We start from the raw sequence: 56679 nt of genomic DNA on the forward strand, positions 1-56679 counted from the left end.
GAACTGCTGGTGGCCGCCGGTGCCGCGCTGGCCGGCGCGCTGGCGGCGCACCGGCTGCGGCGCGCGGTGGGCATCGGGCGGCCGCACGGCCGCGGCGCCCTGCGCGCGCTGGCGGCGCTGCCCTGGTCGCTGCTGCGCGGGAGCGCGGCGCTGGCCGGGGCGGTCGTGCGGGGCGGGCGGCGGCCGGGCGGTGTCCGCCGGGTCGTGCTGCGCCCGGGCACCGGCGCGGGCGGCGCGGGGCTGCTGCTGGCCGCCTCCGCGGACACCTGCGTGCTCACGATCGACGAAGACGGCGCAGACGGCACGGACGGCACGTCGGCGGCCGGGGGCGCTCGGCAGGGCGCCGCGGTCCGCGTGCACGCCCTGCGCCGCGCGCCCGGCGCGGTGGAGCGTGCCCTCACCGGTCCGGACGGCCCGCGGTGAACGCGTGGACGGCCGCGGCCCTGGTGCTGCTCGCCGGCGCGGTGCCCGCGTGCCTGTGGGTGGCCGCCGCGGGCTCCGCGGTACGGCGGCTGGTGGCGCTGTCGCTGCTGTCCACCGTGGTGGGCGCGGTGTTCCTGCTGCTGCCGCAGGGGTACGGCCGGTCCTCGTACCAGGACCTGGCGCTGGTGCTGGCGGTGCTGTCGCCGGCCGGGACGCTGGTGTTCACCCGCTTCGTGGTGGCCGGCGGGAGCGACGGGGCCGTTGAGGAGCAGCAGCGTGCCGGCGACTGAGTGCGCGGCGCTCACGGGGCCTGCCCGGGGGCACGGGTGACGGCCGGTCATGTGGCGGCCCTGGTGCTGCTGTGGGCGGGCGTGGGCTGTGTGCTGCTGTCGGCGGCGGCCCTGGTGTGGCTGGACGGGACGCCCGCGCGCCTGCACGCGCTGGCGGTCGCGTCGTGCCTGGGGGTGCCGCTGATCGCGCTGGCGCTCGCGGTGGAGCAGGGCCCCGGGCGCGCGGCGGCCAAGACGCTCTTCATCGGCCTGGTCTTCGCCGCGGGCGGCACGGCCGCCACGATCGCGGTCGGCAAGGCCGCGTGGGAGTCCGGCGAGGTCGGGGCAGGCGAGGGGCACGGGAGCGGGGACGGCAGCGGGGAAGAGGAGGAGCAACGGTGGACACGGCCCTGATCGGTGTCGCGCTCGGCTTCGTGGTGGTGGCCGCCACGCTGGCGGTGCTGTGCCGCGAACCGGTGCGGCAGGCGGTGCTGCTCGGTGTCCTCGGGCTGGCGCTGGCGCTGCTCTTCACGGTGCTCCAGGCACCGGACGTGGCGCTGTCGCAGGTGGCGGTGGGCACCGTACTGACGCCGCTGCTCATCCTGCTGACGGTGCGCAAGGTGCGACGGCGCTCGCTGTCCGGGCCGGAGCATCCCGCCGGCGGCGGCGAGCCGGAGGGACCGGGCGGCGGGGGCGGGTCGTGAACGCCCGTGCGCGGCTCCTGCTGTTCGCGCTGTCCGCGGCGGTGCTGGGAGTCTGCTTCGCCGTCTCCTGCCGCGAACTGCCGCGGTTCGGCGGCGCCGCGCACCCCTACGGCACCCGCGCCGTGGCCGCGGCCCTGCGCCACCGCACCGCGAACGTCGTCTCGTCGGTCAACTTCGACCTGCGCGGCTTCGACACCCTCGGCGAGGAGTCGATCCTCTTCGGCACGGTGCTCGGCGCGACGCTGCTGCTGCGCCTGGCCCGCGACGAGCGCCAGCACCCCGCCGCCTCGGAGCACGTCCTGCCCACCACCCGGCTGCTGGGCGCGGTGCTGCTGCCGGTGACCGTGCTGGTCGGGGTGTACGTCGTGGCGCACGGCCAGCTCAGCCCCGGCGGCGGCTTCCAGGGCGGGGTCGTGCTGGCCACCGCGCTCCATCTGGGCTATGTCGCGGCCGACTACCGGGTGCTGCGGCGGCTGCGGCCGCTGGTCGTCCTGGACATGGCCGACTGTCTGGCGGCGGCGTCGTTCACCGCGATGGGCGTCGCGGGCCTCGCGGCGGGCGGCGCGTTCCTGGAGAACGTCCTCCCGCTGGGCACGTTCAACCAAATCACCTCGGGGGGCATGGTGCCGCTGTTCAACGCGGCCGTCGGCGTGGAGGTCGCGTCGGGGCTGATCGTGCTCGTCGCGCACTTCCTCGACCAGGCCGTCGAGGTCACCGGCAGCACCGAGCAGAAGGAGGGCGCCTGATGGGCGTGTGGGCGTACCTGGCCGCGGGATGGATTCTGCTGGTGGCCCTCTACGGGCTGGTGACCAGCAGGAACCTGATCCACGCGATCGGCTGCCTGGCGGTCGCGCAGTCCTCGACGTACGTCCTGCTGCTCACCGTCGGCTACCGCGACCACGGCACCGCGCCGGTCTTCTCCGACCTGCGGCCCGGCTCGCGGCCGGTGGTGGACCCGGTGGTGCAGGCGCTCGCGCTGACCGACATCGTCGTGGGCGCGACCGTCACCGCCCTGCTGCTCGCGCTGACGATCCAGTTGCGCAAGCGGCACGGCACCGTCGACCCGCAGGCGCTGACCGCCCTGAAGGGCTGACCCGGTGACGGACGCGGTCCTGCTGCCGGCGGCGGTGGCGATCCCGCTGCTCGGCGCGCCGCTGCTGGCGGTGGCCGGCCGGGTGCTGCCGCGGAAGGGCTGCGACGTGCTGGCCACCGCCGCGGCCGCGGCCGACGTGGTCTGCCTGGCGCTGCTGTGGTCGCACCTGCACGGCGTCGCGGTGGCGCGCCTGGCCGGGTGGCCGGTGCGCATCGGCGTGGTGCTCGCCGCGGACCGGGTCGGCGCGGGCCTGGCGCTGCTCGCCGCGTGCCTGGTGCTGGCGGTGCTCGCCTACTCCTGGCGGTACTTCGACGAGCCGAGCGGGGAGCGCGCGGGCCTGTTCCCGGCGATGGTGCTGACCTTCCAGGCCGGCATGGTCGGCTTCGCGCTGACCGGGGACCTGTTCAACGCCTTCGTGTGGTTCGAGCTGATGGGCGCGGCCGGGTACGCCCTGACCGGCTACCGCATCGAGGACCCGCGCCCGCTCCAGGGCGCCCTCACCTTCGGGATCGTCAACTCCCTGGCCGCGTACTGCTCGCTGCTGGGCATCGGGCTGCTCTACGCGCGCACCGGCGAGCTGGACCTCGCGGCGCTGGGGCCCGCGCTGGCCGGCCACCGCGCCGACCTGCTCACCGTGACGGGCTTCGTGCTGGTCGTCACCGCCATGCTGGTCAAGGGGGCGGTGGTGCCGTTCCACTTCTGGCTGCCCGACGCGCACGCCGTCGCGCCCACCCCGGTGTGCATGCTGCTGTCGGGCGTGATGGTCGAGCTGGGCGTGTACGGCGTCGGCCGGGTGTACTGGACGGTCTTCTCCGGCCCGGGCGGCGTCCCGCACGAGGTGTTCCGCCACACCTTCACCGCGCTGGGGGTGCTCACCGCGCTCGTCGGCGCGGTGATGTGCTGGCAGCAGCGGCACCTCAAGCGGATGCTCGCGTACTCGACGGTGGGTCATGTCGGGCTGTTCGTGGTGGGGATCGCGCTGCTCGGGCCCGACGGGGCGGCCGGCACCGCGGTGTACGTGGCCGCGCACGGCTGCGTGAAGGCGGCGCTGTTCGGCCTGACCGGTGTGCTGCTGGACCGCTACGGCTCCGTCGACGAGCACGGGCTGCACGGCCGGGGGCGCGCGCTGCGGCTGCCGGGCGTGCTGTTCGTGCTCGGCGCGCTGGCGCTGGCGGGGCTGCCGCCGTTCGGCACCGGGCTCGGCAAGGCCCTCGGCGAGGCCGCCGCGGGCTGTACGCAGGCGTGGCTGCCGGCGGTGTACGTGCTCACGTCCGCGCTCACCGGCGGGGCGGTGCTGCGGGCGGCGGTGCGGATCTTCTGGGGCGCGGGCGCGGTGCCGGCGCAGCGGCCCGGCGAGGAGGAGACCAGCGGCGAGGGCGAGGAGCCGGAGGTCCGGACGCCGGGGCGGTCGCTGCCGCCGATGATGACGGCCGTGCCCGCGGTGCTGCTCGCCCTGTGCGCGGCCGTGGGGTGCGTGCCCGCGGTGGGGCGCGCGATCGCCGGCGGCGCCGGGGTCTACACCGACCCGGCCGCCTACCGGGCCGCGGTGCTGGGCGGGGCCGCCCCGGCGGTCGCGCACGTCGCGTCGGCGTGGACGGGTGAGGGGCTGCTGCTGGGATTCGTGTCGGCCGCGGGGGCGGCCCTCCTGGCGTGGCTGGCGGTGCGGCGGCCGGTGCGGCTGCCCTTCCACCGGGCGGTGCGCCACGCGGTGACCGGGCTGCGGCGGCTGCACTCGGGGCATCTGGGCGACTACGTCGCCTGGTTGACCTTCGGGGTGGCCGCGCTGTGCGTGCTGATCGCCGCGCAGACCTGACGGCCGGGCCGGCCGGAGGTCACAGGGGACGGCGCAGGGCCGAGCGGCCCGACCGCCAGGCGTCCAGCAGGTGGGCGGCGAGCCGGTCCTCCAGCAGGACGGTGGCGTCGGCGCCGAACGCGACGTCGGCGCCGAGGTGGGGTTCCTCGGCCAGCAGCCCGCCGACGACCTCGTGCCGGACGACCTGCTCGTGGACCGCGTCGGCCGCCACGTGCTCGGTGTAGAAGCGCTCCGCGGCGGGCCCGGCGCCGGTGCGGCGCATGGCGGCGGCCAGCCGGCGGGAGCCGGGCGAGGAGGTGACCTCGACGCAGCCGAAGTGGCCGACGAGCGCGCCGCGCAGGTCCCGCCGCAGGCCGAACAGGGTCATCAGGTTCACGGTGGCGAGGGCGACCGCGGGCGCGGCCTGGGTGTAGCGCCCGTAGGCGGTGTCGAGGCCGAGGTCGGCCATCAGGTCGGCGAAGAGCTGGGCGTGCACGTCCTCGGCCCGGCCGGCGCCGAACTCGTCGTACTCGATGGCGACCATGCCGGCCTTCGCCCGCCCGTGCAGCCGAGGGATGACCCAGGCGTGCGGGTCGGCCTCCTTGAGGTGGTAGAGCGAGCGCAGCGCCGCGTACTCGCGCAGCTGGCCCAGGTCGCCCTCGTGTTCGAGGTGGTGGGTGACGCTGCCGGCGGGGTCGGCGGGCTCGACCAGCAGGTCCGCGAACGCCTCGTCCGGGGTGCGGGCGGGCACGTCGGTGTGCAGGGCCCGCAGGAAGGTCTGCTCCAGGGCGGCCCGCAGCGGGGCGAGCAGCGGGGACCACTCCATGTCGTCGGGGACTTCGTCGAAGCCGCGGTAGTGCAGCTCGTACAGGACGTACAGGGCCAGTTGGAGGTCGTCGCCGTACGGGTCCTCGGTGGTGTGGGCGCGCAGCACGTCCCGCTGCTGCGGCGGCCGGGCGGTCGTCAGCGCCGTGGCGACGGCGTCGGACAGCGGGCCGCGGGCCTGCGGCAGCCGGGGGGCGGTCAGGGTGCCGGCGGGTTCAGGTGTCCGCACGGGACGGGCCTCCTTCGGGCGGGTCGGCGGGGCGGCGGGCGTCCGGCTCGGGCCGCGGCGGCGCGGGCGGGCGCCTGCGGCGCCGGTGGCTGGTGTCGCACCAGGGCGGGGTGCGGGTGCGGCGGCAGGTGCAGATCGCGACCACGAAGCGGTCGCTGACGGCCACGGTCCCGTCGTCCCGCACCACTTCGACCGGGCCCTCCACGAGGATCGGCCCGTCCGGGTCCACCCGGACCCGGACCGGACGCCGGCCGCCGCCGCCCGCACCGGCCGGGCGGGGGGCGTCGTGCCCGGGCTCCCGCGGGTCAGGTTCGCTCGGCACGGACGACCACCAGCTCCTCGTACTCGTCGGCCGGTCCGACCAGGCCCTGGTCCCGCAGCCACGGCAGGCGGCGGCTGAGCACGGGGCCGAACCGGACATGGTCGCGGGCCACGACCTCCGCGGCGAGGCCGCCGGCCCGCAGCCGGTGCAGGCTGGCCTCCACGCCGCACAGCCCGGAGTGCACCATCAGCAGCACGCCCGCGGGGCGCAGCAGTTCGGGGGCGCGGGCGCAGACCCGGTCCACCACGTGCCGCCCGTCGCGCCCGGCGTCCCAGGCGCGCGCGGCCCCGCCGGGCGGCGGCAGGTCCTCGGGCGCGGGCACGTAGGGCGGGTTGGTGACGACCACGTCATAGGTGCGGCCCTGCTGCTTCCCGGCGAGGTCGCCGCGGCGCACCCGGACGCGCTGCCGCTGCCGCGCCGCGTTGGCCCGCGCGGCCAGCACCGCCCGCCACGAGATGTCGGTGGCCGAGACCCGGGCGCCCATCCGCGCGGCCAGCACCGCCAGCGCCCCGCTGCCGGTGCCGATGTCGAGCAGGTCCGCGCCGTCCAGCGGTCTTTCGGCCCGCAGCGCCCGGCCCAGCAGCCGGGTGTCCTCCTGGGGGGCGTACACGCCCGGCAGGGTCCACGGCCCGCGGGGGCGGCGGAAGGCGAGGGAAGCGGTCTGGGCAGCCACGGGGGACCTCCGGGGGTCGGGTGCGATGCGGGCGTGGGCGCTTGCGGTCAGGCGCTGCCCGGTGGTCGCCGGCCCGGCGGGGCCGCGAGCAGGCTGCCGTCGAGAGCGGACAGCAGGTCCCTGGGGCTGTCGTAGACCGCTTCCGCGCCCGCGTCGGTCAGTTCGGCGCGGGAGAAGCCGCCGCCGGTGAGCACCGCGAGGCACCGCACCCCGGCCGCGCGCGCGGCCTGCGCGTCCCACACCGCGTCCCCGACGAACACGGCCCGCTCGGCGGGCACCCCCGCCTTGTCCAGCGCCTCCCGGACCAGGTCGGGGGCGGGTTTGCTGGCCTGCACGTCGTCGGCGGTGGTGGCGGCGAAGAGCACGTCGTCCACGCCGAGCGCGTCGGTCATCACCTTCGCCTCGCCGCTCTTGGCCGAGGAGGCCAGCACCGCCCGCCAGCCGCGCGCGGCGCAGGCGCGCACCAGGTCGGCGGCGCCGTCCAGCGGGGCGAGGCGCGACCAGTACTGCGCGTACAGCGCGTCGTGGGCGGCGCTCAGCGCGCTGTCCTCGTCGTGGTCGCGGTCCTCGCCGAGGAGCGCGTCCAGCAGGTGGTCGCTGCCCATGCCGACGCAAGCCTGGATACGGGCGCCGCGGACGGTGTGGCCGCCCTGGCGCAGCGCCTCCCACCAGCAGACGGTGTGTAGGTGCACGGTGTCCATCAAGGTGCCGTCCACGTCGAAGAGCACGGCCGCGGCCTCGCCGCCGGGCCGGTCGGTGCTCTCGGTGCCGCTCATCGGGTGTCCTCCGGTTTCCGGGTCCGCCGGGTTGCGGGGTCGAAGGGGGTGCGGGGTAGAGGGATGCGGGGGTCCGGCTCAGCTCGGGGGGTAGGGCCGCACGCGCAGCGCGCGGGCCAGGTGCGCGGTGTTGGCCGCGAGCGTCTTCGTGGTGGCGGCGACCGCGTCGGGCGGCTTGTCCAGATCCTGGTAGTCGGTGCCGTGCATGGCCTCGCCGACCCAGTAGGTCGCCGCGCCCGCGGCCAGCGAGAACCCGACGTCGTTCAGGCCCTGGAAGAGGTCCGCGGTCACCTTGTGCGCGCCGTCCTCGTTGCCGACCACGCACACCGCGGCGGCCTTGCCGTAGGTCAGCTGCCGGCCCTCGTCGTCGGTCTCCGACAGCTCGCCGTCCAGCCGCTCCAGTACGCGCTGCGCGACGCTGCACGGGTGGCCCAGCCAGATCGGCGTGGACAGCACCAGGATGTCCGCGGCGAGCATCTTCTCCCGGATCGCGGGCCAGGCGTCGCCCTCCCCCATGTCCACCGCGACGCCGGGCCGTACGTCGTGGTCCGCGATCCGGACCGCCTCGCCGGCGACGCCGTGCTCGCGCAGCGCCTCCAGGGTCTGCTCGGCCAGCAGCTGGGAGCTGGAGGGGGCCGGGGACGGGTTGAGGGTGCATACCAGGGCCAATGCCGTCAAAGCTGCGTCGTCCATGTCCGGTCGGATACCCCGCTGACGGAAATGACACGTGCCCGGAGCCGATCGATCACCCGCGCGCCGCCCGCCGGTCGCCCAGCGCATGGGTGCGATGACGTGGCGTGGCGTACGGCACCGGGTTCAACGAGGCGCCGCCGGTCGGGTCTCACCACACGAGGTCGGCCGCCCGGACCAGCCGCGCGCCCATGTTGCGCTCCATCATCCGCAGCGCGGGCCGCGCCAGGTCGTGCTGGATGTGCGCCACCGCGTCGCGCACCACCGTCACGTCGAAGTGGCGGATGTGCGCGTCGAGGGCGGAGTAGAGCACGCACTGCTCGGTCACCTGGCCGCACAGCACCACGTGCCCGACACCGGTCTGCTGGAGCAGGTACTCCAGCGGGGTCTGGTAGAAGATCGAGTGGCGGGCCTTGACCACGAACAGCGAGTCGGCGTCGGGCAGCACCGGTTCGACCAGGTCGGGGTGGGCTCCGCCGAGCGCGGTCGCCACGAGTTCGTCGTGGTGCGAACGCCAGCGGCCGAAGTTGTCGTTGACGTAGACGACGTCCACGCCGGCCTCCCGGGCCGAGGCCAGGGCGCGCCGCACGCCCGGCAGGGCCTCGCGCACGGAGCGGACCAGCAGCTCCGCGTCGGGGTGGTCGTAGGTGTTGATCATGTCGATGACCACGAGTGCGGACTGCCGTGCGGTGCTCACCCTGGCATGGTCGCCCGCCGCGCCGGCGTCCGCGACCGCGGCGCGGCCCGCGGCCGCCGGGAGGCCGGGCCGCCGGTCACGTCCCGGCCTCCTGCGCCGGGCGGGCGCCGGCGAAGCCGTGCCGGGTGACCAGGGCGAGCAGCGCGGGCATGCCGCCGTCGCGCTCGGCGGCGCGCTGCCGGTCGGCGCCGGTCCCCTCGGCGAGGAACCGCTCGACGCCCGCGGTGACGCGCTCGGTGTCCCCGGACTCCGCGAGCGCGGCGCCGGTGTGGTCGAGCAGGGCGCGCACCACGTCGGCGGCGTCGGCCTGGGTGCCGGAGCGGGGGTCCACCAGCGTGCCGGACAGGCCGTGCCGCGCGGCGTGCCACTCGGCGGCGTGCATGATGCTGGCGGGCGGGTCGAGCGCCCGCTCGGCGTGCTGCGCCTCGCGGATCGCGGTGACCACCAGGGCGCGGGCCAGGCCCGCGAGGGTCACGGCGTCGGCCACGTCCACCTGCACGTCGGGCGCGCGCACCTCGAGCGTGGGATACCGCTCCGACAGCCGGGCCAGCCAGTACAGCTGCTTGCGGTCGGGGGCGACCCCGGTGGCCATCAGCGCCTCGACGCGCTCTTCGTAGTCGTCGGCATCGGTGACGAAGGGCGGCGACCCGCTCACCGGCCAGCGGCCGAAGACGACGGTGCGCCAGCTGCCGAAGCCGGTGTCCTGGCCCTGCCAGAACGGGGAGTTGGCGCCCAGGGCGAGCAGGACCGGCAGCCAGGGCCGGACCCGCCCGAGTGCGGACGCGCCCACCGAGCGGCTCGGCACGGCGACATGGATGTGCATCCCGCAGATGAGCTGCTCGTCCACCAGCCGGCGGGCCTCGGCGTGCATCTTCTGGTAGCGCCGTTCGCGGGTCACCGGGACGTCCTGCCGGCTGGGCACCGGCAGTCCCCCGGTGGCGGCCGGCCGGCACCCCTCGGTCGCGGCGGCGGACGCGACCGCCCGCCGCAGCCGGGTGAGGTGCTCGCCGACCTCGTCCAGGCTGCCGCACACCGGCGTGGCGATCTCCACCTGCGCCTGGAGCAGTTCGCGGTCGACCTCGTCGCGCCCCAGCCCGGAGCCGATCCGGGCGGCGTCGTGCACGCGCTGGGCGCGGGGGCAGGGCAGGTGGGAGCGGGTGTCCAGGAGGAGGTACTCCTCCTCGACGCCCAGGGTGACGCCGGTCGTGTCCATGGCCCTTCGCCTACCCGCCGTGCGCGCGGCCATGACCGCCGCGCGGGACGGGTGTCAGCCGGACCGGTACTCCTCGGCGCGGGCGGCGTGCAGGGACATCCCGTGGCCCGGGGCGCCGGAGGCACCCGGGGCGACCACGCCTCCGGTGGGGTCGCAGCCGCCGGAAAAGAGCGTGTTCTCGATCCTGACGTGGTCGTGGAACCACTCCAGGTGCCGCAGGTTGGGGACGGCCGCGGCCGCGTGGGCGTGCAGGTGGGGCGCGCAGTGGCCGGAGATCTGGAGGCCGTGCGCCTCGGCGAGGGCCGCGACGCGCAGCCATACGGTGATGCCGCCGCAGCGCGTGACGTCCGCCTGGAGGCAGTCCACCGCGTCGGCGGCGAGCATCTGCCGGAAGTACGGCAGCGTGTAGCCGTACTCGCCGGCGGTGACGTCGGGCAGGACGGCGGCGCGGACCTGCGCGAGGCCGGCCAGGTCGTCGGAGGAGACGGGTTCCTCGAACCAGGTGACGCCCTCCGCGTCGAGGTGCCGGGCCAGCCGGACCGCCTGCTTGCGGCCGTAGGCGCCGTTGGCGTCGACATAGAGCTCGGTGCGGTCGCCGACGGCGTACCGGGCGCGGCTGACGCGGGCGCGGTCGCGCTCGGGCTCGCTCCCCCAGGACTCCCCGATCTTGATCTTCACGCGGGTGAAGCCCAGGTCGCCGGTCCAGCCGCGCAGTTGGCGGTCCTGGTCGCGGTCGGTGTAGGTGGTGAAGCCGCCGCTGCCGTAGACCGGGACCTCGGTGCGGGCCGCGCCGAGCAGGTGGACCAGCGGCAGGCCGAGCAGGCGGGCCTTGAGGTCCCACAGGGCGAGGTCCACCGCGGAGACCGCGTGGCCGGCGATGCCGGGGCGGGCGGCGTTGCGCACCGCCCGGGTCATCGCCTCGTTGGCCGCGGGCACGTCCCAGGCGGAGCGGCCGGTGACGACGCCGGCGAGGTGGTCGCGGATCACCGCGGCCGCGGCGGGCGAGCCGTAGGTCCAGCCGAGGCCCTGGGCGCCGCCGGCCCGCACGGTCGCGGTCACGACGGTGGTCGCGTCCCAGCCGAGGGTCCCGTCGGCCTCCGGCAGCTCGGTGGGGACGGTGTAGACCGCGCTGTCCACCGCGTCCACGGCCGGCGGGTCGCCGGGCGCGGTCCCGCCGGCCGCGCCGGAGTCCGGCGGGACCGGCGGGACCGGCGGGCTGCTCACGCCCCGGCCCCGGGGCGGTCCTCGCGGTGGCGGTGGCCGGGCAGCATCTCCTGCACCTTCGCCTTGAACCCCTGCTTGACCACGTCGGCGCGGTCGGGGTCGCCCTGGAGCACGGCGGACGCGGCGGCCTCGATCTGGTCGAGGGAGGCGTGCGGCGGGATCGGCGGCACCGCGGGGTCGGTGCGGAAGTCGATGACGTACGGGCGGTCGGCGGCCAGGGCCCGCTGCCAGGCCCCGCGCACCCCGCCGGGCTCCTCGACGCGTTCGCCGCCGAGGCCGATCGACCGGGCGAAGTCGGCGTAGGGGACGTCGGGCAGCGCCTGCGAGGGCACGAACTGCGGCGCGCCCTCCATGGCGCGCATCTCCCAGGTGACCTGGTTGAGGTCCTGGTTGTTGAGGACCGCGACGACCAGCCGCGGGTCGCGCCACTGGTGGTGGTACTTCGCGGCGGTGATCAGCTCGGCCATGCCGTTCATCTGCATGGCGCCGTCGCCGACGACGGCCAGCGCGGGCCGGTCGGGGTGGGCGAACTTCGCGCCGATCACGTACGGCACGCCCGGGCCCATCGTCGCCAGGGTGCCGGACAGCGAGCCGCGCATGGCGCCGCGCATCCGCAGGTGCCGGGCGTACCAGTTGGCGGCCGACCCGGAGTCCGCGGCGAGCATGATGTCCTCGGGCAGCAGCTCGTCGAGGGCGTGCACGACGTACTCGGGGTTGATCGGGTCGGCGTCGACCGCGGCGCGGCGCTGCATCACCTCCCACCAGCGGGCGGTGTCCTTCTCGATCTTCTTCCGCCACGCGCCGTGCTTCTTCGCCTCCAGCAGCGGGATCAGCGCCTTGAGGGTCTGCGCGGAGTCGCCGACGAGGTTGACCTCGAAGGGGTAGCGCAGCCCGACCATGAACGGGTCGATGTCGATCTGCACCGCGCGGGCCTGGTCGAGGTCGGGCAGGAACTGGGTGTAGGGGAAGCTGGAGCCGATCACCAGGAGGGTGTCGCAGCCCTGCATCATCTCGTAGGAGGGGCGGGTGCCCAGCAGGCCGATCGAGCCGGTGACGTAGGGCAGTTCGTCGGACAGGGCGTCCTTGCCGAGCAGGGCCTTGGCGACGCCGGCGCCGAGCAGGTCGGCGATCTGCTCGACCTCGGCGCGTGCGCCGCGCGCGCCCTGGCCGATCAGGAGGGCGACCTTCTCGCCGGCGTTGAGCACGTCGGCGGCGTGGTGGAGGTCGGCGGGCGCCGGGGTGGGCGCGTAGGAGGAGACGCCCAGGCTCGAGGGCACCATCTTGAACGCGTGCGTCGGCGGGGAGTAGTCGAGTTCCTGGACGTCGGCGGGGATGACGACCGCGGTGACGGTGCGGCGGGCGTACGCGGTGCGCATCGCGCGGTCGATGACGTTCGGCAGCTGCTCGGGGACGGTGACCATCTCGCAGAACTCGGACGCGACGTCCTTGTAGAGGCTGAGCAGGTCCACCTCCTGCTGGTAGGAGCCGCCCATGGCGCTGCGGTTGGTCTGCCCGACGATCGCGACGACGGGCACGTGGTCGAGCTTCGCGTCGTACAGGCCGTTGAGCAGGTGGATCGCGCCGGGTCCCGAGGTGGCCGCGCAGACCCCGACCTTGCCGGAGAACTTCGCGTAGCCGACGGCTTCGAAGGCGGCCATCTCCTCGTGCCGGGCCTGGACGAACTCCGGTTTGTCCTCGGCCCGGCCCCAGGCGGCGAGCAGGCCGTTGATGCCGTCGCCGGCGTAGGCGAAGACCTGCTCCACGTCCCATTCGCGCAGGCGCTGGAGTACGTAGTCGGACACCTTGATCGACACGGGGTACGTCCTTTCTGTGCAGGGGAGGTTCGGGGAGGTGCGGCGGCTAGTGCCGCAGTCGGCGGGTGAGCGCGTAGCAGGCGGCGCCCGCGGCGACCGCCGCGCCGGCGGCCACCAGCCGGGAGACGGCGGAAGGGGGCGGCGCGGGGCGCGCGGCGGCCTTCTCCGGGTGGTCGGCGGGCGCCGGCCCGTCGAGGGCGAGGGCGAGCACCTCGGCGAGGTGCAGCGCGCCCCGGCCGGTGCCGCCCTGCTCGATCTGGGTGCGGCAGCTGAAGCCGTCGGCGAGCACCAGGGCGCTGGGGGCCGCCTCGCGGACCGCGGGCAGCACGCCCGACTCGGCGATGTCCATGGACAGCTGGTGGTGGCCGGCTTCGAAGCCGAAGTTCCCGGCCAGTCCGCAGCAGCCCTCGTCGAGGACGTCGGCGTGGATGCCGGCGCGGCGCATCAGCTCGCGGTCCGCGTCGAACTTGGTGACGGCGTGCTGGTGGCAGTGGGTCTGCACGGTGGCGGCCCGGTTCAGCACCGGCGGCCGCCAGCCGTCCGGGGCGCGCTGGAGCAGCAGTTCGGCGAAGGTGTGGAACTGCCCGGCGAGGCGTTTGACGTCCTCGTCCTTTGGCATCAGCTCGGGCAGGTCGGAGCGGAAGACGGCGGTGCAGGACGGTTCGAGGCCGACGATCGGGGTGCCGGCCTCCAGCCACGGCCGCAGGGTGGTGAGCGTACGGCGCAGCACCTTCGCGGCGGTGTCGAGCTGGCCGGTGGAGATCCAGGTCAGCCCGCAGCAGACCGCGTCGGTGGGGACCGCGACCTGGAACCCGGCGTCTGTGAGGACCTTGACGGCGGAGCGGGCGACCGACGGGTGGAAGTAGGTGCTGAAGGTGTCGGGCCACAGCACGACCGTGCGGGGGTCCGCGGGGTCGGGTTCGGGCGCGCCGCGCCGGCGCCACCACTGGACGAAGGACTCCTCGGCGAAGACCGGCGCGTCGCGCTCCGGTGCCACGCCGGCGAGCTTCTTGCCGAGCGTGGAGATGCCCGGGGCCCGCAGCAGCGTGTTGACCGCGCCGGGCGCGACCCGGGACAGCCGCGCCCACAGCGGCAGCCAGCCCAGCGCGTAGTGCGCCGCCGGCCGCAGCCGCCCCTGGTAGTGGTGGGAGAGGAACTCGGCCTTGTACGTGGCCATGTCGACGCCGGTGGGGCAGTCGGACTTGCAGCCCTTGCAGGCCAGGCAGAGGTCGAGCGCGTCGCGGACCTCGGTGGAGCGCCAGCCGTCGGTGACGGGCGAGTCGGCGTGGCCGCCCATCATCTCGAACAGCAGCCGCGCCCGGCCCCGGGTGGAGTGCTCCTCCTCCCCCGTGGCCCGGTAGCTGGGGCACATCACGCCGCCTTCGTGGCTGCGGCAGTTGCCGATGCCGACGCAGCGCATGACCGCGCGCCGGAAGGAGTGCTCGTCGTCGGGGTAGCCGAAGCGCGTGTCGGCCTCGTCGCGGGGGCGCCAGTCCGCGCCGAGCCGCAGGTGGGAGTCGAGCCGGTTGGGTGCGACGACCTTGCCGGGGTTCATCCGGTCGCCGGGGTCGAAGAGCGCCTTGAGCTCGCCGAAGGCGCCCACCAGCCGCTCGCCGAACATCCGTGTCAGCAGCTCGCCGCGGGCCTGCCCGTCGCCGTGCTCGCCGGAGAGCGATCCGCCGTAGGAGACGACGAGGTCGGCGGCGTGTTCCAGGAACGACCGGAAGGTGGCGACGCCCTCGGCGGTGCGCAGCTGGAAGGGGATGCGGGTGTGCACGCAGCCCTGCCCGAAGTGGCCGTAGAGCGAGGGGTGGTCGTAGCCGAAGTCCGTGAAGAGCTTCTTCAGGTCGCGCAGGTAGGCGCCGAGCTGCTGCGGCGGGACGGCGGAGTCCTCCCAGCCCTCCCAGGTCTCGCGGCCGTCCGGCGGGCGGGCGGTGACGCCGAGGCCGGCCTCGCGGGCCTTGAGCATCTGCTCCTCGCGGTGGGGGTCGTCGGAGAACGCGACGGTGCCGTCCCGCTCGTCGCGGCCCAGGGCCCGCAGCAGGTCGTGGGACTGCCGGTCCACCTCCTCCTGCGTGTCGCCGGAGAACTGCACCAGCAGCCAGCTGCTGCCTTCGGGGAAGGAGGAGAGCGACTCCAGGTAGGCGCCCTCCTCGTGCATGAGCTGCGCCATGCGGTCGTCGAGGGCCTCGATCTGGCTGGGCGAGCTGTGCTCCAGCAGGCGCGGTACGTCGTCGGCGGCCGCGCAGATGTCGGGGTAGCCGAGCACCAGCATCGCCTGCGCGGCCGGCACCGGCACCAGGTCGAGCTCGGCGTGCAGCACCGTGACCAGGGTGCCCTCGCTGCCGACCAGGGCGCGGGCGACGTGGAAGCCGTTCTCCGGCAGCAGGTCGGGGAGGTTGTAGCCGGACACCCGGCGGGGCAGTTCGGGGTAGCCGCGCCGGATGTCGGCCAGGTGCCGGTCGCTGAGGTCCCGCAGGCCCCGGTACAGCTCGGCGCGCCGGCCCCCGGCGGCGGTGATCTCGTCGTACTGCTCGGTGGAGGTGGCGCCGACCCAGGTGCGGGTGCCGTCGTAGGTGAGGATCTCCAGCCGGCGGACGCTGTCGGCGGTCTTGCCGTACGCCTGCGCGGAGGCGCCGCAGGAGTTGTTGCCGATCATGCCGCCGAGCGCGCAGTGGCTGTGGGTGGACGGTTTCGGCCCGAACATCAGGTGGTGCGGGGCCAGTTGGCGGTTGAGCTCGTCCAGGACCATACCGGGTTCGACCACGCAGGTGCGCGCCTCGGGATCGACGGAGACGAGCTGGTGGCAGTACTTCGTCCAGTCCACGACCACCGCGGTGTTGGTGCACTGCCCGCCCAGGCTCGTGCCGCCGCCGCGGGACAGCAGCGGGGCCCCGAAGCGCGCGCACACCGCCACCGCGGCGGCGCCGGCGTCCACCGTGCGGGGCACCACCACGCCGATCGGCACCTGGCGGTAGTTCGACCCGTCGGTCACGTAGGCGCCGCGACTGCCCGCGTCGAACCGGACCTCGCCGTCCACGGCCTCCCGCAGTGCGGCTTCCAGGGCCTCGACGTCCAGTTCGCGGGCTTCGCCGTCCTCGATCGCGCTCATACGTGCTTTTCCCTCCGGATACGGGGATACGGGGGCCAGGGGACCTACGGGGAGCGGCCGGTGCGGTGCCGCCCGCCGGTCCGGTCGGCAGCGGCGCTCAGCGGCCCAGCGCCCGGCTCAGCTCGGCCTTGTTCATGTGCGAGCGGCCCTTGATGTTCCGCTGCTTCGCCTCGTTGTAGAGCTGGTCCCTGGTCGGGCCCTGCGCCCCGGAGTGCGAGCGCTGCCCGCCGCGCCGGGAGGAGGACATGTCCCGGGTGGAGGTGCGGCTGGCGGTCCGGGACTCCCCGGACCGCGCCCGCTCCTTGTTCACCGTGCGGGCGGCGATCTCCTCCGCGCGCCGGGGCGACTCCCCGCGGTCGCGGGCGCTGTCCTTGATGTGCTCGTACTGGCGTTCCCGCTTGGCGTTGGAACCTCGGGGCATCGCTCTCACCTTCCGTCACGTCTCGGTGTTCCGATCCGGCGCGGGCGCCCCACCCCCCGACTGCCGACCCGCGACACGTTGTCGGGTGCCCGGCCGGGCGCCGCGCATTCCTCGCCCGGCGGACCGGAATTCCCTTGCGCACCGCGGGTACCCGAGAAGTGGCCGGTCAGCGGGTGGGCGGTCGGCGCACCCGCGCAGGAGAGAGGGGCCGCACATGGCGGACACGGACCGCACACCGGGCGTCGCGGGCGCTCCCGGCCCGGCGTTCGCCCCGCACGTCCTGCGCGACTACGCGCTGCTCGCGGACGGGGAGCGCGGCGCGCTGGTCGGCCCGCACGGGGACATCGCCTGGATGTGCGCACCGCGCTGGGACTCCGACGCGGTGTTCTCGGGCCTGATCGGCGGCGGAGGGACCTACGCGGTGACCCCGCGCGACCCCCGGCACGTGTGGGGCGGCTCCTACGAACGCGGCAGCCTGATCTGGCGCAGCCGGTGGCTGACCTGCGACGGGCCGCTGGAGTGCCGGGAGGCCCTGGCGTTCCCGGGCGCGCCCGACCGCGTGGTGCTGCTGCGCCGGGTGCTGGCCGTCGGCGGCCCGGCGCGGGTACGGGTGCTGCTCGCGCCGCGGGCGGGCTTCGGCAGCCACCGCGACGAGGACGTGCGGCTGCGGGACGGCGTGTGGAGCGGCCGCAGCGGGCCGCTGCACTGGCGGTGGAGCGGCGCGGGCCAGGCGCGGGTGCGGCCGGCGGGGCCGGAGCGGTCCCTGCTCGCGGCACCGGATCAGGACCAAGGTCAGGACCAGAGCCAGGACCAGGGTCGCGTTCCGGGTGCGGACGGCGGCGGGCCGCTGCTGGCGGTGGATCTGACGGTCCCCGCCGGCGGCCACCACGACCTCGTCCTGGAACTGTCCGAGCAGCCCCTGACCGGGCCCCCGGTCGACCCCGAGCGGGCCTGGCACGCCACCGAGGAGGGCTGGGCCCGCGCCCGGCCGGCGCTGCCCCGGGTGCTCGCGGCCCGCGACGCCCGCCACGCCCACTCGGTGCTGCGCGGCCTGACCAGCGGCAGCGGGGGCATGGTGGCCGCCGCCACGATGAGCCTGCCCGAGCGTGCCGACTCCGGGCGCAGCTACGACTACCGGTACGCGTGGATTCGCGACCAGAGCTACGCCGGGATCGCCGCGGCCGCGGTCGGCGCCACGGACCTGCTGGACCGCGCCACCGCCTTCGTCACGCACCGGCTGCTGGCCGACGGGCCGCGGCTGGCACCCGCCTACACCGTCACCGGCGGCGCGGTGCCCGCCGAGCACCGGCTCGGCCTGCCCGGCTACCCCGGCGGCACCGACAAGGTCGGCAACTGGGTGAACGGGCAGTTCCAGCTCGACGCGTTCGGCGAGGCGCTGAGCCTGCTGGCCGCCGCCGCCCGCCACGACCGGCTGGACCGCGACGGGCGGCGGGCGCTGGGCGTCGCCGTCGACGCGGTCGAGCAGCGCTGGTCGTCCCCGGACGCGGGGATCTGGGAGCTGGAGGACCGGCACTGGACGCACTCCCGGCTGGCGTGTGTCGCGGGCCTGCGGGCGGTGGCGGCGCTGCCCGGCGACGGGGCCGGGGCGGGCCTGGGCCCGGACGGCGCCCGCTGCTCGGCGCTGGCCGACGCGATCCTTTCCGACACCACCGCCACCCACCTGCACGCGGACGGCTTCTGGCAGCGCAGCCCCAAGGACGGCACCGTCGACGCCGCGCTGCTGCTGCCGGCCGTGCGCGGCGCCCTGCCCGCCGCCGACCCGCGTACGCGCGCCACGCTGGCCGAGGTGCGCCGGCGCCTGGTCGACGACGGCTACGTGTACCGCTTCCGGCACGACAGCCGGCCGCTCGGCGAGGCGGAGGGCGCGTTCCTGCTGTGCGGGTTCGTGATGGCGCTGGCCGAGCACCAGCAGGGGCGCACCGTCAGCGCCCGGCACTTCTTCGAACGCAACCGGGCCGCCTGCGGGTCGCCGGGCCTGTTCGCCGAGGAGTACGACGTCGCGCAGCGGCAGCTGCGCGGCAACCTGCCGCAGGCGTTCGTCCACGCGCTGCTGCTGGAGTGCGCGGGGCGGCTGGCCGGGGACGCCCCGGCAGCGCGGTGACGCCCGCAAGCGCAAGGACCGCAAGCCGAGAAGGGAACCGTCGAACCATGGCACAGAACGTAGTGATCACCGGAGCCAGCGCCGGCATCGGCCGCGCCACCGCGCGGGAGTTCGGCCGCCGCGGTGCGAACGTCGTGCTGCTCGCCCGCGGACAGGAGGGGCTGCGCGGCGCGGCGCGGGACGTCGAGGAGGCCGGGGGGCGGGCGCTGGCCGTCCCGGTCGACGTGGCCGACCACGCGGCGGTGCGGGCCGCCGCCGAGCAGGCGGAGCAGCGCTTCGGGCCCATCGACGTGTGGGTCAACGTCGCCTTCGCGTCGGTGTTCGCGCCCTTCACCGAGATCGGTCCGGAGGAGTACCGGCGCGTGACCGAGGTGGCGTACCTGGGCTTCGTGCACGGCACGATGGTGGCGCTGGAGCGGATGAAGCCGCGCGACCGCGGCACCGTCGTGCAGGTCGGCTCGGCGCTGGGCGGCCGCAGCATCCCGCTCCAGTCGGCGTACTGCGGTGCCAAGCACGCCGTGAACGGCTTCACCGAGTCGGTGCGGTGCGAGCTGCTGCACGAGCGCAGCAACGTGCGGATCACCGTGGTGCAGATGCCCGCGGTCAACACGCCGCAGTTCTCCTGGGTGCGCTCCCGCCTGCCGCGCCACCCGCAGCCGGTCCCGCCGATCTACCAGCCCGAACTGGCCGCCCGCGCCGTCGCCTTCGCCGCCGACCATCCGCGCCGCAAGCAGTACTGGGCGGGGGCCAGCACCGCGGCCACGCTGCTGGCGCAGAAGTTCGCCGCGCCGCTGCTGGACCGCTATCTCGCCCGCACCGGCTACGACTCCCAGCAGACCGGCCGCAGGGAGGCGCCGGGCCGGCCGGACAACCTGTGGCAGCCGCTGGACGCCGGTCCGGGCGAGGACCACGGCGCGCACGGCACCTTCGGCGACCGCGCGCACGGCCGGAGCCCGCAGATGTGGCTGTCCCGGCACGCGCTGCCGGTCTCCGCGGTGTCGGTGCCGGCGCTGGGCGCGGCGGCCGCCCTGTTCCGGCACCGGCTGCACGCGCACGGCGTCCGGTGACCGCGCGGGCGGTCACCGGACGGGGCTCGGGGGTCTCAGTTGCTGCGGATCGCGAAGACGACGCCCACGAGGAAGACGGCGGCGATGATCGCGTACCAGATGATGTCGTCCTGGACGGAGCTGCTCAGGGCCAGATCCCACGCGTGACCAGCCATGGCGGTACCTTTCGCCGGATATGTTCGGATAGGCTCGGATACAGCCATTTTACGCTTCGCCCTCCCGGCGCCGTCGCTCCGGCACCGATATCGTGGAGGGGAGAATGCGCAATTCGGGCCATCCGGGCGGTTCGCCACGGAGGAAGAGGTGCGGCTCATGGGCACCGGGACGCGCGCGGGGGCGCTGGGTGAGCTGCTCGCGGCCAGTCAGCTGATGACGCTGGAGCAGGTTCCCGGCGCGGTCGCGGCGTACGCGGCGCGGGCCGGCTGGCCCGACGTGCTGATCTACGTGAGCGACCTGGAGCAGGAGCAGCTGCACCTGCTCACCGGCGTTGACGCGGACGGCGGCGGCAGCGAGGACAGCGGCAGCGGCGCCGGGGCGATCGGAAGCGCACCGGCGGACGTCCAGATCGAGGGCACGGTGGCCGGCCGCGCCTTCCAGCTCGGCCAGGTGCTGCCCGCCTCGGCGTCGTCGCGGGGCCAGTGGTGGGTGCCGCTGCTGGACGGCAGCGAACGCCTGGGCGTGCTGAGGGTCGGCCGGCCCGGGGCGGCGGTGGAGATCGGCACGGACGTCGGCCGGCTCGCCGTCCTGATCTCGCTGCTGCTGGTCAGCAAGCGCGGCACCAGCGACTGGTACGGACGGCTGGTACGGCGGCGGCGGATGGAGGTCGCCGCGGAGATGGAGTGGCGCCTCATGCCGCCGCGGACCTTCGCCGCCGACCGGGTGCTGATCAGCGCGATCATGGAGCCGGCCTACGAGATCAGCGGGGACGCCTTCGACTACGCCGTGTCCGGCGACACCGTGCACCTGTCGGTCTTCGACGCGATGGGCCACGACACCGCCGCCGGCCTGACCGCGAACCTCGCGGTCGCCACGTGCCGCAAGTACCGCCGCCAGGGCGCCGACCTGGGGCAGATCGCGGACCGGATCGAGCAGACGCTCAGCGAGCAGTTCGACTGCAACCGCTTCACCACCGGCATCCTGGCCGACCTGGACATGGACACCGGCCGGCTGGCGTGGACCAGCCGCGGCCACCACCCGCCGGTGGTCATCCGCGGCCGCCGCACCATCGTGTCCCTCGCCTGCCCGCCGGCCGGCCCGATGGGTACCGGCCTCGGCCTGCCCACCACCATCTGCGAGGACCAGCTCGAACCGGGCGACCGGCTGCTGTTCTTCACCGACGGCGTCACCGAGGCGCGCAACCGCGACGGGCAGGAGTTCGGCCTCGACCGGCTGACCGACTTCCTCATCCGCCACCACGCCGACGACCTGCCGGTGCCCGAGACGCTGCGGCGGCTCGTCCGGCACCACCTCGACTACCACGACGGCCTGCTGCGCGACGACGCCACCGTCATGCTGCTCGAGTGGCACGGCCCGACGCCGTACCACCCCTCGGCGCTCCAGGAGCGGGTCGGCCTGCCCCCGTCGATCGCGCCGTCCGGCCCGCAGGCCGCCGTGTGGTCCGGGCGGTCGCGCCTCGACGACGGAGCCTGAGCGCGGGCACCCGCCTCGGCGCGGTGTGCGCCGACGCGGGTGCCCGCCGCCTCACGGGTTCAGCAGGGGAAGGTGCCGCTGTAGAGGGCGTGGCCGGAGGAGGAGGTGCCGGCGCCGAAGCCGTAGATGCCGTCGTCGCTCCAGACCGCCTCGCGCGAGCCGGCGGTGCAGGTGGAGGTGGGGGCCAGCGCGAAGCCCTCCAGGTTGTCGACGGGCATGACGGTCGGGTTGGTGTAGGCCACGTCGGGGACGATCGCGCCGGACGCGTCGACCTTCAGGAAGGTGTGGGTCTCCCCGCAGGTGTTGTCGCAGGTCGCGACGATCCGCTGGGTGCCCGCGTCGTAGGTCACGTCCATCACGGACGGCTCGCCGGTGGCGATCGTGCCGAAGGTGGTGAAGGTGCCGTCGGAGTTCAGGCCGTAGACGTGCAGGGTGCCGTCCCACTCCAGGCCGGCGAAGAACAGGCCGGAGCCGTGCAGCGGGTAGTCGGCCGGGTCGTAGGCGGCGCCGGTGCGCGGGTCGACCCAGCCGCTCGCGGTCAGCCAGCTGTCCGGGACGTAGCCGACGCCCTCGAAGCCGAGGTTGGCGTCGTCCTTGCTGCCGGTGTCCAGCTGCGGGAACTGCGCGGTCATGTCCCATTGGTGGACGGGGGTGAGGGTGGAGCCGGTCGCGGTGGGGTCGAACTCCATGACGGTGTCCTTCGGGACGCTGTTGTCCGCGTTGTCCCGCTCGGAGGTGACGTACACATGGCCGTTAGCGCCGACGGTCAGCCCCTCGGAGTCCGGCTCGCCGGTGCCGCCGGCGAAGCGGATCTCCTTGCCGGACGCGCTCCACGACGGGTCGGGAACCCACTTGCCGCCGCTCTTGACCAGCTTGTACAGCCAGTTCTTGTTCTTCGCCGCCCACAGCACGGACGGGTTCGACGGGTCGAACGCCAGCCCGCTCACGTCCCGCCCCTCGGGCCCGGTGGACGTGGTGAACGCGCACACGTTGTCGGCGATCGTGACGTCCTGGCCGCCGGGCCACGCCAGGGTGCCCGCCGGGGTCGAGCCGGTGCCGGAGGGCGCCTCGGGGGTGCAGCCGCTGGTCAGCGAGCCGCCGCCGCCCAGCAGTTGGCCACCGCCGGTGCCGCCGCCGGTGCCGCCCCCGCTGCCGCCGCCCGCGCAGGAGTTGGCGGCGCCGGGCGTGGCGGTGGCGGACGTCTGGAAGGGCCCGGTGCCGTCGGCGCAGCGCTGGTCCGACGGCTTGGCGCCGTCCGTCGCCCAGGTGACCGAGTCCACGGTGGTGCCGCCGGCGTCGCGCAGGAAGAGCGAGTCGTTGTCGCCCAGGCCCAGGGTGGAGTCGAAGGTGGCGTAGCCCCCGGCGGGAATGCTGGTGGCGCTCGGCGAGGAGGCGGAGATCTTCGCGGCGGTGTGGCCGGTGTCGCTGTCGACGTAGGTCCACGACCCGACGGCGACCGCGCTGGTCCCGCCGTTGTACAGCTCCACGGTGTCCGAGCCGCTGGAGGTGACCTCATTGATGCGCACCTGGCTCGCCGCCGGCAGCGCCGCCGGGCAGCCCGCCGCGTTCGCGCTGCCGAAGGTGGCCGCGGCGGTCTCGGGCACCCAGGTCCCGCTGCCGTCGCCGCCGCACCGCGCCATCGCGGGCTTCGCCCCGCCGGTGGCCCAGTCGACGCGGTCGACGACGGTGCCGCCGGAGGTGGTGACCACCACGCTGTCGGCGTCGCCGAGGCCCTTGGGCGAGTCGAAGGTGACGAAGCCGCCGGCCGGGATCGTGCTCGCCGACGGGGTGAACTTCTGCGCGGAGAAGGTGTTGTCGGCCACCTGCCAGCCGCTGATGCTCACCGCGGCCGCGCCGGCGTTGTACAGCTCCACCGTGTCGCTGCCCGCCGAGGTGACTTCGTTGATCCGTACGTTCTGGTAGCCGGCCGGGTCCGCGGCCGCCGCCGACTGCGCGGCGAGCACCCCGGTGACGAGCAGTCCTGAAAGCGTCAGGGCCGTGGCGCACACCGAAGCGACGCCGGCCCGCGAGCGTGAAGTAGGCACGGGGAGCAATGGTGACGCGTCGACGTTGCGTCAGTCTGTACGGCGGTTGAACGCTGCGGCGTGCGCCGGCCGCGCCCGCGTCACAGCCGCACCACGATCAGCGCGATGTCGTCCGGGCCGCCGTCCGCGACGCCCAGGCCCGCCAGCAGCTCGTCCGCCAGGTCGTCGGGGCCCAGGCCGGTGCTGCGGGCGAGGATGTCGGTCAGGCGTCCCAGGCCGACGTCGATGTCCTCGCCGCGGCGCTCGATCAGGCCGTCGGTGTACAGCACGAGGGTGTCGCCGGGGGCGTAGCCCACGCTGGCCTGCGGGCGCGGCATGCCGTCGACGCTCAGGCCCAGCGGCGGGTCGGTGGCCTGGTCCAGCAGCTCCGAGGTGCCGTCGCGGCGGCACAGCACCGGGGGCGGGTGGCCCGCGCTGGTGTAGGTGATGCGCCGGGCCCGGGTGTCGATGACGGCCTTGGCGGCGGTCGTGGCCAGGGCGCCTTCGAAGGTGCGCGCGTACACCCCGAGGACGTCCATCGCCCGGCCCGGCTCGGGGATGGCCCGCACCGCCGCGGACAGCGCGCTGCGCAGCATGCCCATCACGGCGGCGGCCTCCAGGCCGTGGCCGACGACGTCGCCGACGGCCACGGTGAAGGTGTCCTCGGTCAGGTCCACCACGTCGTACCAGTCGCCGCAGACGTTCAGCGAGCGGACGGCCGGCATGTAGCGCAGCGCGATCTCGCGGTGCCCGGCGAGGTCCGGGGAGTGCAGCATGGCCCGCTGGAGGGTCAGCGCGGTGCGGCGCTCGCGGTCGTGGGCCACGCGCAGTTCGTCGTTGAACCGCTGGAGCTCCTGGGCCCGGTCGAACAGCTCGGACTGCGTCGCGGACCCGGTGGCCGCGCGGCCGGCCACGGGGTCCACGGTCTGCGCGTGGCGGAGCACGAAGTCGGTGAGGTCCTCCACGCGGTGGATGATCCACGCCACCTCGCCGTCGGGCCCGAGGACGGGGGTGTTGATCGGCGACCACCAGCGGGCGCGGAAGATGTCCGGCCGGCCGGGGGCGGGAATGTCGTACTGCTGGACGGCCATGGTGTCGGACCGCTTGGAGCGCAGCACCCGCTCGAGTGAGGCGCGCAGGTTGCTGACGCCGTCGGCCAGCGGGTCACCGGGGTTGTCCGGGTGGACCTGGAAGATGTTGCGGCCGACGAGTTCCCGCCGGGTGCGGCCGGTGGCCCGCAGGTAGGCGTCGTTGGCGTCGGCCACGACGAAGTCGGGGGCGAGCAGCAGGCTGGGGCTCACCAGGGCGGCGAAGACCGCCCGGTAGTCGATCCGCGGTGGTGCGGGCACGGTGCTGCGTTCCCTTTCGGTCGTACGGCTGCTGCGCTGGTACGACTATGCGCCCGGCGCGGTCCGCGTGCCGCTCGGCACGCCGGGCACCCGCCGCCCCGGGGCAGGCGGCGTTCCCGGGACCCGGGCGGCGCGGCCGGGCGGCGCGGAGCGCTGCGCGGGTCTGGCGCCGGGATGTCACCGCACCGGCGCAGGACAGACGCCGGACCGCCCTAAGCTTTCGGGCATGGACGTTCCCGCCGCGGCGCCGCGACCCGCCGAGCGCATGTCGACCGCCGACATCCGGGAGGCCAACGTGGCCGCCGTGTGCGGGGCGCTGCGCGACCACGGCGGGCTCACCCGCGCGCAGCTGGGGCGGCTGACCGGCCTGACCCGGCCCACCGTGATGGCGGTGGTGCGGCAGCTGGCCGCCGAGGGGCTGGTCGTGGAGGAGGGGCAGCTCAAGGCCGCCGCCGGCGGCGGGCGGCCCGGCACCCTGCTGCACTTCCGGCCCCGGGCGCGGGTGGTGTCGGCCGTCCGGCTGCGCAGCGCCCGTGTGGAGGTCACCCTCGCGGACATGGCGGGCAACGTCCTGGCGCACAGCCTGGCGCCGGCGGCGCCCGAGCCGGATGACTGGCGGGAGCTGGTCGCGTCGTTCGCCGAGCGCGTCACCGCGCTGCGCGACGCGCACCCGGACCTGGGGCCGCTGGCCGCGGTGGCGCTCACCCTGCCCGGCTCGATCGACCGGGCCCGGGGCCGGTGGACGGTGGTCCGGTCGGAGGGCTGGTCGGACCTGCCGGCCGCCGACGAGCTCGCCGGGATGCTCGGTGTGCCGGTCGCCGTGGTGAACGTGGTGGCCGCCACGCTCATCGGCCGGCTCGCGCAGGAGCCGGCCGCCGCGGACTCCGCGGCGCTGGTCTACGTCGGCCACGGCGTCGGGAGCGCGGCGACGGTGGGCGGGCGGCTGATCGACGGCGCGACCGGCAGCGCCGGCGAGCTCGGGCACTGCGTGCTGCCCGGCGTCGACGCGCTGTGCCGGTGCGGGCGGCGCGGCTGCGTGGAGAGCGTCACCTCCGCGCCGCACCTGCGGGCCGAGTTCCAGCGGATCACCGGACGGCCCGCGCCGCCGACGCTGGCCGGGATGGAGGCGTGCGGCGACGCTGCGGTGCTCGGCATGCTCGACCTGGCCGCGCACCGGCTGGCGCTGGCGGCGTCCTGGCAGGTGAACGTCGTCAACCCGGCCGTGGTCTACTTCGGCGGGAACGCCTTCACCGACGGCGGTACGCGCTTCTTCGAGCGCTTCGCCGAGGAGCTGCGGGCGCTGGCCTACCGGCCCAACGCCGCCGGGCTCGCGGTGCGCCCGCTGTCCTCCGAGGCGACCGTGCGGGGCGCGATCCAGGTCGCCTCGGAGCTGCTGCCGTCCTTCCTCAGGCCGGCGCTGCGCGTCGTATGCTGACCCCGGCCCGGGACCCGGGCCGGGGCCGGGGCCGGCCGGCAGCGGTCACCCGGCGGCGGGCGGGAAGAAGGCGACCTTGGTCAGGAAGTCCCGCACCAGCAGGCGCCACGCGTACCAGGAGTGGCCGCCGTTGACGTAGTCGGGGGTGACCGGCACGCCCACCGCGGCCAGGGTGGCCACCTCGCTCGCGTGGTAGTAGTGGCTGGGGTCCTGCCAGCCGCCGCCGACCATGATGTTCGCGTCCTTCATCGCCGCGACCTGCGCCGCGCTGAGCGACCCCGCGTCCGGCAGGCTGAAGTCGCCGTTGATGCCGGGGCTCATCACGCCGTAGGAGCCGAAGTGGCCCGGGTGGTCGAAGAGGAAGGAGTTGGTGATCGAGGCGCCGTAGCCCAGGCCGCCGATGGCCCGCTGCGCGGCCGAGGTGGACACGCGGTAGTGCGCCTCGACGTAGGGGATCGCGGCGGTGAGCAGGTCGGCGTCGAAGGAGGCGTAGGAGTCGGCGGCGAAGCCCTGGGTGTCGGGCATGACGACGACCATCGGCTGGATCTCGCCGGTGCCGATCAGGTGGTCCAGGATGTTGCCGAGGGCGCCCTGGGTGCTCCAGTCCATCTCGTTGCTGCCGCCGCTGTTGAGGTAGACGGTCGGGTAGGGCTTCGCGCGCTTCGGGTCGTAGCCGGGCGGGGTGTAGACGGCGAGGTAGCTGCGGCCGGCCGGGGCGGTCGAGGCGGGCGCGGGGTAGCTGACGTCGCGCAGGGTGCCGTGCACGCGGGCGGGGCCCTGCCAGGACAGGTCGGTGGCGGCGGACTTCGGGTCGGCGGGGACGTAGACCTGGCTGACGGACTCCGGTGAGCCGGTGGTGTGCCCGCCCCGCACGTTCCACGCCGGGTTGGCCGGGTCGGGGACCTCGGTGCAGCCGGTCTGGGTGCTGCTCGCGCAGTCCACGTAGAAGCCGTAGCTGAAGACGCCGGAGGGCAGCGGGGTGGTGTACGACCAGATGCCGGTGTGCCGGTCCTCGGTCATGGTGGTGACCGGCCAGTTGGCCGCGGAGGAGTTGGGCGAGCCGATCGGGATGTCACCGGGCCGCCACTGCGCGGGGGTCGTGCCGGGGGTCTGCACGACGCTGGTCGCGGTGCCCGCGAGCGCGGAGAGCCGGTAGGGGTCGGCGAAGTACCACTCCCCCTTGATCTGCACGCTGTGTGCGGTGGGCGCCTTGAAGTGGAAGGTGACCTGGTAGCCGGTCGGGCCGGTCCCGGTGTGCACCACCTTCGGCGCCAGCGGGCTGCCGGCGGCCGTGGCGGTCTGCCCGCCGTGCGCTGCGGCCGGGCCGGTCGCCGAGGCGTCCGGGGTGGCGCCGGTGGCCAGCCAGGCGGCCAAGGCGCCCAGGCAGGCGAGCAGCGCCGCCGTCCGCCGTCCGTTTCCGCGCATGCGGCATCGTTCCTTTCCTGGGGTGACGCGAGGGGCGGGCGCGGTGGGCGCCGGTCGTACGGCGCCCACCGGCCCGGAGAGGGCGGTCGGTGGCGGGTGTTACGAGGAGCTGCCGTTGTAGCGGCGGTCGCCGCCGTAGACCGAGGTGACGGTGCCGGTGGCGCCGTGCGGGAGGACCGCGGTGGCGGTGCCGCCGTGCAGGGGCACGGCCGCGCCGAGCGGCTTGCCGTCCAGGAGGAAGCGCACCGTGCCGGTCGGGGCCGCGGGCTGGGCGGTCGCCGGGGTCACGGTGGCGGTGGCGCTGCGGCCGTGGGTGCGGACCGCGACGGTGGTGGCGCGGAAGTCGACCCGGGTGAGGGAGTCGCGCAGCGCCTGGCGCCAGTAGGCCCAGTTGTGGCCGCCGTCGGTGTTGTAGGAGGTGAAGGGCACGCCGTTGGCCGCCAGCAGCTGCTGCTCGGCGGTGGTGTTGCCCTGGGCGAGCCCGCCGAGGTCCTGCCGGGCGACGCCGATGTGCAGGCCGAGCAGCTGCTTCAGCTGCGGGTCGGCGGCCTGCTGCGCGGTGGGCAGGCCGCGCGGCGCGGACCAGACGCTGTAGGAGCCGAAGGTCGGGGTCCGGCCGTAGAGCAGGTCCTCGACGACGGTGGCGCCGCCCGACAGCCCGGCGAACGCCCGCCCGGCGGCGGTGGTCTGCACATGGAGGTGCTGCTGGACGTACGGGATGACGTCGTCGGTCATCTCGTCGTCGGTGGGGTTGTTCGGCATGACGACGACCATGGGCTGGATCTCGCCGCCGGCGATCAGCTGGTCCATGATGTTCTTCAGGTCGCCCTGGGTGGACCAGTCCATCTCGTTGCCGCCACCGCCGTGCACCAGGTACAGGGTGGGGTACGCCTGCCGGCGGCGGGCGTCGTAGCCGGGCGGGGTGTAGACCGACAGGTAGTTCTCGCCGTCGGGGCCGGTGTGCCCGGGCGCGGGGTAGGTCAGGTGGGTGAGCGTGCCCTGGTCGGCGCGGGCGGCCGGGCCCTGCCAGGAGTAGTCCGCCTGCTGGAAGCGGCGGTCGAAGGGCACGTAGACCTGGCTGCTCGGCTCGGCCGAACCGGCGGTGCTCCACGGCGCGGCCGCGGGGTCGGCGGCCGGGGCGCAGCCGGTCAGGGCGGGCGCGGCGGCCGTGCAGTCGCGGTAGAAGGCGTAGTTGAAGACGCCGGAGGGCAGCGGGGTGGTGTACGACCAGACGCCGGTGCGGTCGTCCTTGGTCATCTGGGCGACCGGCCAGTTGGCGGCCGATCCGGCGTTGGGCGTGGCCAGCGGGAAGTCGCCGGGCTGCCAGTCGGTGCCGTAGCGGGGGCTGGAGTTGGCGGGGTCGGCGGCGATCTGCGCGGCGGACGCGAAGGACCACTCCCCCTTGATGCGCTCGCTGGTGGCCGTGGGGTCGTAGACGCGGAAGGTGACGGAGTATCCGGTCGGGCCCTGGCCGGTGTGGACGACCAGGGGGCCGAGGTCGGCGGGTGCGGCGGGGCCGGGGCGGGCGGTGGCGGTGCGGGCCTGGGCGGCGGGGGCCGCGACCAGCAGGGCGGCCGCCGCGGCGGTGCCCGCCGTGAGCCAGCGGCGTCGTTGCCGTCTGACGGACATGTCGTGCGCTCCTTGCGTGCGGGGGCGGATCGCGCCGGCCCGGCAGGAACCGGGGCAAGCATGTCGCTGTCGGCGTGGAGCGAATCTAGAGTTACGTAATGACCTTGTCAATATTCTCGAGCGGGGCCGCCAGCGGGGCTGGCGACAACCTGGCTGCGCGACCGTGTGGAGTCGTGTTGAATTGGGCGCCGAGACCCGCGTCAAAGAAAACATGTTCCAACGCCCTGGCAGGCCGCGCCCCGTCGCCGGCCGCCCCGAACCGCCCAAGGACACCCGTGAACGACGTCTTCTCCGGCACCCGCTACTCCGCCATGCCCTACCGGCGGCTGGGGCGCAGCGGACTGCGGCTGCCGGCCGTGTCCCTCGGCCTGTGGCACAACTTCGGCACCAGCACCCCGCGGGCCACCTCCCGGGCGCTGCTGCGCGGCGCGTTCGACCTGGGCATCACCCACTTCGACCTGGCCAACAACTACGGGCCCGAGCCCGGCGCCGCCGAGTCGACCTTCGGCTGGGTGCTGGCCCGGGACTTCCGCGCGCACCGCGACGAGCTGGTGGTGTCCACCAAGGCGGGCTTCGACATGTGGCCGGGCCCGTACGGCGACTGGGGCTCCCGCAAGTACCTGCTGGCCAGCCTCGACCAGAGCCTGGGGCGGATGGGCCTGGAGCACGTGGACGTCTTCTACCACCACCGCCCGGACCCGCAGACCCCGCTGGAGGAGACGATGGGGGCCCTGCACAGCGCGGTGCGGCAGGGCAAGGCCCGCTACGTCGGGGTCTCCAACTACCCGGCCGCGCTGACCCGGCAGGCCGCCGAGATCCTCGCCCGGCTGGGCACCCCGCTGCTGGTCCACCAGCCGCGCTACTCCATGGTCGACCGCTGGGTCGAGGACGGACTGCTGGACGTGCTGCGGGAGACCGGCACCGGCAGCGTCGTCTTCTCGCCGCTCGCCCAGGGGCTGCTCAGCGACCGCTACCTCAAGGGGGTGCCGCAGGACTCGCGCGCGGCCGGCAGCAGCCCCTTCCTGACCGCCGACGGGATCTCGCCGGAGATGCTGGCGCGGGTCCGCGCGCTCAACGAACTGGCCGCCGGGCGCGGCCAGTCGCTGGCGCAGATGGCCCTGGCGTGGGTGCTGCGGCACGAGGAGGTCACCTCGGCGCTGGTCGGCGCGAGCACCGTGGCGCAGTTGGAGGCCAACGTGCGGGCGGCGTCCGGCCCGGCCTTCACCGCGGACGAGCTCGCCGAGATCGACCGGGTCCTCGCGTAGGCGTACCGATCACGAGCGTCGTCCCGCCCCGAGGGCGGGGACCGACGGGCCTGGTTCGCGCGCCCGTGCGGCTGCGGCAGGCCCCGGACCTCGGGTTTTTCCGCCTATCATGTGCGGTCGAGCGATCGAAGTGGGGAAGCGCGCCATGAGTGAAGCCGTGCAGCATCCGCCGTCCTGCTGTGCGCCCGGACGCGGCGAGGGGCCGGCCGCCGGGCCGGGTGGCCACCGCGCGGGCGCACCCGACGGGCTCCTGTCGCTCGGCCCGACGGTGTCCGCGCCGCCCGCCGCACCCGCCGCATCGGCCGCATCAGCCGCACCCGGCGACGGCCCCGGCGGCACCGTCCTGCTGCCGGGCGGCCGCTTCCTGATGGGCACCGAGGACGCCGAGGGGTTCGCCGCCGACGGGGAGGGCCCGGTGCGGCCGGTCACGCTGCGCCCGTTCCGGATCGACGCCTGCGCGGTGACGAACGAGCAGTTCGCGGCGTTCGTCGCCGCCACCGGCCACGTCACCGAGGCGGAACGGTTCGGCTGGTCGTACGTCTTCGCCGGCTTCCTGCCCGCGCACCTGCGCCGGGGCGCCGCCCGCCCGCAGCACACCCCGTGGTGGTGCGGGGTGCCGGGCGCCTGGTGGCGGGCGCCGCTCGGGCCGGGCAGCGGCCTTGCCGGCATCGGCGGGCACCCCGTGGTCCACGTGTCGTGGGCGGACGCGGCCGCGTACTGCCGGTGGGCCGGGGGGCGGCTGCCGACCGAGGCGGAGTGGGAGTACGCCGCGCGCGGCGGGCTGGAGCAGCGCCGCTACCCGTGGGGCGACGAGCTGAGGCCCGGCGGCACGCACCGCTGCAACATCTGGCAGGGCCGCTTCCCCACGAAGAACACCGCCGAGGACGGCTACGCCGGCACCGCGCCCGCGGACGCCTTCGCGCCCAACGGGTACGGCCTGTACAACATGGCGGGCAACGTGTGGGAGTGGTGCGCCGACTGGTGGACCACCGACCATCCGGCCGGTGCGCGCAGCAACCCCGCCGGCCCGCCGCGCGGCACCGCCCGGGTGATGCGCGGGGGTTCGTACCTGTGCCACCACTCGTACTGCAACCGCTACCGGGTCGCCGCCCGCACCTCCAACACGCCCGACAGCACCACCGGCAACCTCGGCTTCCGCTGCGTCCGCGACGTGTGAACCGGGCTCCCGGACGGGTGGACCGGGCTCCCGATTGTGAACCCCCGTGAAGCCCGTGTAACCCGCTCGATAAGGATCGGCCGGTCGCAGGAGCCCTGATGTCACGTCATATACGGCGCTGAGCTGGGCCGTTGCATGGCGCCGACGCACCTGTGCAATGTCCGGTTCTTTTTTCCGGAGCATTGACGAAAAAATCCCGGGTCCGCATCCTGTCGGCATGCAGCAACAAGACGGCCTCCTGTCCCGGTTGCGGCGGGGCCACGAGCAACTGGTGCTGGACCTGCTGCGCACGCACGGCCCGCTCAGCCGCGGCGAGCTGGGAGCGCGCTGCGGGCTGTCCCGCACCACGCTGTACGACATCGTCGGCGCGCTGGTCGGCAACGGCGCCGTGGTGGCCGCCGCGCCCGAGGCCGGCCCCCGCAAGCGCGGCCGGCCGGTCGAGCGGCTCGCCCTCAACCCCGACGCCGGGCTCGCCATCGGCATCGACTTCGCCCGCCGCGCCGTCCACGTCTCGGCCGTCAACGTCGCCCACGAGGTGGTCGGTTCGGCCACCCGCCCGCACGGCCCGGACCTGGGCTGGGCCGAGCGCGCCGACCTCGCCGAGCACCTCATCCGCGGCCTAGCCGGGGACTCCCTGCGGCTGGACGCGCTCAGCGCGATCGGTGTGGGCGTGGTCGGCCCGGTGGTGGGCCCGCCGGTCACGGCGGCGGACGACGCCCTGTCCGGCGCCGGCCCCGCCGCACCAGCCGAAACCGCCGCACCCGCCGGCCCCAGCACCGCCGGGGACGGGTGGGACGCCGTCGCGCGCCTGGTGGGCGGCCGCTTCGACGTACCGGTCTTCGTGGACAACAACACCCGGCTGGCCGCGCTCGCGGAGTCGACGTGGGGCGCGGCGGCGGGCGCGGGCGACGTGCTGTACCTGCGGCTGTCGCACGGTGTCGGGGGCGGGCTGATCGTGGGCGGGGCGCCGCACCGGGGCGCGTACGGGATGTCCGGGGAGTTCGGCCACATCACGGTCGTGCCGGACGGGGCGGCGTGCGAGTGCGGCGGCACCGGCTGCCTGGAGACGGTCGCGTCGGTGGGCGCGGTGCTGGAGGCGTACCGGGCGGCGGGCGGCCGGGCCGGGGACATCGCCGAGGTGACGGCGGCCGCGCGCGACGGCGAGGCAGTCGCGGTGGGCGTGCTCGCCGAGGTGGGGCGGCGGATCGGCACGGTGCTGGCCGCGGTGTGCAACGCGATCGGCCCGGGTGTGATCGTGGTCGGCGGTGAACTCGCCGCCGCCGGAAAGGCGTTGACCGGCCCGGTGGAGGACGCGCTGGCCGCCGGGCTGCTGCCGGTGGCCCGGGACCGGATCGACCTGCGCCCGGCGGCGCTCGGCGAGGTGGGGGCGGCCCTCGGCGGCATCGCGCTGGTGCTGCGGGACTCGCCGCAGCTGCACGGCCACCCGGTCGCCCGGGCGGCGGGCGCGCACGGAGGTACCCGATGAGCCCGATGAGCCCGATGAGCGGCAACGAACGGAGCGAGGCGACGATGGACCTGGCGACGACCGAGCAGGACAGTGCGCTGTCCACGGGGGCGCCGACGGCGGGGAAGGACGCGGCCGGGCCGCGCCGGGCGGTGGACTGGCGGCGCGGCGCGCCGCGGCTGCTGCTCAACGTGGTCGCGGTGGCGGTCGGGGTGGGCGTGTGGGCGCTGCTGGCCGCGCGGGGCGTGCACGACGTGCCCGGCCCGGTGGCGGTCGCCCGCAGGGCCGGGCAGCTGCTGGGCGACGGCACCTTGGAGGGCGACATCGCCGCGAGTCTGCGGCGGGTGCTGACCGGCTTCCTGCTCGGCACCGTGCTGGCGGTCGTCATCGGCTTCCTGATGGGCTGGTACCCGGTGGCGCGCGGGCTGTTCGAGCCCTATGTGCAGTTCTTCCGCACGGTGCCGCCGCTGGCGCTGATCCCGCTGGCCGTGGTGCTCATGGGCATCGGCGAGACCCCGAAGATCTTCGTGATCTTCCTGGCGGCGTTCCTGTCCAGCGTGGTGGCGACCTTCCAGGGCGTGCTGGACGTGGACCGCACCCTCATCGACGCCGCCCGGGTGCTGGGCGCGCGCGACCGGACCATCTTCCTGAAGGTGGTCATCCCGGCGTCGGCGCCGTTCATCCTGGTCGGCATGCGGATCGGGCTGGGCGCGGCCTGGTCGACCCTGGTGGCCGCGGAGCTGATCGCCGCGCAGGAGGGCCTGGGCTTCCGGATGCAGCACGCCGAGACCTACTACGACCTCGACACGATCTTCGTGGGACTGATCACCATCGGCGTGCTGGGCCTGGTCATGGACCGGCTGCTGCTGCTCGCCGAGCGCCGTCTCACCGGTTGGCAGGAGCGACGATGACACCCAAGATCTCCTTCCGGGACGCCGTCAGGACGTACCCGGTCAAGGGCGGCACCTTCACCGCGCTGGGCGGGGTGTCGCTGGACATCGGCGAGCGGGAGTTCGTCACGGTGGTGGGGCCGTCCGGCTGCGGCAAGAGCACGCTGCTGGGGATGGCCGCCGGGCTGGTCGAGCCGACGTCGGGCGAGGTGTCCGTGGACGGCCGGCCGGTCACCGGGCCGGGCCCCGACCGCGGGGTGATCTTCCAGCAGTACGCGCTCTTCCCGTGGCTGACGGTGCGCCGCAACGTGGAGTTCGGGCTGAAGCTGTCCTCGATGCCGGCCCGGGAGCGCCGGGCGCGGGCGGACCACGCGATCGAGCTGGTCGGGCTGACGGACTTCGCGGACGCGCTGCCGAAGACGCTGTCGGGCGGCATGAAGCAGCGCTGCGCGATCGCCCGGGCGTACGCGGTGGACCCCGAGGTGCTGCTGATGGACGAGCCGTTCGGGGCGCTGGACGCGCTGACCCGGGTGCAGCTCCAGGACCAGCTGCTGGAGACCTGGAGCAAGGAGCGGCGCACCGTCATGTTCGTCACCCATGACGTGGAGGAGGCCGTCTACCTCGCCCAGCGGGTGGTGGTGATGGCGGCGAAGCCCGGGCGGGTGCACACGGTGGTCGAGGTGGACCTGCCCTATCCCCGCACGGAGGAGATCCGGCTCTCCCCCGAGTTCGCCGCGCTGCGCAACCAGGTCTGGCAGTCGGTGTACCACCAGGGTCCGGCCGACCCGCCCCCGGCGGCGAATCCCGCACCGGACGCCCCGGCCGCCTGAGTCGGACCCCCGCTTCCTTTTCCGCGCACCGCACGCCGTACCCGTAACCCCGTACCCCGTTTCCCGTACCACTTTCCCGAAAGGACCCCCGCCATGGCCCCGTTGAGCCGGCGCGGCTTCGTCACCGCACTGTCCGCATCCGCTCTGTCACTCACCGCTGCCGCCTGCTCCTCCAGCAGTTCGGGCGGTTCCGGTGGCGGCTCCAAGGTCCGCTTCGGCTACATCGGCGACTTCAACGGCTCCAGCCTGCTGGCGATAGCCGACGACCAGGGCCTGTGGAAGAAGCACGGCCTCAGCGCCGACGTGAAGGTCTTCACCAACGGCCCGATCCAGATCCAGGCGCTGGGCTCCGGCGACCTCGACTACGGCTACATCGGCCCGGGCGCGCTGTGGCTGCCCGCCAGCGGCAAGGCGAAGCTGATCGCCATCGACACGCTCACCTACGCCGACCGGGTCATCGCGCAGCCCGGCATCACCTCGATCGAGCAGCTGAAGGGCAAGAAGGTCGCGGTGACCGAGGGCACCTCCGGCGAGATGATCCTCGATCTGGCGCTGGCGAAGGCCGGGATGAAGATCTCCGACGTCAAGAAGGTGGCGATGGACCCGGCCACCATCGTGTCGGCGTTCTCCTCCGGGCAGATCGACGGCGCGGGCTTCTACTACCCGCTGATCGACACGATCAAGAAGCGCAAGCCGAAGCTGGTGGAGCTGGCCGCCGACCGGGACTTCCCCGACCACGCCTTCCCCACCGCCTTCGTCTCCGGCCCGAAGGCGGATGCCGCCCGTACCGCGAAGGTGGTCAAGGTGCTCCAGGAGGCGAACGACTGGCGGTCCGCCCACAAGGACGAGGCGATCAAGCTGTCCGCGAAGATGCTCCAGGTCACCGAGGCGCAGACCCGCGCGGACGCGGCCAACGTCGAACTGCTCACCACCGCGCAGCTGGTGGCGAAGACGAAGGACGGCACCGTGGACAAGTGGCTGAACGGCCTGGCCGACTTCTTCGTGAGCACCGGCCAGCTGAAGAAGGCCCCGGACCCGTCGTCGTACTACGACGGTGCCGCGTTCACGAAGGCGTCCGGCAAGTGAACATCCTGTTCCTGATGACCGACCAGCACCGGGTGGACACCCTGGGCGCGTACGGCAACCCGCACGTGGCCACCCCGCACCTGGACCGGCTGGCGGCCGGCGGCACCCGCTTCGACCGCTTCTACACCCCCACCGCGATCTGCACCCCGGCCCGGGCGAGCCTGCTCACCGGCCAGGCGCCCTTCCGGCACCGGCTGCTCGCCAACCACGAGCGCAACGTGGGCTACCTGGAGGACCTGCGCGAGGACGTCTTCACCTTCCCCGCGGCGCTGGCCGAGCGCGGCTACCAGCTGGGCCTGGTCGGCAAGTGGCACGGCGGCACCGAGCGCAACGCCGCGTCGTACGGCTTCGAGGGCCCGGACCTGGCCGGCTGGCACAACCCGGTCGACCACCCGGACTACCTGGCCTACCTCGCCGAGCGCGACCTGCCGCCGTACCGGATCTCGGACCTGGTGCGCGGCACCATGCCCAACGGCAACCCCGGCAACCTGCTGGCGGCGCGGCTGCACCAGCCGGTGGAGGCCACCTTCGAGTACTACCTCGCCACCCGGACCATCGAGCAGCTGGAGCGCTACGCGGCCACCGGGCGGCCGTTCTTCCAGGCCACGCACTTCTTCGGCCCGCACCTGCCCTACCTGCTGCCGGACGCCTACTTCGACCGGTACGACCCGGAGCTGGTGGAGCTGCCGCCCTCGATAGCCGAGACGTTCGAGGGCAAGCCGCCGGTGCAGCGCAACTACAGCGCGCACTGGACGTTCGACACGATGCCCATCGAGGTGACCCGCAAGCTCATCGCGGTGTACTGGGGCTATGTGACGCTCATCGACGAGCAGATCGGCCGTATCCTCACCCGGATCGAGGAGTTGGGCCTGGCCGACGACACCTCGGTGCTGTTCACCGCGGACCACGGCGAGTTCACCGGCGCGCACCGGCTGCACGACAAGGGCCCGGCGATGTACGAGGACATCTACCGCATCCCGGGGATCGTCCGGGTGCCGGGCGGGCCTCCGCAGGTGCGGCAGGAGTTCGCGACGCTCACCGACTGCACCGCGACCATCCTGGAGCTGGCGGGCTGCGATCCGTCGCCCGCGGTGGACAGTCGCAGCCTGCTGCCGCTGGTGCGGGGCGAAGCGCCGCCGTGGCGGCAGGAGTTGCTGGCGGAGTTCCACGGCCACCACTTCCCCTACCCGCAGCGGATGATCCGCGACGACCGCTACAAGCTCGTGGTCAACCCCGAGTCGGTCAACGAGCTGTACGACCTGGCGGCCGACCCGTACGAGCTGGCCAACCGCTACCCGCACCCCGAACTCGCCGATGTCCGGCGCCGCCTGATGCGCCGGCTGTACGGGCTGCTGCGCGAGCGCGGCGACAACTTCTACCACTGGATGACCCCGATGTACGACATCGGTACGTCCGACTACGACCCGACCCTGAGCGCCTTCGAACCGGAGACCACCGCGTAGCGCCGTAGGGACCTTTCCGCAGCGGGCGCACCGCCGCTCGTCCGGGTACGCCGCCACGGCCCCGTCGTGGCGGCGTACGCGTTCCCGGGCGCGGCGGGCACGCGCGCGGGCGGGCACGGCGGGCGCGCGGGTGCCGACATGCCGCCGCAGCACAGGGTTCACAGACGCGGAGCAGGATGGTTCCCGGCTCCCGCCGTCCCCCGTCGAGCCCTGCTCCGGGATTCCCCAGGAAGCGAGTCGCGCATGTCCCAGGAAGATCCGCCGCGCTCCGGCGACGGCATGCCCACCGCCCCGAAGTCCCCGCACCCGGCGCCGTTCCCGGTGGTGGTGGCCGGCGCCGGGCCGACCGGGCTGCTGCTGGCCGGCGACCTCGCGGCGGCGGGGGTGCCGGTGGAGGTCCTCGAACGGCGCCCGGAGGGCGTCAGCAACCTCACCCGCGCCTTCGGGGTGCACGCCCGCACCCTCGAACTCCTCGACGCGCGCGGCCTGACCGACGAGCTGGTGCCCACCGGCCAGGTCATCCGGGAGCTGCGGCTGTTCGGCGCGATCCCCTTCGACCTCGGCACGCTGGCCTCCCGCTACCCCTTCCTGCTGGTCACCCCGCAGTACGAGGTGGAGAAACTGCTGCTGCGCCGGGCGCTGGAGCACGGCGCGGTGATCCGCTACGGCGCCGAGGTCACCGGCCTGGCGCAGGACGCCGACGGGGTGACCGTCTCGGTCCGCGAGACCGGTGACGGGGCGGGCGAGGTGCGCACCGTGCGGGCGTCGTACCTGGTGGGGGCGGACGGGGTGCGCAGCGCGGTGCGCGAGGCGCTGGGGCTGCCGTTCCCGGGGAAGGTCGTGATCCGCTCGGTGGCGCTGGCCGACGTGAAGTTCACCGAGCGGCCCGAGCTGGTGGTGCGCGTGCACGGCACGGGGGACGCGTTCGGCTTCATCGCGCCCTTCGGCGACGGCTGGTGGCGGGTGGGCGGCTGGGAGCGGTCCGGCCGCGAGGCGGCGGAGGACGCGCCGCTGGAGTTCGAGGAGCTGCGGTCGATCATCGAGCGGGCCTTCGGCAGCGACTTCGGCATGCACGACCCGCGCTGGCTGTCCCGGTTCCACAGCGACGAGCGGCAGGTGCCGCGCTACCGGGTCGGCCGGGTGCTGCTCGCCGGGGACGCCGCGCACCAGCACTCGCCGGCCGGCGGGCAGGGCATGAACACCGGTCTTCAGGACGCCGCCAACCTCGGCTGGAAGCTGGCGGCGGTGCTCGGCGGCTGGGCCGGCGACGCGCTGCTCGACAGCTACCACGACGAGCGGCACCCGGTCGGCCGGGCGGTGCTGCGCACCAGCGGGCTGAACCTGCGGCTGGCGATGGCGCACAACCCGTTCGAGGTGGCGCTGCGCACCGTGCGGAAGCTGGTCGTCACCCATGTGCGGCCGGTGACGCGGCAGGCGGTCGGCGAGATCACCGGGGTCGGCTACGCCTACCCGGCGCCGCGCGGCGCGCACCGCCTGGTGGGGCGGCGCGCCCCGGACCTGCCGCTGGAGCGGGGGCGGCTGTACGAAGTCCTGCGCGGGGGGCGGTTCGTGCTGGTGCTCCCGGCGGCGGACGCGGCCGGTTCTGACGGCGGGGAACTGCCGGGGGCCGCCCGCCGCAAGGACCGGCTGGTGGTGGCGCGGTCGGCCGGCGGCGACCTCGCGCCGGGCGAGGCAGCCCTGGTGCGGCCGGACGGCTACTTCGCGTGGGCGGGGCCGGCCGGCCCGGGCGCGATCGAGGCGGGGATCTCACCCTGGGTGGGGTGAGGGTCCCGGGCCGCGCGGGGGACGTGCGGCAGCAAGGCGAAGGCCCGGGTCCGCCGCTGGAGGGCGGGCCCGGGCCTTCGTGCGGCCTCAGTGCGGCAGCGGGGAGAGCGTCGGCAGGTGCGCGAGGAAGCCGCCGTCGACGGGCAGCACCTGGCCGGTGATGAAGGACGCCGCCGGGGAGGCGAGGTAGGCCACCAGCTCGGCGACGTCCTGCGGGGTGCCCAGCCGCGGGATGAGGTTGGCGCTCTGGAACATCTCCTGGACCGGCAGCGGCATGTCGGCCTCCAGCGCCGGGGTGCGGATCAGCCCGGGCGCGACGGCGTTGCACCGCACGCCGTGCGCGCCGTACGCGGCGGCCACGAACCGGGTCAGGGCGACCAGCCCGCCCTTGGAGCTGCCGTAGGCGACCATCACCCGGTCGCCCGACAGCCCCTGCCCGCTGGTGATGTTGACGATCGAGCCGCCGCCGCGCCGGATCATCACCGGGACCGTGTGCTTGCACAGCAGCATCGGCCCGCGCAGGTTGACCGCCATCACCTGGTCCCACAGCTCGACCGGCATCGTCACCACGTCGCGGTCGGCGCGGATCGCCGAGGTCAGGGCGGCGTTGTTGTCCAGCACGTCGATGCCGCCGAAGGTGTCCACGGTGAAGTCCACCAGGTCGCGGACGCTGTCCTCGGCGGCGACGTCCACGGCGCGGCCGACCACGGACAGGCCCTTGGCGGCCAGTTCCGCGGCGGCCTTCGCCACGGCCTCCTCCTCGACGTCGGCGAGCACCACGTCGGCGCCCGCCGCGGCCAGCGCCTCCACGGTGGCGGCGCCGATGCCGCCCGCGCCGCCGGTGACCACGGCGACCTTCCCGGCCAGGGACCGCGCTTCGTTGCCCATGGGTGGACCACCTCTCATGTCGCGTGCGAGCCCGGGCGGCCGGCGGCCCCCGGTCGGAATCTCAACGCCTCGGTAGGTGCGTGCTTCTGACGGTGGGGCTGCTCGGTCCCGCGGTCCGGCTCAGCCGGCGCCCGTACGGCTCAGCCGGCGACGGGCGCCGACACCCCGAACAGCTCCGCGTAGCGGCCGACGAGCAGGTCGCCGCCCTTGTAGCGGACGGTCTCCTCCGGGCCGAGCACCAAGGGGCCGTCTGGGCCGGGTACCTGGGAGGCGCCGCCGGTGGCGCCCAGCGGCACCAGCACGGCGTCGCCGCCCGGCTCGTACGCGCGCTGCGGCGGCCGCCCGGCCGCCAGCGCGGTGATGTTGGCGGCGACGACGGCCGCGTGCTCGGAGGCGGCCTTGGACCGCTTGGGCTCCGGCACCGCGGTGACGTCGCCGATCGCGAAGACGTTCGCGGCGCCGGCCACCCGCAGGTGCGCGTCGACCTCCACGAAGCCGTCGTCGCGGCGCGCGGCGGCCAGGCTCCCGCCGAGCATGTCGCTGAGCGGGGAGACGCCGTAGCAGCGGAACCACAGGTCGGCCTCGACGGCGACGCCCGCGGCGGTGTGGACGGTGAACGGCTCGCGGACGCCGGACGGCACCTCGGGTTCGGCGGCCAGCGCGCTGCCGAGGACGAACTCCACGCCGCGCGCGGCCAGTTGCTCGCGCAGGGTGGCGCGCAGCTCGGGCAGGTAGCGGCCGCCGAGCACGTCGTCGGCGGGGTCGACGAGCACCACGCGCAGCCGCGGCCAGCGGTCGGTGATCTCCCCGGCGAGCTCCAGCCCGACCGGGCCGGCGCCCAGCAGCAGGACCCGCTCGGCGGCGGCCAGCGCGGCCCGGGTCGCGGCGTGCCGCTCGCGGGCGGCCGCGGCGTCGTCGGCCTCCTGCTTGGCGGGGTAGGGGTAGGCGGAGCCGGTGGCGAGCACCACGTAGTCCGCGTCCAGGCGCAGGCCGCCGGCGGTGGTGACGCCGCGCTCGTCGACCTCGACGGCGCGGTCGCGTACGTGCCGGCCGCGGCGCAGCAGCCCGTCGAAGCCGAAGTAGATGCGCTGCGACCAGTCCTCGTCCACCAGGCCGCGCAACGCGGCCACGGTGTGGACGAAGGCGTCCTTGGGGTCGACCAGCACCACGTCGAAGTCCGCGTCGAGCAGGTTGGCCAATGCCGCCCCGCCGTATCCGCCGCCGACGACGACAACCGTGTTTCCCATGCGATGTGCTCCTTGTCTGTGCCGCGCTCCGCCAGGGGGTGCGCCGGTGCGCCCGAGGGGCGGTGCAGGCGCGCGGTGCGGGCCGAATGCCGAACCACCGACGGAAAACAGACGATCCGTCGGACTCGGGTCGAGCCTAGCCAGCGCCTTAGGTAAAGTGCAATCTGCATGGCATTTTCGCCGAGTGGGCCGGACCGGTGCGCAAGCCCGCGCCGATCCGCCCGCCGAAACGCCCTGCTCCCGAAGTCCGCCCACCGGATTCCGCCCGAGCGGAACCGCTTGAGAACACCGGGGAAACACGTGCAGAAGGCTTATGTCCACAGCTACTTCGGCGGCCCGGAGGCCGAGCACTTCGCCGATCTGCCGATACCGGCGCCGGGGCCGGGGCAGTTGCTGCTCGCGGTGCGCGCGGCCGGGGTCAACCCGGTGGACTGGAAGCGCCGTTCGGGCCGCCGGCCGGCCGGTGCGCCCGAGGTGCTGCTGCCGGCCGTGATGGGCGGGGAGGCGGCGGGCGAGGTCGCCGCCCTCGGGCCGGGCGTGACCGGTTTCGCGGTCGGCGACGCGGTCCTGGGCGGGCCGTCGACCGGCGGGTACGCCCAGTACACCCTGCTGGCCGCCGACGCGGCGGTGCGCAAGCCCGCGGAGGTGTCCTGGACCGACGCCGCGGTGCTGCCGATCGCGGCGGCGACCGGCTACGGCGCGGTGCGCCGGCTGGCGCTGCCGCGGGGGGCGACGCTGCTGATCACCGGGGTCGGGGGCGGGGTCGGGGTGGCCGCCGCGCAGGTCGCGCGGCACCTCGGGCTGTCGGTGGTGGGCTCGGCCGCCGAAGGCAAGCGGGCGGCGGTCGAGGCGCTGGGAGTGGTGCACGTCGCCTCCGGCCCGGGGCTCGCCGCGCGGGTGCGGGCGGCGGCGCCCGCGGGGATCGACGGGGTGCTGGACCTGGTCGGCGGTCAGGTGCTCCATGAGGCGGCCGGGCTGCTCGCGGACCGGGAGCGGCTGGTCAGCGGCGCGGACCGGGCGGCGGTCGGCGCGCTGGGCGGCGCGCCGGTGGGCCCGGTACGCGACCCCCGACTGCTGGGCGCCGTCGTGGAGTTGGTGCGCACCGGCGTGCTCGACCCGATGGTGACGCGGGTGGTGCCGTTCGCGCGGGCGGCGGAGGCGGTGCGCGCGGTGGAGGGCGGCCACACGCTGGGGAAGGTGGTGCTGGAAATGCCGCCGCCCGCGGGCCCGCCCGGGGTGGCCGCGCCATAGCCGCCGGGCGGAACGCAATCGCCCCCCGGGCCTTTTCGAGACCGCCGGCTGCGGCGGTTTCCGGGGGGTCGGCCCCGGCGGTTTCCGGGGTGCCGCGCGGGCGGGCGCGGCCGCGTATTCCGCTGCGGGCCGCCGGATCTTCCGGCGCGCCCGAAATTCCTGCCCGCCGTCGAATTCCGTCATCTTCCGACCGCCTTTCACATGCTCATCCCGACGCCCCGCAGGAGGCTTCTCCCGGGCATTCCTGCGGAATCTCCGGATTTCCCGACGCGGCCATTTCGAAGAGTTCGTCGAGGTCGTATTCGGCGCGCTGCGGGCTTCCGTAGCGGGTGATCTTCCCGCGGCTCGCCCATTTCCTGATGGTCGCCGGGGAGACGCCCATGGCGAGTGCGGCGAGTTCGGTGGGCACGGTGCGCGCCGGGCGCCGGTCACCGCTCACCGGCCGGCACCCCCGCCCCCGCGGCCCCCGGCCGGCCGGCGCCGGCCGGCGCGGGGCGCCGTCCGTCCGCGCCGCGCCGGCTGCGCTCGGCGAGCAGGAACCACTGGCGGGGCGGCACCCCGTGGCCGTACTCGCAGCGCACCTGCCGGGCGGCGGGCGCCTGGCCCGCGGCGGGCACGGCGGCCGCGGCGGGCGCCCGCAGCGTCCCCCCGCAGCCGGGCTGCGGGCAGGGGCCGAGCGGCGCCGCCTGCTCCGCGGCCGCACCCCGCCCGGCCGAGGCCAGCAACTCGGCCACCTCATCGGCGAAGTCGGGCCCGGCCGGATGGCCCGCCAGCCACTCCAGATGGACCACCAGGTACCGCAGCAGCCCTCTGACCTCGGTGTCCGTGACGGCGGGCACCCCTCGTTCATCGGCGACCAGGCGGGTCCAGGACAGCAGCAGGGCGCGGATCGCCGAGCGCACCGCCACCGCGTCGTCGTCCAGGACGATCCCGAACGACCGGCTGCCGCTGACACGTTGGCGCAGCGACGCCGGGGTGCGGACGAGGGCGCGCTCGGTCTCCTCGTGCAGGGTGAGCACATGGCACAGGTCGGCGCGCAGCCGCTCCACGCACGGCCCGCACAGCGCGGGCCGGGACGGCGAGCCGTGTCCGGCGCTGCCGACCCCGCGACGGCAGCGCGCGCACTCGGCGGTGGCACGGCCGGCGGCACCTCGGTCGCCGGCCTGGACGGTTCGAAGAAGCGGTGCGTGGGCCTCGGGGACGCGTAGGGGCCGGCGCATGGTGACACCCTTTCCGTCGGCGGCCGGTCCATCCGAATTCTGTCCGGTCGCAGAGATGGGATCGAATGGCCGTTCGCAGCTGGGTCGGCAGCACAGTAAGCAGCGCCGAGGCACGGCGTCAAGGAAAGCAGAGCCCGGCGCCGGGCGATCTCCGGGCGCAAATGTTGCGCCCAATTACGTGGGCGTGAAGCACATGTGAGGACGCCCGGCGGCGGGGCGGCGGAAGCGCGCCGCGATCACGCCGCAGCAGGTTTCCCGAGGCCCCTGATCGCGATTCAGATCTGCTATTGACAGCATCCGAAGCGGGCTGTCACACTCATTTCACGGCGCAGCTGTGCCCACTTCGCGCCGCGTTACCGGCACGTGCGGGAGACCCCTGGCGGTCCCGCACCGACATGCCGTTCCCCCTCCCGGGACCCGGGCCCTGACCGATGGTGTTCCAGGCGCCCCGTCGTTCCCTCTCCCTCCCCTTCTCCGCCCCTGCCGCGGCCCATGACGCCCATGACGCCCATGACAGCTGTGGCATCCGCGGCACCGGCGCCATCCGTGGCATCGCCGCTCCCCCGTCCCACCGTGTGGAACCAATGAGAGGAGGCACCCTCATGGACGCTGCCGTGATCGTGGTCGGCGCCGGCCCCACCGGGCTGATGGCCGCGGGCGAACTGCGGCTGGCCGGCGCCGACGTCCTGCTGCTGGACCGGCTCGCCGAGCCCAGCGGCGAGTCCCGCGGGCTCGGCTTCACCCCGCGCACCATGGAGGTCCTGGACCAGCGCGGCCTGCTGCCGCGGTACGGACCGCTGGACACCAGCCCGCTGGGCCACTTCGGCGGCGTACCGGTGGACTTCGGCGTGCTCGACGGCGCGCACTTCAGCGTGCGGGGCGTGCCGCAGCACCGCACCGAGGCCGTACTCGGCGGCTGGATCGAGGAGTTGGGCGTCCGCGTGCTGCGCGGCACCGAGGTGGTGGGGCTCGCCGCCGACGGCGAGGAGGTCACCGTCACCGTGGACGGGCCCGCCGGCCGCCGTACGCTGCGCGCGTCCTGGCTGGTCGGGTGCGACGGCGGCCGCAGCACCGTGCGCAAGCTCGGCGGATTCGCCTTCGAGGGCACCGAGTCCACCATGGAGATGTTCCTCGCCGACATCGCGGACTGCGCGATCGCGCCGCGCCCGATCGGCGAGGCACTGCCGGGCGGCATGGCGATGTCGGTGCCGATCGGCGCGGGCGCGCACCGCATCATCGTCTGCGAGCGCGGCGCCCGGCCGCGCCGCCGGCCGCAGGGCCTGGCGTACGGCGAAGTGGCCGCCGCCTGGCAGCGGTTGACCGGCCAGGACATCAGCGCGGCCACCCCGCTGTGGATCAGCGCGTTCGGCGACGCGGCGCGGCAGGCGACGCAGTACCGGCGCGGGCGGGTGCTGCTGGCGGGCGACGCCGCGCATATCCATCTGCCCGCGGGGGGCCAGGGCATGAACACCGGCGTGCAGGACGCCGTCAACCTCGGCTGGAAGCTGGGCGCGGTGGTGCGCGGCGACGCGCCGGAAAGCCTGCTGGACACCTATCACGACGAACGGCACGCGGTCGGGCGGCGGTTGCTGGTCAACACCCGGGCGCAGGGCCTGCTCTACCTCAGCGGCGCCGAGGTGCAGCCGCTGCGGGACGTGCTCGCCGGGCTGGTGGTCCACGACGCGGTGGGCCGCCACCTGGCGGGGATGGTCAGCGGCCTCGACATCCGCTACGACGTCGGGCCCGGCACCCACCCGCTGCTCGGGCGGCGGCTTCCTCAAGCGCGGCTGGCGACCGCCGCCGGGCCCGTGGACACCACCGCGCTGCTGCGCACCGGCCGGGGCCTGCTGCTGGACCTCGCCGACGACGCCGGGCTGCGCCGCCGGGCCGCGGCCTGGAGCGACCGGCTGACCGTCGTCACCGGCGCCCCGCAACCGGCGGACGACCCGGCCGGCAGCGGCGGCGCGCACCGTACCGGCGGGGGCGGGGTGCCGGCCGGCACCGGCGCCGTCCTGGTCCGCCCGGACGGCCACGTCGCGTGGACCTCTCCGGGCAGCGGCCTGGGCGTCGAGGAGAGCCTGGCCCGCTGGTTCGGCCCGGCCCGCCGCCCCGCGCCGGCCGCCGCGGCCTGACCGCCGAGCTCCCCCGGAACACCCCCGTACACCCCGCACCTGCCCCCGCACTGCTGTACCCCAGGGCCCGACGGCGTGCCCCGCTCTCTTGTCACCACCCCCCGGAACGACCGAGAGAAGGACCGATGCACAGCACCCTGATCGTGGCGCGGATGGAACCCGGCCACGCCGCCGACGTCGGCGCGCTCTTCGCCGACTTCGACCGCACCGACCTGCCGCACCGGATGGGCACCCGGCGCCGCCAGCTGTTCTTCTACCGCGGCCTGTACTTCCACCTCCAGGACTTCGACGAGAACGACGGCGGCAGCCGGATCGAGGACGCGAAGACCGACCCGCGCTTCGTGCGGATCAGCGCCGACCTCAAGCCCTTCATCGGCGCCTACGACCCGGCCACCTGGCGCTCCCCGGCCGACGCGATGGCCACCCGCTTCTACTCCTGGGACGGCTCGGCATGAGCGGGCGGCGCGTGGTCATCACCGGCATCGGCGTCCTGGCCCCGGGCGGGGTGGGCGTCAAGGACTTCTGGGGCCTGCTCGCCGAGGGCCGCACCGCGACCCGCGGCATCACCTTCTTCGACCCGGCGCCGTTCCGGTCCCGGGTCGCCGCCGAGATCGACTTCTGCCCCGAGGCGCACGGCCTGGGCCCGCAGGAGATCCGGCGGATGGACCGCGCGGCCCAACTGGCGGTGGCCGCCACCCGCGAGGCGCTGGAGGACAGCGGGCTGGACCTCGGTGCCCTCGACCCGCACCGGGTCGGCGTCACCGTCGGCAGCGCGGTCGGCGCGACCACCGGTCTCGACACGGAGTACCGCGTGGTCAGCGACGGCGGGCGGCTGGCGGAGGTCGACCACCGCTACGCCGTACCGCACCTGTACGACTACCTGGTGCCCAGCTCGTTCGCCGCGGAGGTGGCCTGGGCCGCGGGCGCCGAGGGGCCGTCGGCGGTGGTCTCCACCGGCTGCACCTCCGGCATCGACTCCGTCGGCCACGCGGTCGAGCTGATCCGCGAGGGCAGCGCCGACGTCATGGTCGCCGGGTCCTCCGACGCCCCCATCTCCCCCATCACCGTGGCCTGCTTCGACGCCATCAAGGCCACCACACCCCGCAACGACGACCCCGAGCACGCCTCGCGCCCCTTCGACGGCACCCGCAACGGCTTCGTGCTCGGCGAGGGCGCGGCCGTCTTCGTCCTGGAGGAGCTGGGCGCGGCGCGGCGCCGCGGCGCGCGGATCTACGCGGAGATCGCCGGCTACGCCTCCCGCTGCAACGCCTTCCACATGACCGGCCTGCGCCCGGACGGCGTGGAGCTGGCCGAGGCGATCCGGGTCGCCCTGGACGAGGCGCGGCTCGACCCGAGCGCCGTGGACTACGTCAACGCCCACGGCTCGGGCACCAAGCAGAACGACCGGCACGAGACCGCCGCGTTCAAGCGGAGCCTGGGCGCGCACGCCTACGAGGTGCCGGTCAGCTCCATCAAGTCGATGGTCGGGCACTCGCTCGGCGCGATCGGCTCGATCGAGATCGCCGCGTCGGCGCTGGCGATCCGCAACGACGTGGTGCCGCCGACCGCGAACCTCCACACCCGCGACCCGGAGTGCGACCTCGACTACGTGCCGCTCACTGCCCGCGAGCACCGCACCGACACCGTGCTGACCGTCGGCAGCGGCTTCGGCGGCTTCCAGTCGGCGATGGTGCTGGCCGCGCCGGAGCGGAGGGCGGCATGAGCGAGGCGCTGGTCACCGGGCTCGGCGTGGTCGCGCCGACCGGTCTGGGCACCAAGGAGTTCTGGTCGGCGACCGTCGAGGGCCGCAGCGCCATCGGCCCGATCACCCGTTTCGACGCGGCGGGCTACCCCGCCCGGCTGGCCGGGGAGGTCACCGGCTTCACCGCCGAGGAGCACCTGCCGGGGCGGCTGATCCCGCAGACCGACCGCATGACGCGCCTCGCGCTGGTCGCCGCCGACTGGGCGCTGGACGACGCGGGCATCGACCCGGCCACCGACCACGCCGCGTTCGACATGGGCGTGGTCACCGCCAGCACCTCCGGCGGCTTCGAGTTCGGGCAGAACGAACTGCGCAAGCTGTGGAGCCAGGGCGGCCAGTATGTGAGCGCCTACCAGTCCTTCGCCTGGTTCTACGCCGTCAACAGCGGCCAGATCTCCATCCGCAACGGCATGAAGGGGCCCTCCGGCGTCATCGTCAGCGACCAGGCCGGCGGGCTCGACGCGCTCGCCCACACCCGCCGGCTCATCCGCAAGGGCACCCCGCTGATCGTCTCCGGCGGTGTGGACGCCGCACTGTGCCCGTGGGGCTGGGTGGCGCAGCTGGCCAGTGCCCGGCTCACCACCAGCGACGACCCGGACGGCGCCTATCTGCCCTTCGACGCGGCGGCCTCCGGCCATGTCCCCGGCGAGGGCGGTGCGATCCTGCTGGTCGAGGACGCGGCCACCGCGCGGGCGCGGGGGGTGGCGGGCTACGGCGTCGTCGCCGGCTACGGCGCCTCCTTCGACCCGCGGCCGGGCTCCGGCCGGGAGCCGGGGCTGCGGCACGCGATCGTGGCCGCGCTGGCCGACGCGCGGGTGGCGCCGGACGAGGTCGACGTGGTCTTCGCCGACGCCGCCGGGCTGCCCGCGCTCGACCGGGTCGAGGCCGACGCGCTGGCGGCGGTGTTCGGGCCGTCGGCCGTCCCGGTCACCGCGCCGAAGACCGCCACGGGCCGGCTCGGGTCGGGCGCCGCGCCGCTCGACCTGGCCGGGGCGCTGCTGGCGCTGCGGCACGGCGTCATCCCGCCGACCGTCCATGTCACCCCCGACCCGGGCTACCGGATCGACCTGGTCACCGGGGCCGCCCGCGAGGCGGCGCTGCGTACCGCGCTGGTCGTCGCCCGCGGCTACGGCGGCTTCAACTCCGCGGTCGTCGTTCGCGCCGCCGACCCTATCTGACGCCACGTCAGTTCGATCCGGCCCGGCGCCGCGTGCGCCCCGACCCGTACCTCGACCGCACCCCCGACCGCCCCACCGGTCCGCTGCCGCGCGGGCCGCCGCACCTACACCCACCCGTCCCGCTGGGAGGACCCCATGGCGCACACCCCGTTCCGCCTCGACGACCTGCGCAGGATTCTGCGCGAGGGCGCGGGCGCCGACGAGACCGTCGACCTCGAGGGCGAGATCCTCGACACCGACTTCGGCGCGCTCGGCTACGAGTCGCTGGCCCTGCTGGAGACCGGCAGCCGGATCGAGCGCGAGTACGGCATCGCGCTCGGCGACGACGCGCTGGCCCCCGACACCACCCCCCGGGCGCTGCTGGCCGCGGTCAACGGCGAACTGGCCGCCGCGGCGCCGCAACCGGCCGCCGAGGAGGAGCAACCAGACCCGGCCGCGGGGGACGTCGGCCGGGTCGCGGTCGTGACCGGCGGCACCAGCGGCATCGGGCTGGCCGTCGTCCGGCTGCTGGCCGAACAGGGCCACCGGGTCTTCCTCGGCGCGCGCACCGCCGAGTCGGTCGCCGCGACCGTCAAGGAACTGCGGGCCGAGGGGCTCGCGGTGGACGGCGCCGAGGTCGACGTGCGCGACCCGCGGTCGGTCCGGCCGTTCGTCGCGCAGGCGGTGGCCGCGTACGGGGGCGTGGACATCCTCGTCAACAACGCCGGGCGCTCCGGCGGCGGTGTCACCGCCGACCTCGCCGACGACCTCTGGTACGACGTGATCAACACCAACCTCAACAGCGTCTTCCTGGTCACCCGGGAGGTGCTGACCACCGGCGGGCTGCGCGGCCGGCCCTGGGGCCGCATCGTCAACATCGCGTCCACCGCGGGCAAGCAGGGCGTCGTGCTCGGGGCGCCGTACTCCGCGTCCAAGCACGGCGTCGTCGGCTTCACCAAGGCGCTCGGCAACGAACTGGCGCCCACCGGCATCACCGTCAACGCGGTCTGCCCGGGATACGTGGAGACGCCGATGGCGCAGCGGGTCCGGCAGGGATACGCCCAGGCGTGGGACGTCAGCGAGGGCGATGTGCTCACCCGCTTCCAGGCGAAGATCCCGCTCGGCCGCTACTCGACGCCGCAGGAGGTGGCGGGCCTGGTCGGCTACCTGGTGACGGACGCGGCCGGCTCGGTCACCTCCCAGGCGCTGAACGTCTGCGGCGGCCTGGGCAACTTCTGACGACCGCCCGGCACCTGCCGCCGCACCACCCCTCACCCCGTCCGGCCCTCCCGGGCCGCCTCACCACCTACGGAGGTCCCATGCCGCAGCGCGGCACGCACGAGACCGAACACACCATCACCGTCGCGGCCCCGGCCGCGACCGTCTACGACCTGCTCGCCGACGTCGCGCGCTGGCCGGTGGTCTTCGCGCCGACCATCCACGTCGACCACCTGGAGCGCTCCGGCGGCCAGGAGCGCATCCGGATCTGGGCCACCGCGAACGGCGAGCCGAAGAGCTGGACCTCGCGCCGCACCCTGGACCCCGGCGCGCTGCGGATCGACTTCCGGCAGGAGGTCTCGACCCCGCCGGTGGCCCGGATGGGCGGCACCTGGATCGTGGAGCCGCAGGGCGCGGTCGCCGCGCGGGTGCGGCTGCTGCACGACTACAGCGCGGTGGACGACAGCCCCGAGGGCCTGGCGTGGATCGACCAGGCGGTGGACCGCAACTCCCGCACCGAACTGGAGGGCCTGCGGGCGAACGTCGAACGCGCTCACCACGAGGCGGAGTTGACGTTCTCCTTCGAGGACGTGGTGCACGTCGACGGCACGGCGAAGGACGTCTACGACTTCGTCAACGACGCCGGCCAGTGGGAGAGCCGGCTGCCGCACGTCGCCCGGGTCCGGCTCACCGAGGACACCCCGGGCCTCCAGACGCTGGAGATGGACACCCGGGCGAAGGACGGCAGCACCCACACCACCAAGTCGCACCGGGTGTGCCTGGCGCCGCACCGGATCGCCTACAAGCAGGTCACGCTCCCGGCGCTGCTGGCGCTGCACACCGGGCTGTGGACCTTCACCGACGACGGGAACGGCGTCGCGGCGGCCTCCCGGCACACCGTCGTCCTCAGGCCCGACGCGATCGCCGGCGTGCTCGGCCCGGACGCGGACGTGGCCGCGGCACGCGACTACGTCCGCGGGGCGCTGAGCGCCAACAGCCGGGCCACGCTGGAGCTCGCCCGGGCCTACGCGGAAGGCGGGCGGTGACCATGGCCCCCACCCAACGCCCCGCCGCGGACGCCGCGTCCGCGCCGGAGGAGCCCGACCTGCACGCCGACGCCGTCGTGGTGGGCGCGGGACCGGTCGGCCTGCTGCTCGCCGCGGAACTGCGGCTGGGCGGCGCCGACGTACTGGTCCTGGAGCGGCTGGTGGAGCCCACCACCGAGTCGCGCGCCTCCACCCTCAACGCGCGCACCCTCGAACTCCTCGACAGCCGAGGCCTGTTGACCGCCTTCGGCACCCTCCCGCACGAGCCGCGCGGCCACTTCGGCGGCATCCCGCTGGACCTGGCGGGCCCCGGCCCGTACGCCGGGCAGTGGAAGGTGCCGCAGACCACCACCGAAGCCCGACTCGCCGCCCGGGCGGCCGACTCGGGCGTGCGCGTGCTGCGCGGCCATGACGTGTACGGCGTCACGCAGGGCCCCGGCCACGTCGACCTGCTCGCCCGCACCCCCGACGGCGCCGCCACCCGGATACGGGCCCGCTACGCCGTCGCGGCCGACGGGCAGGACAGCACCGTGCGCGAGCTGCTGGGGGCGGACTTCCCCGGGCAGGGCGCCGAACGGGAGCTGCTGCGGGGGGACGTGGCGGGCATCGACATCCCCGACCGCCGCTTCGAACGGCTGGACCGCGGCCTCGCGATCGCCGCCCGGCGGGCGGACGGGGTGACCCGGGTGATGGTCCATGTCTTCGGCTCCCCGCCGTCGGCCGCCGGCTCCCCCGACGGCGCGGTCGGGTTCGCGACCGTCGCGGACGCCTGGAAACGCGTCACCGGTGAGGAGATCGGACACGGCACCGCGCTGTGGGCCGGCGCCTTCGACGACGCGGCCCGCCAGCTCGCCCGCTACCGCGAGGGCCGGGTGCTCTTCGCCGGGGACGCGGCCCACCGGCACCTGCCGGTCGGCGGGCAGGCCCTCAACCTGGGCCTCCAGGACGCCTTCAACCTCGGGTGGAAGCTCGCCGCGGCGCTGCGGGCGCAGGACGCGGGCGCACCCGCGTTCGCCGACGCCCTGCTGGACAGCTACCACGCGGAGCGGCACCCGGCCGGGCACCAGGTCCTCACCTCGGTCCGGGCCCAGGCCCTGCTGCTGCTCGGCGGGCCCGAAGTCGACCCGGTGCGGGCGGTGTTCGAGGAGCTGATCGCCCTGCCCCCGGCGCGGCGGCACCTCGCGGGGGAGGTCAGCGGCCTCGACACCCGCTACGACCTGGGCGGCGGCCACGCCCTGACCGGCGGCCTGCTCCCCCACGTCCCCCTGTCGGCGCCGTCCGCCACCACCACCGCCGCGCTGCTGCGCGACGGCCGCGGTGTGCTGCTCGACCTCACCGGCGACGCCGCCCACGGCGAACGGCTCGCCCGCGCCCTCGCGCCCTGGGCCGACCGCGTGCACCACGTCCGGGCGCGCGCCACCGGGCCGGACGCGCAGCGGCTCGCCGGGGTCGGCGCCGCACTGGTCCGCCCCGACGGCCATGTGGCCTGGGCCGCGGGCCCCGACCCCACCCCCGCCCGCACCCTGGCCGCGGCCCGCAGGGCGCTGCGCCGCTGGTTCGGCCCGCCGCCCCGCGGCCCGCGATGAGCGCGCCCGGCCTGCCGCGCGCCCACGGTGCCGCCGCCGTCGCCGAACTGCTCGACCGGGCCGAGATCAGCGGCCTGCTCGACCGCTATCTGCTCGACTTCGACGACCTGGGCACGGTGGCGCGCGACGACACCTGGTACGGCACCCTCTTCACGCCGGACCTGGAGCTGGTGTTCCCGGTGGGCGGGCACCACGGGCTCGCCGGGCTCGCACAGTTCCAGCGCGCGGCGAAGGCGAACTGGGCGCGCACCCACCACGCCAGCACCAACCATGTGGTCGAACTGGCCGGGGACGCGGCCGAGTTGACCGCCAAGCTGCTGGTGACCCACGTCCACCCGCCCGAGTCCGCCCGGGCGGACCTGCGCACCGGCAGCCGGGTCGCGGCCCGGGCGGTGCGCACCCCGGACGGATGGCGGCTGAGCGCCCTCGCCATCCACCTGGTCTGGAGCCGCGGCGACCTGCCGCCCCGCCCCGGCCGTCCGTAGAAACCCCCGCCATCAAAGCGCCGGACATCACCCCACGCACACCCACCACCCCGACACACCCACCACTCCGGCGGCCCCGCGCACCACCGTGCTCGCCACGCCCCGCGCGCCGACCGCCCCGCCGCCCCGGACCGTCCGGTCGTCAGTTGACGCCCTGCTCAGGCATGTGTCACGCTTTCCGGGCGGCTTCGCCCTGCCCGGAAACAGACGGTTCGTCAACCTCCTTCCGTGCAGCGCCTTTCAGGAGCCTTCTCTCCCGGCTCCGCCAGCCGCAGCCCGCTTCCGCACCCCGTACCCCGCCCCGTCGCGCCACCGTGTCCTCGCGTCCGCGCGAGACCGTTGCCGCGGGCCGGGCCGTGCGGCGGACACGGGCAACCCCCTTTCATGGAGGCTGTTCCGCCATGCCCGCTTCGCTTCCACCCCCTGTACGCATCCTCCAGCTGGCCACCGCCGGGTGGATGGCGCAGGCCGTCAGCGCCGCCGCCGAACTGGGCGTCTCCGACGCCCTCGCCGCCGGGCCCCGGACCGTCGAGGAGGTCGCCGAGGAGGTCGGCGCCCACGCGCCGACCCTCTACCGGCTGCTGCGCGCCTGCGCCGACATCGAGCTGTTCGAGGAGCGCCCGGACCGCGTCTTCTCGCTCACCGAGCTCGGCGACGCGCTGCGCACCGACTCGCCCGTCTCGCTGCGGGACTTCGCCGTCTGGACCGGTCTGCCCGCCGAGCGCGACACCTGGACCCGGCTGGCCGACAGCGTCCGCACCGGCGCCCCGGTCTTCGAGCGCGTGCACGGCACGTCCGTGTGGGACCACATCCGCGACCGCCCCGACGTGCTGGGCGTCTTCGACCGGGCGATGACGCAGACGTCCCGCCAGATCATCGGCTCGATCGTCGCCGCCTACGACTTCGGCGGCCTGCGCACGCTCGTCGACGTCGGCGGCGGGCGCGGCGCGCTGCTGTCGGCGGTCCTGGCAGCCAACCCGGGCCTGCGCGGGGTGCTCTACGACCAGCCGGAGGTCGTCGCCGAGTCCGGTCCGGTGTTCAAGGAGGCGGGCGTCGCCGAGCGCGCCACCGCGCAGGGCGGCAGCTTCTTCGACGCGGTGCCGCCGGGCGGCGACGCCTACCTGCTGTCGAACATCATCCACGACTGGGACGACGAGCCGTCGGTCCGGATTCTGTCCAAGGTGCGGGCGGTGCTGCCCGCGGACGGGCGGGTGCTGCTGGTGGAGGCGGTGCTGCCGACCGACCGGCCCGCGCTGAACGTCAAGCTGATGGACCTGGACATGCTCGTGCTGTGCGGCGGCCGGCAGCGCACCGAGGCGGAGTTCGCCGCGCTGCTCGCCGGCGCCGGGCTGCGGCTGACCCGGATCGTGCCGGGCGGCCACTGCAGCGTCGTCGAGGCCGTCGCGGCCTGAGCCCGAACATTACCTGATCCACCGTCACCTTCCGCTTCACACAGTGGAGTTCGCAGCCCTTTCCGGGCTCCTCCGCCGTGTCCGCCGCTGCCTTCCGACCGGAGACCGCCATGCCTTTCCTCTCGCCCGACGACGGCTACCTGACCGTGCTCAACCTCTTCCGCACCGAGACCCAGCAGGGCCAGGACCGCCTGCTGGACGCGATGCGGGACATCATCGACCACGCCGACTACCCCGGCTGGATCTCCTCCACGCTGCACAGCGGCCAGGACGCCCGCGGCACCGCCAACTACATCCAGTGGCGCAGCCTCGAGGACCTCCAGGCCCGGTACGCCGGCGAGGGCTTCAAGCACCACACGGTGCCGCTGTTCAACGAACTCGCCACGTCCATCCGCCTGCTCCAGACCGAGGTGGTGGCCACACAGCTCCACCCGGGCCTGGCGAAGGCGGAGTTCTCCGCCGAGCGCGACGACTACACGGTGATCGTCGTCTTCGACGTCGACCCGGAGCACCAGAAGGACCTGGTCGACACGCTCGCCGAACCCGAGGAGTGGGTCCGCACCTACCCCGGGCACCGCTCGCACACGATCCTGCGCGGCCTGGACGGCAAGACCGTCGTCAACTACGCCCAGTGGGACAGCAAGGAGGCGTACGACGCCTTCCACCTGCTGCCGGAGGAGGAGCGCCCGGCGAGCGTGCGGCGCGGCCGGGAGCACGCCCGTTCGCTGGTGACCGGGCGGGACGCGAACACCTACACCGTCGTGCACAGCCGGTCCGCGGCCGGCTGACGGCGCACCGCCCGGCCGGACCCGCCAGACCGGCTCCACCGATCTGATCGCCCGACCCACCGCCCCCTTCACGAAAGGAGTGCGCGTCGATGACGCAGCGCACCACGTTGTTCGGATTCGCCCCCGGGACCGAGACCGCCCGCGCCGCCGAGATCGTCCGGCTCGGGGTCCAGGCCGACCGCTCCGGCCTCGACCTGTTCTCCACCTCGGACCATCCGTACTACGGGCAGCGGCTGGACGCCTACTCCACGCTGGGCTTCGTGCTCGGGGCCACCTCCGGCATCGCCGGGCTGGCGAACGTCACCAACCTGCCGAGCCGGCCCGCGCCGGTGCTCGCCCGGGCGGTCACCTCGCTGTCGGCGCTGTCGGGCGGGCGGATCGTGCTCGGCATCGGCGCGGGCGGCTTCTGGGACGAGATCGAGCGGTTCGGCCGGCCCCGGCTCGGCCCCGGCCAGGCGGTCCGGGCGCTCCAGGAGGCGATCACCGTGGTCCGCGCGCTGTCCGGCGGGGGTGAACCGGTCACGTTCCAGGGCGAGTTCAGCACCATCCGCGAGATCGAGCCGGCCGACGTGCCCACCCCGCAGATCTGGACCGGGTCGCTCGGCGAACGCTCCCTGGCGGTCACCGGGCGGCTGGCCGACGGCTGGATACCCGGCCACGCCTCGGACTGGGTGAGCCGGCGCTACCTCGACTCGCGTCCGCTGGTCGACCGGGCCGCGGCCGAGGCCGGGCGCGACCCGTCGGAGGTCGCCACCGTCTTCAACCTGCCGGGCCGGATCACGAGCGCCGCGCTGGACCGCACCCGGGACCCCGACGGCCGCTGGATCGGCGGCTCGGTACGGCAGTGGGTCGAGGAGCTGACCGGCGCCGTACTGGAGCACGGCGCCGCCGGGTTCATCCACTTCGCCACCGACGGCGGCCCGCTCGACGTCGCGCTCGGGCGGTGGGCGGAGGAGGTCGTGCCCGCCGTCCGGGAGAACCTCGCCAAGGCCTGACCACCCGCCACAAAACCGATCCCCTCCCCCCGCACAGCACGACCCGCACCACCCGCACCACCCTGACGGCCGGGCCGCACCCCAGCGGCCCGGCCGTCGCCCTCGCACCCACCAGGTACCTACGGGAGACCCGCATGTCCCGCCTCAGCCGCAGACCCGTCCCGCTCGCCGCCGCCACCGCGGCCATACTCCTCGCCGCGGCCTGCGGCGGCGGATCGGGGTCGGGCGGCAGCACCACCTCCACCGGCAAGCCCGTCTCCGGCGGGTCCCTCACCTACGCGGTCGACACCGAACCGGTCTCCTGGGACATCGACGTCAGCCAGCAGGACATCACCGGCTCCATCCAGCGCAACGTCTTCGACTCACTGGTCTACCAGGACGACAAGGGGCAGTTCCACGCCTGGCTCGCCTCGTCCTGGAGCGTGTCGAAGGACCTGCGCACCTACACCTTCCACCTGCGCAAGGACGTCACCTTCACCGACGGCACGCCCTTCAACGCGCAGGCGGTGAAGACCAACTTCGACCGCATCGTGGCCCCGGCCACCAAGTCCCA

At 74.9% G+C, this 56679-nt stretch carries 51 protein-coding genes and 1 pseudogene (2 of these 52 only partly in view); 33 read left to right on the forward strand and 19 right to left on the reverse strand.

All coding sequences use genetic code 11. The annotated features are described in order from the left end of the window. The 7 genes in view from WA788_RS06855 to WA788_RS06885 are tightly spaced (at most 36 nt apart) and all read left to right on the forward strand, a layout consistent with a single transcriptional unit that may run on beyond the window. Positions 1 to 423, forward strand: partial view of a hypothetical protein gene (locus tag WA788_RS06855; RefSeq protein WP_335972466.1) — the 3' portion only. It extends 138 nt beyond the left edge of the window; the window shows 423 of its 561 coding nt (coding positions 139-561); its start codon lies off the left edge, out of view; its stop codon occupies positions 421 to 423. Next, on the forward strand, positions 420 to 713 hold the full coding sequence (locus tag WA788_RS06860) for an MrpF/PhaF family protein (RefSeq protein WP_335972467.1): 294 nt from the start codon (positions 420 to 422) through the stop codon (positions 711 to 713). Before WA788_RS06855 ends, WA788_RS06860 begins: the two co-directional genes overlap by 4 nt. A 36-nt stretch (positions 714 to 749) precedes the next feature. Continuing rightward, a complete protein-coding gene (locus WA788_RS06865) occupies positions 750 to 1106 on the forward strand; it encodes a monovalent cation/H(+) antiporter subunit G (RefSeq protein WP_335972468.1) in 357 nt (118 codons plus the stop codon). After that, complete coding sequence (locus tag WA788_RS06870; RefSeq protein ID WP_335972469.1) at positions 1091 to 1396, forward strand: Na(+)/H(+) antiporter subunit B; 306 nt, start codon at positions 1091 to 1093, stop codon at positions 1394 to 1396. The genes WA788_RS06865 and WA788_RS06870 overlap by 16 nt, the downstream gene beginning before the upstream one ends. Next, a complete protein-coding gene (locus WA788_RS06875) occupies positions 1393 to 2142 on the forward strand; it encodes an MnhB domain-containing protein (protein WP_443033984.1) in 750 nt (249 codons plus the stop codon). Before WA788_RS06870 ends, WA788_RS06875 begins: the two co-directional genes overlap by 4 nt. Then, on the forward strand, positions 2142 to 2489 hold the full coding sequence (locus WA788_RS06880) for a sodium:proton antiporter (protein WP_335972470.1): 348 nt from the start codon (positions 2142 to 2144) through the stop codon (positions 2487 to 2489). The genes WA788_RS06875 and WA788_RS06880 overlap by 1 nt, the downstream gene beginning before the upstream one ends. Before the next feature lie 4 nt (positions 2490 to 2493). After that, positions 2494 to 4302, forward strand: a complete 1809-nt coding sequence (locus WA788_RS06885) for a complex I subunit 5 family protein (RefSeq protein WP_335972471.1) — start codon at positions 2494 to 2496, stop codon at positions 4300 to 4302. Between the two features lie 19 nt (positions 4303 to 4321). Here the strand turns inward: WA788_RS06885 and WA788_RS06890 are convergent, their stop codons facing one another. The 11 genes from WA788_RS06890 to WA788_RS06940 form a co-directional block, all read right to left on the reverse strand. Beyond that, the gene (locus WA788_RS06890; RefSeq protein ID WP_335972472.1) at positions 4322 to 5335 is read right to left on the reverse strand and encodes an iron-containing redox enzyme family protein; all 1014 of its coding nucleotides are present in this window, start codon (positions 5333 to 5335) and stop codon (positions 4322 to 4324) included. Beyond that, positions 5322 to 5657, reverse strand: coding sequence for a CDGSH iron-sulfur domain-containing protein (locus WA788_RS06895; protein WP_443033985.1), 336 nt, complete (start codon positions 5655 to 5657; stop codon positions 5322 to 5324). Before WA788_RS06895 ends, WA788_RS06890 begins: the two co-directional genes overlap by 14 nt. After that, on the reverse strand, positions 5641 to 6330 hold the full coding sequence (locus WA788_RS06900; RefSeq protein WP_335972473.1) for a HemK2/MTQ2 family protein methyltransferase: 690 nt from the start codon (positions 6328 to 6330) through the stop codon (positions 5641 to 5643). Before WA788_RS06900 ends, WA788_RS06895 begins: the two co-directional genes overlap by 17 nt. Positions 6331 to 6377: 47 nt before the next feature. Beyond that, on the reverse strand, positions 6378 to 7106 hold the full coding sequence (locus WA788_RS06905; RefSeq protein WP_335972474.1) for an HAD family hydrolase: 729 nt from the start codon (positions 7104 to 7106) through the stop codon (positions 6378 to 6380). Between the two features lie 78 nt (positions 7107 to 7184). Next, the gene (locus WA788_RS06910) at positions 7185 to 7799 is read right to left on the reverse strand and encodes a flavodoxin family protein (RefSeq protein WP_335972475.1); all 615 of its coding nucleotides are present in this window, start codon (positions 7797 to 7799) and stop codon (positions 7185 to 7187) included. A gap of 148 nt (positions 7800 to 7947) precedes the next feature. Next, a complete protein-coding gene (locus WA788_RS06915; RefSeq protein WP_335972476.1) occupies positions 7948 to 8493 on the reverse strand; it encodes a cysteine hydrolase family protein in 546 nt (181 codons plus the stop codon). Between the two features lie 76 nt (positions 8494 to 8569). Next, on the reverse strand, positions 8570 to 9706 hold the full coding sequence (locus tag WA788_RS06920) for a carboxylate-amine ligase (RefSeq protein WP_335972477.1): 1137 nt from the start codon (positions 9704 to 9706) through the stop codon (positions 8570 to 8572). A gap of 54 nt (positions 9707 to 9760) precedes the next feature. After that, positions 9761 to 10852 carry an enolase C-terminal domain-like protein gene (locus WA788_RS06925; protein WP_335973048.1) on the reverse strand — a complete coding sequence of 364 codons (1092 nt, stop codon included), beginning with the start codon at positions 10850 to 10852 and terminating at the stop codon, positions 9761 to 9763. Between the two features lie 74 nt (positions 10853 to 10926). Further along, a complete protein-coding gene (locus tag WA788_RS06930; protein WP_335972478.1) occupies positions 10927 to 12744 on the reverse strand; it encodes a thiamine pyrophosphate-requiring protein in 1818 nt (605 codons plus the stop codon). 46 nt (positions 12745 to 12790) lie between these two features. After that, positions 12791 to 15856: an FAD-binding and (Fe-S)-binding domain-containing protein gene (locus tag WA788_RS06935; RefSeq protein ID WP_335972479.1), complete on the reverse strand. Its 3066-nt coding sequence runs from the start codon at positions 15854 to 15856 to the stop codon at positions 12791 to 12793. A 97-nt stretch (positions 15857 to 15953) separates the two neighbouring features. Beyond that, entirely contained in the window at positions 15954 to 16277 is a 324-nt protein-coding gene (locus WA788_RS06940; RefSeq protein ID WP_335972480.1) for a plasmid stabilization protein, read from the reverse strand. 214 nt (positions 16278 to 16491) lie between these two features. Here WA788_RS06940 and WA788_RS06945 point away from each other — a divergent pair, with 214 nt between their 5' ends. The 3 genes from WA788_RS06945 to WA788_RS06955 all read left to right on the forward strand — a co-directional run bounded on the left by WA788_RS06945 (position 16492) and on the right by WA788_RS06955 (position 21116). After that, complete coding sequence (locus WA788_RS06945; RefSeq protein WP_335972481.1) at positions 16492 to 18399, forward strand: glycoside hydrolase family 15 protein; 1908 nt, start codon at positions 16492 to 16494, stop codon at positions 18397 to 18399. Positions 18400 to 18446: 47 nt separating this feature from the next. Beyond that, positions 18447 to 19466, forward strand: a complete 1020-nt coding sequence (locus tag WA788_RS06950) for an SDR family oxidoreductase (RefSeq protein WP_335972482.1) — start codon at positions 18447 to 18449, stop codon at positions 19464 to 19466. 312 nt (positions 19467 to 19778) lie between these two features. After that, positions 19779 to 21116 carry a PP2C family protein-serine/threonine phosphatase gene (locus WA788_RS06955; RefSeq protein ID WP_335972483.1) on the forward strand — a complete coding sequence of 446 codons (1338 nt, stop codon included), beginning with the start codon at positions 19779 to 19781 and terminating at the stop codon, positions 21114 to 21116. 59 nt (positions 21117 to 21175) lie between these two features. On the opposite strand, the gene WA788_RS06960 is transcribed toward WA788_RS06955, so the two are convergent. Further along, the gene (locus tag WA788_RS06960; RefSeq protein ID WP_335972484.1) at positions 21176 to 23161 is read right to left on the reverse strand and encodes a lamin tail domain-containing protein; all 1986 of its coding nucleotides are present in this window, start codon (positions 23159 to 23161) and stop codon (positions 21176 to 21178) included. Between the two features lie 80 nt (positions 23162 to 23241). Further along, positions 23242 to 24489 carry a PP2C family protein-serine/threonine phosphatase gene (locus WA788_RS06965; RefSeq protein WP_335972486.1) on the reverse strand — a complete coding sequence of 416 codons (1248 nt, stop codon included), beginning with the start codon at positions 24487 to 24489 and terminating at the stop codon, positions 23242 to 23244. A gap of 226 nt (positions 24490 to 24715) precedes the next feature. On the opposite strand from WA788_RS06965, the gene WA788_RS06970 reads away from it, so the two are divergent. Beyond that, positions 24716 to 25924 (forward strand): ROK family transcriptional regulator, encoded by a 1209-nt coding sequence (locus WA788_RS06970; RefSeq protein ID WP_335972487.1) that lies wholly within the window; start codon positions 24716 to 24718, stop codon positions 25922 to 25924. A 45-nt stretch (positions 25925 to 25969) separates the two neighbouring features. Here WA788_RS06970 and WA788_RS06975 read toward each other — a convergent pair whose 3' ends face one another. Together WA788_RS06975 and WA788_RS06980 are read right to left on the reverse strand one after the other, a co-directional pair. After that, complete coding sequence (locus tag WA788_RS06975) at positions 25970 to 27349, reverse strand: alpha/beta hydrolase-fold protein (RefSeq protein ID WP_335972489.1); 1380 nt, start codon at positions 27347 to 27349, stop codon at positions 25970 to 25972. 99 nt (positions 27350 to 27448) lie between these two features. Then, the gene (locus tag WA788_RS06980) at positions 27449 to 28978 is read right to left on the reverse strand and encodes an alpha/beta hydrolase-fold protein (protein ID WP_335972492.1); all 1530 of its coding nucleotides are present in this window, start codon (positions 28976 to 28978) and stop codon (positions 27449 to 27451) included. Positions 28979 to 29289: 311 nt separating this feature from the next. Here WA788_RS06980 and WA788_RS06985 point away from each other — a divergent pair, with 311 nt between their 5' ends. From WA788_RS06985 to WA788_RS07020, 8 genes are all read left to right on the forward strand, one after another. Beyond that, complete coding sequence (locus tag WA788_RS06985; protein ID WP_335973052.1) at positions 29290 to 30243, forward strand: aldo/keto reductase; 954 nt, start codon at positions 29290 to 29292, stop codon at positions 30241 to 30243. A 145-nt stretch (positions 30244 to 30388) separates the two neighbouring features. Further along, a complete protein-coding gene (locus tag WA788_RS06990; protein ID WP_335972494.1) occupies positions 30389 to 31420 on the forward strand; it encodes a formylglycine-generating enzyme family protein in 1032 nt (343 codons plus the stop codon). A gap of 217 nt (positions 31421 to 31637) precedes the next feature. Then, positions 31638 to 32906: an ROK family transcriptional regulator gene (locus WA788_RS06995; RefSeq protein ID WP_335972495.1), complete on the forward strand. Its 1269-nt coding sequence runs from the start codon at positions 31638 to 31640 to the stop codon at positions 32904 to 32906. Then, positions 32903 to 33796 carry an ABC transporter permease gene (locus WA788_RS07000; protein WP_335972496.1) on the forward strand — a complete coding sequence of 298 codons (894 nt, stop codon included), beginning with the start codon at positions 32903 to 32905 and terminating at the stop codon, positions 33794 to 33796. The genes WA788_RS06995 and WA788_RS07000 overlap by 4 nt, the downstream gene beginning before the upstream one ends. Further along, a complete protein-coding gene (locus WA788_RS07005; RefSeq protein ID WP_335972499.1) occupies positions 33793 to 34605 on the forward strand; it encodes an ABC transporter ATP-binding protein in 813 nt (270 codons plus the stop codon). The genes WA788_RS07000 and WA788_RS07005 overlap by 4 nt, the downstream gene beginning before the upstream one ends. 93 nt (positions 34606 to 34698) lie before the next feature. Next, entirely contained in the window at positions 34699 to 35691 is a 993-nt protein-coding gene (locus tag WA788_RS07010) for an aliphatic sulfonate ABC transporter substrate-binding protein (RefSeq protein WP_335972501.1), read from the forward strand. Then, positions 35688 to 37154: a sulfatase-like hydrolase/transferase gene (locus WA788_RS07015; protein ID WP_335972503.1), complete on the forward strand. Its 1467-nt coding sequence runs from the start codon at positions 35688 to 35690 to the stop codon at positions 37152 to 37154. Before WA788_RS07010 ends, WA788_RS07015 begins: the two co-directional genes overlap by 4 nt. Positions 37155 to 37433: 279 nt before the next feature. Then, the gene (locus WA788_RS07020) at positions 37434 to 38939 is read left to right on the forward strand and encodes an FAD-dependent monooxygenase (protein WP_335973056.1); all 1506 of its coding nucleotides are present in this window, start codon (positions 37434 to 37436) and stop codon (positions 38937 to 38939) included. A gap of 87 nt (positions 38940 to 39026) precedes the next feature. Here the strand turns inward: WA788_RS07020 and WA788_RS07025 are convergent, their stop codons facing one another. Together WA788_RS07025 and WA788_RS07030 are read right to left on the reverse strand one after the other, a co-directional pair. Continuing rightward, the gene (locus WA788_RS07025; protein WP_335972506.1) at positions 39027 to 39827 is read right to left on the reverse strand and encodes an SDR family NAD(P)-dependent oxidoreductase; all 801 of its coding nucleotides are present in this window, start codon (positions 39825 to 39827) and stop codon (positions 39027 to 39029) included. 140 nt (positions 39828 to 39967) lie between these two features. Continuing rightward, positions 39968 to 41074, reverse strand: a complete 1107-nt coding sequence (locus tag WA788_RS07030; protein ID WP_335972508.1) for an FAD-dependent oxidoreductase — start codon at positions 41072 to 41074, stop codon at positions 39968 to 39970. Positions 41075 to 41374: 300 nt separating this feature from the next. Between WA788_RS07030 and WA788_RS07035 the strand changes: the two genes are divergently transcribed. Further along, on the forward strand, positions 41375 to 42325 hold the full coding sequence (locus tag WA788_RS07035) for an NADP-dependent oxidoreductase (RefSeq protein ID WP_335972510.1): 951 nt from the start codon (positions 41375 to 41377) through the stop codon (positions 42323 to 42325). A 205-nt stretch (positions 42326 to 42530) separates the two neighbouring features. On the opposite strand, the gene WA788_RS07040 is transcribed toward WA788_RS07035, so the two are convergent. Together WA788_RS07040 and WA788_RS07045 are read right to left on the reverse strand one after the other, a co-directional pair. Beyond that, positions 42531 to 42764 (reverse strand): MerR family transcriptional regulator, encoded by a 234-nt coding sequence (locus WA788_RS07040; protein ID WP_335972513.1) that lies wholly within the window; start codon positions 42762 to 42764, stop codon positions 42531 to 42533. Further along, positions 42754 to 43545: an OvmZ protein gene (locus WA788_RS07045; RefSeq protein ID WP_335972514.1), complete on the reverse strand. Its 792-nt coding sequence runs from the start codon at positions 43543 to 43545 to the stop codon at positions 42754 to 42756. The genes WA788_RS07040 and WA788_RS07045 overlap by 11 nt, the downstream gene beginning before the upstream one ends. Positions 43546 to 44147: 602 nt before the next feature. Between WA788_RS07045 and WA788_RS07050 the strand changes: the two genes are divergently transcribed. The 13 genes and pseudogenes from WA788_RS07050 to WA788_RS07110 form a co-directional block, all read left to right on the forward strand. Continuing rightward, positions 44148 to 45677 (forward strand): FAD-dependent monooxygenase, encoded by a 1530-nt coding sequence (locus WA788_RS07050; RefSeq protein ID WP_335972515.1) that lies wholly within the window; start codon positions 44148 to 44150, stop codon positions 45675 to 45677. Positions 45678 to 45802: 125 nt separating this feature from the next. Further along, entirely contained in the window at positions 45803 to 46132 is a 330-nt protein-coding gene (locus WA788_RS07055) for a TcmI family type II polyketide cyclase (RefSeq protein WP_335972517.1), read from the forward strand. Continuing rightward, positions 46129 to 47400: a beta-ketoacyl-[acyl-carrier-protein] synthase family protein gene (locus tag WA788_RS07060; RefSeq protein ID WP_335972518.1), complete on the forward strand. Its 1272-nt coding sequence runs from the start codon at positions 46129 to 46131 to the stop codon at positions 47398 to 47400. Before WA788_RS07055 ends, WA788_RS07060 begins: the two co-directional genes overlap by 4 nt. After that, positions 47397 to 48617, forward strand: coding sequence for a ketosynthase chain-length factor (locus tag WA788_RS07065; protein WP_335972519.1), 1221 nt, complete (start codon positions 47397 to 47399; stop codon positions 48615 to 48617). Before WA788_RS07060 ends, WA788_RS07065 begins: the two co-directional genes overlap by 4 nt. A gap of 135 nt (positions 48618 to 48752) precedes the next feature. Continuing rightward, positions 48753 to 48977, forward strand: a pseudogene (locus WA788_RS07070) (acyl carrier protein); the annotation flags it as partial. A 102-nt stretch (positions 48978 to 49079) separates the two neighbouring features. Then, positions 49080 to 49835, forward strand: a complete 756-nt coding sequence (locus WA788_RS07075; RefSeq protein ID WP_335973059.1) for an SDR family NAD(P)-dependent oxidoreductase — start codon at positions 49080 to 49082, stop codon at positions 49833 to 49835. An 80-nt stretch (positions 49836 to 49915) separates the two neighbouring features. Continuing rightward, complete coding sequence (locus tag WA788_RS07080) at positions 49916 to 50860, forward strand: aromatase/cyclase (RefSeq protein WP_335972521.1); 945 nt, start codon at positions 49916 to 49918, stop codon at positions 50858 to 50860. Between the two features lie 2 nt (positions 50861 to 50862). After that, complete coding sequence (locus tag WA788_RS07085) at positions 50863 to 52446, forward strand: FAD-dependent monooxygenase (RefSeq protein WP_335972523.1); 1584 nt, start codon at positions 50863 to 50865, stop codon at positions 52444 to 52446. Beyond that, positions 52443 to 52931, forward strand: a complete 489-nt coding sequence (locus WA788_RS07090; RefSeq protein WP_335972524.1) for a nuclear transport factor 2 family protein — start codon at positions 52443 to 52445, stop codon at positions 52929 to 52931. Before WA788_RS07085 ends, WA788_RS07090 begins: the two co-directional genes overlap by 4 nt. 401 nt (positions 52932 to 53332) lie before the next feature. Then, positions 53333 to 54343, forward strand: coding sequence for a methyltransferase (locus WA788_RS07095; protein WP_335972526.1), 1011 nt, complete (start codon positions 53333 to 53335; stop codon positions 54341 to 54343). Between the two features lie 110 nt (positions 54344 to 54453). Continuing rightward, a complete protein-coding gene (locus WA788_RS07100; RefSeq protein ID WP_335972529.1) occupies positions 54454 to 55131 on the forward strand; it encodes an antibiotic biosynthesis monooxygenase family protein in 678 nt (225 codons plus the stop codon). 89 nt (positions 55132 to 55220) lie between these two features. Next, positions 55221 to 56126, forward strand: coding sequence for an LLM class flavin-dependent oxidoreductase (locus WA788_RS07105; protein ID WP_335972531.1), 906 nt, complete (start codon positions 55221 to 55223; stop codon positions 56124 to 56126). A gap of 134 nt (positions 56127 to 56260) precedes the next feature. Further along, positions 56261 to 56679: the beginning of an ABC transporter substrate-binding protein gene (locus WA788_RS07110; protein ID WP_335972534.1), read on the forward strand. The gene runs 1237 nt beyond the window's last position; only the first 419 of its 1656 coding nucleotides appear in the window; the start codon lies at positions 56261 to 56263; its stop codon lies beyond the right edge, outside the window.

Source organism: Streptomyces sp. CA2R106 (assembly GCF_037034245.1).
GTDB lineage: Bacteria > Actinomycetota > Actinomycetes > Streptomycetales > Streptomycetaceae > Actinacidiphila.

Bases quoted from the DNA above. Each gene is read 5' to 3' on its own strand.
- WA788_RS06920 (WP_335972477.1), bottom strand. From the start codon at position 9,706: ATGGACACGACCGGCGTCACCCTGGGCGTCGAGGAGGAGTACCTCCTC.
- WA788_RS06955 (WP_335972483.1), top strand. From the start codon at position 19,779: ATGGGCACCGGGACGCGCGCGGGGGCGCTGGGTGAGCTGCTCGCGGCC.
- WA788_RS07045 (WP_335972514.1), bottom strand. From the start codon at position 43,545: ATGCGCCGGCCCCTACGCGTCCCCGAGGCCCACGCACCGCTTCTTCGA.
- WA788_RS06995 (WP_335972495.1), top strand. From the start codon at position 31,638: ATGCAGCAACAAGACGGCCTCCTGTCCCGGTTGCGGCGGGGCCACGAG.
- WA788_RS06975 (WP_335972489.1), bottom strand. From the start codon at position 27,349: ATGCGCGGAAACGGACGGCGGACGGCGGCGCTGCTCGCCTGCCTGGGC.
- WA788_RS06950 (WP_335972482.1), top strand. From the start codon at position 18,447: ATGGCACAGAACGTAGTGATCACCGGAGCCAGCGCCGGCATCGGCCGC.
- WA788_RS07005 (WP_335972499.1), top strand. From the start codon at position 33,793: ATGACACCCAAGATCTCCTTCCGGGACGCCGTCAGGACGTACCCGGTC.
- WA788_RS07100 (WP_335972529.1), top strand. From the start codon at position 54,454: ATGCCTTTCCTCTCGCCCGACGACGGCTACCTGACCGTGCTCAACCTC.
- WA788_RS07085 (WP_335972523.1), top strand. From the start codon at position 50,863: ATGGCCCCCACCCAACGCCCCGCCGCGGACGCCGCGTCCGCGCCGGAG.
- WA788_RS06945 (WP_335972481.1), top strand. From the start codon at position 16,492: ATGGCGGACACGGACCGCACACCGGGCGTCGCGGGCGCTCCCGGCCCG.
- WA788_RS07020 (WP_335973056.1), top strand. From the start codon at position 37,434: ATGCCCACCGCCCCGAAGTCCCCGCACCCGGCGCCGTTCCCGGTGGTG.
- WA788_RS07010 (WP_335972501.1), top strand. From the start codon at position 34,699: ATGGCCCCGTTGAGCCGGCGCGGCTTCGTCACCGCACTGTCCGCATCC.
- WA788_RS06980 (WP_335972492.1), bottom strand. From the start codon at position 28,978: ATGTCCGTCAGACGGCAACGACGCCGCTGGCTCACGGCGGGCACCGCC.
- WA788_RS07060 (WP_335972518.1), top strand. From the start codon at position 46,129: ATGAGCGGGCGGCGCGTGGTCATCACCGGCATCGGCGTCCTGGCCCCG.
- WA788_RS07030 (WP_335972508.1), bottom strand. From the start codon at position 41,074: ATGGGAAACACGGTTGTCGTCGTCGGCGGCGGATACGGCGGGGCGGCA.
- WA788_RS07065 (WP_335972519.1), top strand. From the start codon at position 47,397: ATGAGCGAGGCGCTGGTCACCGGGCTCGGCGTGGTCGCGCCGACCGGT.
- WA788_RS06880 (WP_335972470.1), top strand. From the start codon at position 2,142: ATGGGCGTGTGGGCGTACCTGGCCGCGGGATGGATTCTGCTGGTGGCC.
- WA788_RS07080 (WP_335972521.1), top strand. From the start codon at position 49,916: ATGCCGCAGCGCGGCACGCACGAGACCGAACACACCATCACCGTCGCG.
- WA788_RS07050 (WP_335972515.1), top strand. From the start codon at position 44,148: ATGGACGCTGCCGTGATCGTGGTCGGCGCCGGCCCCACCGGGCTGATG.
- WA788_RS06935 (WP_335972479.1), bottom strand. From the start codon at position 15,856: ATGAGCGCGATCGAGGACGGCGAAGCCCGCGAACTGGACGTCGAGGCC.
- WA788_RS07090 (WP_335972524.1), top strand. From the start codon at position 52,443: ATGAGCGCGCCCGGCCTGCCGCGCGCCCACGGTGCCGCCGCCGTCGCC.
- WA788_RS06905 (WP_335972474.1), bottom strand. From the start codon at position 7,106: ATGAGCGGCACCGAGAGCACCGACCGGCCCGGCGGCGAGGCCGCGGCC.
- WA788_RS07095 (WP_335972526.1), top strand. From the start codon at position 53,333: ATGCCCGCTTCGCTTCCACCCCCTGTACGCATCCTCCAGCTGGCCACC.
- WA788_RS06940 (WP_335972480.1), bottom strand. From the start codon at position 16,277: ATGCCCCGAGGTTCCAACGCCAAGCGGGAACGCCAGTACGAGCACATC.
- WA788_RS07055 (WP_335972517.1), top strand. From the start codon at position 45,803: ATGCACAGCACCCTGATCGTGGCGCGGATGGAACCCGGCCACGCCGCC.
- WA788_RS06985 (WP_335973052.1), top strand. From the start codon at position 29,290: ATGCCCTACCGGCGGCTGGGGCGCAGCGGACTGCGGCTGCCGGCCGTG.
- WA788_RS06910 (WP_335972475.1), bottom strand. From the start codon at position 7,799: ATGGACGACGCAGCTTTGACGGCATTGGCCCTGGTATGCACCCTCAAC.
- WA788_RS06970 (WP_335972487.1), top strand. From the start codon at position 24,716: ATGGACGTTCCCGCCGCGGCGCCGCGACCCGCCGAGCGCATGTCGACC.
- WA788_RS07000 (WP_335972496.1), top strand. From the start codon at position 32,903: ATGAGCCCGATGAGCCCGATGAGCGGCAACGAACGGAGCGAGGCGACG.
- WA788_RS06990 (WP_335972494.1), top strand. From the start codon at position 30,389: ATGAGTGAAGCCGTGCAGCATCCGCCGTCCTGCTGTGCGCCCGGACGC.
- WA788_RS07025 (WP_335972506.1), bottom strand. From the start codon at position 39,827: ATGGGCAACGAAGCGCGGTCCCTGGCCGGGAAGGTCGCCGTGGTCACC.
- WA788_RS07105 (WP_335972531.1), top strand. From the start codon at position 55,221: ATGACGCAGCGCACCACGTTGTTCGGATTCGCCCCCGGGACCGAGACC.